Below are 57,671 nucleotides of genomic sequence, written 5' to 3'. Positions count from 1 at the left end.
GTTTCCTGACATAGCTGTTGCAAAAAACGAGCGGAATAACAGGGCCATTCCATCTATTATTAGTACATGTGGTTTATCTTGATTCATTTCAAACATCCTTTAAAGTTAATATTATCTAGTATAACATGAATAGGCTTAAATCTTATTAGGAGGGGGTATATTAATAGAAATATATAATCGGGGGAATCACGCATGAACATACATAATGGCTCACTTTATTGGCCTACTACAACCGCTCCTTTTACTCCAAATACTCTATACGAAAAGCTTGATCTATATGATGCAGTAATTGTCGGCTCTGGCATGTCCGGTTCCTTAACTGCTCTGGCATTAGCAGAGGCTGGTTTATCCGTAGCAATATTAGATAAACGGGCACTTGGCACTGGTAGCACTAGTGCCAATACTGGTTTGCTGCAGTATTCAAATGATATTATGCTGCATGAATTGATCGAACAAATTGGAGAACGAGAGGCAGTCCGCTTTTATCAGCTTTGTTATGAAGCAGTAGATGACATTGAAAAAACAGTAAATCGACTACATATAGATGCCGATTTTATTCGGAGACCTAGTATTTGTTATGCGAGCGATGAAAAAGACGTGGAAAAAATAAGAACCGAATACGCTACTTTGCAAAAGTACGGACTTCCATGTGACTATTACGAGCAAAAGGATATAGAAGAAAAGTTTCCATTTTCTAGGTTAGGTGCTTTAGTTACGTTTAATGATGCAGAAGTAAATCCATTAAAATTCGTACAAGCGCTTCTAAAGAAAGTCGAATTGATGGGAGTTCATCTCTTTCCATATGTGGAGGTGCAAGATGTATTTAATGAAAACGAGCATCTGGAGCTACGTACTTCCGGACAATCATTTCATGCGAAACGAATCATTTATACAACAGGTTATGAAACTACACCTGTAGGGAATAGAATTGGTGCAGATATTAACCGATCCTATGTATTTGTAAGTAATCCAATAGAAAATTTATCTGACTGGTATAAACGAGCACTTATTTGGGAAACAAAACGACCATATCTTTATATCCGTTCAACCTCAGACGGCAGAATAATAGCAGGTGGGTTAGATGAAGACAAACCTAATGCTCCTCTTTCAGACGAATTAATCATGATACACGCTAAAAAATTATTAAAACAAACAGAAAACCTATTTCCGAATTATCGTATGAAAATTGACTATGCATACGCTGCAAGCTTCGGAGAATCCATTGATAATTTACCATTTATCGGCGAACATCCTACTAAAAGAAATCATTATTATTTGTTAGGTTATGGTGGCAATGGAACGGTATATAGTATGTTAGGATCTCATATTTTAAGAGATTTAATCATTGGCGAAAGAAATGAGGATGCTGAAATCGTCCAACTAAGTCGTAAATACGGCATAACTTAAAATAACGAAGGAAATACTGCCTCCTTCGTTGTTTTTAAAATTATCAAGTTTTCCTATTTACACTTCTCGCATTAACTGCTTCTTTACTCCATAAAAAGTTACGATATGTTTTTGCTCTTATCGTATTCGTAGAAAATATAGTTTTTCTTGTGTAATCATTCGATTCGGTTACAGCACGTGTATATTGTTCCTTCATATTTCTTGCCTGCAAATAGTTGGTTATCTTAGCAGGAGTACCACTACTCTCTACTAACCCATGCAAATGAAAAACAGCACTCTTTTTTTGATCTATAATCGCATCGAATACAAACATAATGACTCGATTCAAATCTCTTTTTAAAGCAATCAGGTCCATATAATATGCATCCTTATAAGCTAAAAATTGTACAATATAACCAAACAAGGCTTTTTTCAATTGAAATGGAAAAAATGCAATCATTCGATTATGTTCTTTTACTGCGTATATTTCTACTCCTTCATTTTCCCCAATTAGCTTCCACCAATTATAAACAAAGTCGTATTCAATAAATGGATTTCTATTTTTATTTTCCTCTAAAATAGCACACCAATCTTGTTCATATATACTTAAATGCTTATATGATTTTATCAGAACGAGCTCCAAACAATCCTCCCATCCGAGTTAATTCTGTTTCTCTGACAGTTTCTTCTAAACCTGAAGCTAAGCTATAGACCGGATTCCAATTAAAAGTCGACATTGCCTTTTCATTGGAAAGAACACTTCTATTAATCTCTTCTTCACGTAATGTTTCGTAGACAGGATTAGTTTGGATACCAGTAATCCTTGTTAACTCTTCAAATACTTGCTGAATCGATATTTCTGTGGAAGTACTAATATTAAAAACTCCAGTACTTTCTGATATCAATGCTTGTATGCAAGCTGCTGCTGCATCTTTTACATAGATGAAATCTCTCGTTTGGTGGCCATCATTAAATATGACCGGGCTCTCCCCGTCCAATAAACAATTGAGAAAGCTTATAATTACTCCGTTTGTTTGCGTAGGACCAAAGACATTTGAAAACCGCAAAATACAGCTGTTTAATCCAAAAAGTTTTTTATATAACTGAACATAATTCTCGGCAGAAAGTTTACATAAAGTTAGAAATGAACGAGGGGCAAGCTTCGAATCTTCTTTACTTGGTAAAATAGAAGAATTTCCGTAGACTGCTGCAGAAGATGCGAATATACATTTTTTCACTTTATACTCATTAGATAAGCGAAGAATATTAAGTGTACCAAGTAAGCTTGCATGTTCATCTTTCATTGGTTTTAACTTCGAGTCACACACGGCAATTTGATGGGCTAGATGAATGACGTAATCTGGTTGTTCATTGGTAAAGATATTTCCCACATCATTATTCGTTACATCCATTTCATAAAATTTTACACCTGTAGGTATCCTATCTCTCTTACCTGTCGATAGATTATCCACTGCAACGACAGTGAATTGCTGTTCTAGTAATACTTGTACGACATGTGAACCGATAAAACCAGCCGCTCCGGTTACTAATACTTTCAAAGTATATCCTCCAATACTGCTAAGTAATTTTATTTCGTTCGCTTTCTAAGCATGAATTGTTCTATTCTAATATTTCATTATGTATTAGTTCAATTTTCTCTACCCTACTGATCTAGTATATTCACACAAGTCACCAAAAATGAGCTGGAACCAGTCAAATGAAAAAATAAGCCGCTCTAACGTTTTTGCGTTAGAACGGCTTCAAAATATGATAAAGTGAAACTTCAATCAGTGGGGTTTTTAGACGCACAGGACGTCGCGCATTTAGCCCCCGTCATCCCCCACTGATTGTTAGTTGTGACCCACACGATGTGGGTCACACAGACGTTGCAAACGCTCTATTATTTTGCGACGAGCTTTGCGCAGGAGCAACACGATGTTGCGTACTTAGTCTGGGATCATTTCATCGGGCTTTTACGGGCAGTTGACTCCCACTCATTTTTTCGCTTTTCTTCAATCTTGAAGTCGGAGTCTTACTGCCCGTTAATGCGGGATAAAATTCCATCCAAATGAAAGTAATTTCAATGCAATTCAATTACTCGATGACAAAGTCTTTCCACCAATTTAGCTTCGTGACTTACGACAATAATGCCCATTTCTCTCTTCCTTGCAATTTCTATAACCGCATGCCAAATTTGAGCTTGTGTGATTGCATCCAGCATCGTAGTCATCTCGTCTGCTATAAGAAACCGAGTCCCAGCTCCCAGTGCTCTAGCTACGCAAAATCGCTGTAGCTCTCCACCTGATAACTCTCCTGGCCATCTAGTTAACCATTCCTGCTCAATACCTAATAAATCTAGCAGTTCTAGGTCAGGCCTTCCTCCTTCGTTAAGCACCTTCCCCATTTTCCAACGTGGGTTTACTGCTTTTTCTGGATGCTGGAAAACTAATTGAACTGGGTGCATTCCTTTCGAGATGATTGGCAAACCACCAATCGTCACTTTTCCTTCTGGCGGCTTTTCATATCCCGATAAAATACGGCAAAAAGTTGTTTTACCACGTCCGCTAGGTCCTGTGAGTCCAACAATTTCTCCTGGTTCTACAGTTAGGTTTGTATGTTGAAATAGCCATGGTCCATTACCATATCGAAATCCGATATTTTTTGCTTCAAGTCGCATGCATACACCTCACCATTCCATTGCGGATATTCCGCATATCCGGTTGTTCTTCACTACATGCAGAGGTTGCCATTGTACAACGTGGTGCAAATAAACAACCAGTTGGCAAATCACTTGGATGAGGCTGCGAACCAGGAATTGGAGTAAAATCATTTTGAGGCAATGCTCTCCATAATGCTTTACTATATGGATGCCTTAATGCTTCCCCGTTCCCCGTAAAATCTTCTACAGGAGCTAACTCAACTGTCGTTCCTGCATAAAACACAGCGATTTTATCGGCAATCATCAACGCAGATTCAATATCATGTGTAATGAGCATAACCGCACATCCATTATCAGCAAATTCTCTGAAGTTGTTTAAAGCTTCTTTCATCACAACTGGATCTAGTCCTGGAGTAGGTTCATCTGCAATAATTACCTTCGCATCGCTCACGATTGCGGTGGATAGCAGCGCTCTTCTTGCCATTCCCCCAGAAAGCTGAAAGGGATACATCTTTTCCACAGTTTGTTGTAAGTGAAGCCTTTTAAAAACCGCTCGTTGGGCTAAAGTAGCGTCTCCAGTTTGGACAGAGGTACGAACTTGATTTCCTACACGCATAAGTGGGTCTAAATAGTTTGTCGATTGTGGAATAAGTGCAATCTCTTTCCCACGTAGCGATGCTTGTGTGGAAGGGGTGAGTAACTCCCCATTATATTTAATGGTTCCACTTACGAGCGCATTATCTGGAAGTATTCCAAGAATAGCATGAGCGAGCAAACTTTTCCCCGAACCACTCGCTCCAACAACTGCTAATATTTCACCTGCTTCAAGTGTGACATGCAGGCTTGAAATTACTTGTATGTTTTTTCGTTTCAAACCAGCTGTATATTGATTAAAAGATATCGATAAATTTTCCACTTCAAGGATAGGCAATTTTTCTCCCTCCTTTTATTAATCATTGCTTTTCGAAGGATCCAAAAGTAATCTAAGATTTTCTCCAATTCGATCGAATGTCTGAACAATCATAAGCAAGCAAAGGCCTGGGTAAAAAGCAAGCCACCACATACCTGCAGACAAATACTTCATGGATTCTGACAAAATAATACCAATAGCCGGCTCGTGTGGAGACAGCCCTAAACCTATAAATGTTACGGCAGATTCATGCAAAATCACGTGAGGAAACATCAACATAAAACCGATTAAGATTTGCGGGGTTAAATGTGGAAGTATATGATGAACTGCAATCCACCCCTTAGATTTGCCTAGTTGCTTGGAAATCTGTACATACTCTGCTGAACGAATTTGCATAACTTCCGCTCTAATAACTCGGGCCAAACTTGGCCAGTGAGTTAAAACAAGCCCTATGACAATCCCCTTAAACCCTCCTCCTAGCGTAAACGCGATGAGTATTAAGGTCACAAGATGAGGAACACTGAGGAATAGATCAATCAGCCATGAGATGAGACGATCTGCTACTCTCCCCATTGTTGCTGCTGCCATACCTAGAATAAGCGCAATAGATGTACTGCCAATTGCTCCGATCAATCCAACTTTCACGCTTAATGAAAGGCCCATAATTGTTCGGGCAAACATATCTCTCCCTAGCCAATCTGTACCAAAAAGATGATCGAATGACGGAGCTAAATTACGAGCAATAAGATTGGTTGCAATTCTCTCCTCATCGAGTAGAGCACCAACTACTACAACACCTAGCAAAACTATCGCCGCAACAATACTTGTTACGAGCTTCCTTTGTCTTCGATTTAACGAAAATCGATTTTCTTCTTTTTTTCGAACATGGAGGTTTTGAATCATATCATTCTACTCTCCCTCGTTCTTGGATCTACAACATAGTAGATCAAATCAGCAATTAAATTCCCTGCAAAAACAAAGAATGTACTAAAAATGACTAATCCTAATAGTAGCGGAACATCTCCGCGAAGACCTGCTTCTACCGTCGCTTGTCCTAGACCTGGATAAGAGAAAATCTGCTCTGCAAGCACAGCCCCCCCAAACAATTCGCCAAACGCCGCAAATTGTAAGGTTATTGCCGGCAAAGCCACATTACGTAATCCATGCCTCCAAAACAAGATAAAACCACGTTCACCTCGAGCCCTCGCAAACAACACATAATCGCTCGCAAGTACATCGATTAGTTTCTGACGAGTATGCAACGCAACATTGGCAACACCAATAATACTAAGTGTAATGGCCGGTAGAATAAGATGCTCTATTCGATCTGCAATTGTAACATCTGCTGCAAGTACCCCTGCTGGAACACCCAATCCGATTGGAAACCAGCCGAGCCAAACAGCAAACACGATGAGCATTAAAAGTCCCAGCCAAAAAGTAGGAGTGGATGCAAGCGTGTAACAATACCACTTAATCAATCGATCTATCCAACTGTCCTTCTTCATAGCAGACACAACGCCCATCACAAACCCAATTACTCCGGACAGAACCCATGCTGTTACCATTAAGATAAGAGAGTTTACAAATCGTTCTCCTATTATTTCCGCTACCGGTCGACGAAAAATCATGGATGTGCCCAAGTCACCAGCAAGTAGAGCAGATCCCCAATTCAAAAACTGCACCATAACTGGTTGATCAAGTCCCCAATACTCGGCTATCTTTTCTCGTTGCTCCGGCCCCACTTTTAACATATCCGCACCAATATATGCTTGAATAGGATCTATTGGAGAGTTTTTTACTAACAAAAACGAAATGAAACAAATAGCTATTAATAATGTAAGCATTCTTAAACCTTTCAGTAATAGAAAGATTCCTAGCTTTCCTAAAAGCATTTTACGCACGTTTAATTACTCCATTTCCAGTCAACGATATTGTCTGTTGCCGGCCAACCATGTCCATGAACGTGGATTCTTTGTTCTCCTATATCAAGACCTTCTTTCACTAGGTACAAGTGATCAATGTTGACTAACCATGCCCAAGGAGCATCTCCTTTTGCACTTAAACCAGTCGTTCCATCCCATTGAGCCTTTTGCCAAAACTCAATTGCTTCTGCTTCACTTTTTGCTTGAAGGGCCTTTTTAAAATAACCATCCACTGTATCATTTTGATAATATCCTGTATTATAGTAATCTACTCCGGCATTGTCACCGCCATAAATATTGTACATTTCATGCGGGTCATGACTTCCCCATCCCATTAGTACAGCTTCGGAATACATTTTTTGTCCGATAATATCCCAACTGCCGCCTTCAACTTTTATGTTAATACCAAGTGGTTTCATCATATCCGCAACGGAAATAGCAAGAGATTGTCTTATTACATCATCCGCAACGTAATAGAGAGTAAATTCTGCTTTCATCTTCCCTTTTTCAAGAATTCCATCACCATCTGTATCTTTCCAGCCCGCTTCCTCTAATAGTTGACGTGCTCCGTCTACATCTGCATCTTTCATCATCGTGTCTGGATTCCACCAAGGTAGCCCATCCACTGATGTGTAGGCTGGTGAACCATAGCCTTCTAGCACTCCGTCGATTAATGCTTTTCGGTCTACTGCAATATTAATCGCGTGACGAATAGCCGGATCTGCAGTTACGTCATTACCAATTGGTAGACCGTCCTTTGTAAAGTCACCTGACTTCACATAAGGGAATACAATCCCACGATTATCTACTGTTTTTATTGCTTTAAGTTTCATCCCAGGAACGTCCTGTTTGCTATATGCAGCTGGGATATAGGCAAGGTCAACTGTTCCTGCTTGTGCAGCCGCAAAGGCAGAGTCTTCATTTAAAAATACAAATGTAACTTTTTTAAAGTAAGGCTTTTTGCCATAGTATTCAGGATTCTCTTTAACAATTAGCTGTTGGCCCTTGTCCCATTGTTCAAGCTGATATGGCCCGGAGCCTATAGGGTTTTCTCCATAGTTTTCACTATACGCATGCTCAGGTACAATACCAGTTGCAACTAAATTATTTATAAACGTAGATCGTGCTTCCTTCAGTAAGAATTTAACAGTCGTATTATCCACTGCTTCTACTTTTTGCAAACCATTCAAATCCACAACAGATCCACTGTTCATCGCTGTTTCAAAGGTAAATTTTACGTCTTCTGCTGTTAAGGGCTCGCCATCTGAAAATTTCACGTCTTCACGTAACTTCACAGTCCAAACTTTTCCGTCTTCATTTACCTCATAACTTGTTGCTAAATCATTAACAATATTAAGCTTGTCATCTCTTTTTAATAGAGTACTTTGAAATAGAGGTGTACCATAACGTCCCCATCCTGTTGTTGGATCAAATCCTGTTTCTGGTTCAGATCCAAACGCTAAAACAAGTTCATCTTTTGGAGCTTCCTTACTTTTATGATTATTTTGTTGAGAATTAGATGTTGAACATCCTGCTAATATAATCGATACAGCTAGAGTAGCTATAACGATGAAACCGAAAAACTTATTGGTCATTTACTGCACTCCTTCTATTAATAAATTGAAATCGATCCGGTTTAAAATAAAGAATGAAAGAAATATATTTTGTGGCCTGACGAAGGTCATATTTTGGTAATGCGGAAGATTACCAGAGAGTGGGTGGAAAAAAACAGAATTAAATGGATAGAATTTGCTAGTGATTCCATTACGTATTATACGACTGTTTCCATAAGGTATCAACAACTAAATAGGATAGCACTTAGTGAAAAGGCTTCCCTCGACCATCTCTAGGAAAGCCTTTTACATTTTCTTTCTAAAAAATACTCAAATCCCATGTTTTCGCTATTTTCTCCAATAAAAAAACACCTGCTACACTGCTTCCATACTCGTCGATAGCTGGTCCATAAATACCTATCCCACATCCATCAAGTAGAGGCGATGCCTCCTGTCTAACACGGGGAGGTACTGCTGCCATGACACCGCCGGAAACTCCTGTTTTTGACGGGATTCCAATGAAAGCAGCAAATCGTCCAGAGTTATTGTAAACACCACAAGTCAGCATTAGACTCTTAGCTAATCGAGCAACTTCTTTCGGAAGGATTTGTTCTTTCCGTATTGGATGATATCCATCCTGTGCTAGAACCAATCCCATCAAAGCGATATCTTCTGTCGTCACTTCAATCGAACATTGTTTCAAGTACACTTCTAAGGCTTCCTCCACTTCTATTTCTAAATAGCCTGTTTCTTTTAAATAATAAGCGAGCGCTCTATTTCGATTTGCCGTTTTCCATTCAGAGAGGAACACTTCTTCATTGTAGGTAAAAGATTTTCCGACCATTTTTTCCATTAATAGTAATACAGAATCTAACTTCGCTTTTGAATCGGCCCCTGGTAGGATGGAAGATACTGTTATGGCCCCTGCATTAATCATGGGATTTAGTGGTTTGCCGAGCTTATGCATTTCTAAACGAATGATGGAGTCAAATGGATCACCGGTTGGTTCTAAATCGACTCGTTCCAAAACATAAGGAATCCCATGATGCATACATGCTACGATAAAACTAATTACTTTAGAAATGCTCTGTAGCGTGAATACCACTTTCCAATCACCGGACTTTATAATGCTTCCATCTGGCTCGATGATGGATATGCCTAAATGAGAAGAATTTACCTTTTCTAAAGCTGGTATGTAGGAGGCATTTTTTCCTTGTATGGTAAAAGGTCGATATTGCTGAATCCAGTCGTCGATCAACTGTTGGTTACTTCTTGGTTTCACTGCTTTTATCCCCTATTCTATAACTTACTTCTGGATGGTAAATATCCATAAAAAAACTACAATCACCGATATTACGATAATTGTAGTCTTTGCTTCGTTTAACTTATTTAAACTATTCGGTTACTCCCCATCACTATCATCATCTTTTTCTCTGGAAGGTAAAATCCCTATTTTCACCACAAGCTTTGGCAAGTTCATCGCAATAAACATTAAGACTGCCGTAATAATAGCCAGATCATATGCTCCATAGCCTATTGTTAAACCGACACAAGCAGTAATCCAAAGATTTGCAGCAGTAGTAAGTCCACGCTTTACATTGCCCTTATCTATCCAAATTACACCTGCTCCAAGAAAACCAATACCACTTATTACTTGAGCTGCCAAGCGCATCGGGTCCATGTAAGGTCCCTGATTTAAAGTAGACAAGGACATCGCTAATGTCGATCCTAAACATACTAATATATGAGTTCTAATACCAGCCGGCTTATTCTTTATCGCCCTTTCTAAACCTATAAAAAATCCGACTCCTGTTGCTACAACCAGTCTTATATATAAATCAAAATGTGAATCAAATAATGAGGTGATAAAATTCATCATGCATTACTCCTTTAAAGTTTACTAATATCAAGACATATTACTAAAAACATCTTTGCATGTTTCATTATAGCCATAACCGAGACCAGGTTATTCCTAATTAGCCGCCAGTCAGTTACCTGCCCCCTTCTAAGCCTTAGGTCGTAGAAAAAATTAATTCTAAGGATCAATGTGGAACATTTTCCTATTTTCTAAAATGAAATAGGAACTTCACCGATAGAAAGGAGCTTTTAGAAATTAAATTTTTGTAAAATTTATAAAGTTATCTACAAATCTGTTTTTTTACTTTTCGTTTATGCTAGCATTTTATTGGTGCAAAATTGTAATTTTTAGGAGGAATTATTTTTATGTCGACGTTTACGAAATGGGCTTTTGGTAACAGGGCCGCTGTCGCTGTGTTAACAATTTTAATATTAGTGATAGGTATTGTCAGTTATTTTAGGCTACCAATGGAGTTTTTACCGACTGCGGATAATCCGCAAGTAACGATCATCTCTGTGGGTCATGGCACTGACTCCAAAACCATGGAGTCTGAAGTGACGATTCCAATTGAAAGAGCAGTTACAGGATTGAATGGAAAAACATCTGTTTATTCTACCACGGGGGATGGATTTTCCAAAGTAGACCTATTTTTTGAAGCAGGGTCTGATATGAAACAAGCGAAACAAGATGTACAGGATGCAATTAGCAATGTGGCATTGCCTTCCTATATAGCTAAACCTACTATTTCACAGCTTAATACGTCCATGATTCCAATCGTCAACATTGCCGTTACTTTTGATGAAGGTTTATCTACGGAAAATATGGATTTTGCGCGAGAAGAGCTTAGATCTATCTATCAAGAGATCAAAGGTGTTTCTAATGTAGATGTATATGGCGTTACGGATTCTATTATTTCCGTCAAGATGGATGAAGAAAAATTGGCAGAACATCAAATTCCTCTTCAAGCGGTCATGGGAGTACTTCAAGGTCAAAATACTGCTGTTTCTGTCGGAGAAAAAACGATAGACAGTAAAACTAGCAATGTCAAAGTAATTGGGGATGTCACAAGCATTGAAAAACTTAAGGATTTAACAGTAGCTCCACATGTAAAGCTTGGTGATATTGCCTCTATTGAAGAAACAAAGGATACAAACTTTATCAGCCGTTTTAACGGAAAAGACAGCTTAGATATAAGCATCACAAAAGATAGCCAATCGAATGCTGTAACGATTAGTAAAGAAGTTGAAAAAGTAACAAAAGAAATCAATGAAAAATATAATCAGCAGGAATCTGTCATTTACGTATCCTCCGCTGATTTAGTCGAAAACTCCGTTCATACGATGATAAAAGAAGTGCTGCTTGGTGCACTATTTGCAACAATAGTTATTATGCTCTTTCTACGAAATATCCGTTCTACCTTTATCACTATCGTATCGATTCCTTTATCACTTTGTTTTACGTTATTCCTCTTGTCAATGTCTGGCGTAACACTGAATATTTTAACGCTTGGTGGCGTAGCTGTTGCAGTTGGACGTTTAGTAGACGACAGTATAGTTGTCATCGAGAATATTTTCCGCAAAATGCAAACAGAGAAATTTTCCGTTCAAATGATTATTGACGCAACAAAGCAAGTAGGTGTTGCGATTACTGCTTCTACACTGACAACAGTAGCAGTATTCTTACCGATGAGCTTATTAAACGGTGGACTACAACAATTCTTATTACCATTTGCTTTAACGGTTACCTATTCCTTACTTGCATCGTTACTCGTAGCGTTAACTGTTGTACCAGTAATGAGTGCGGGATTATTAAAAAATACAAAGATGCCTGAACATAAGCCCGCTGTTCGTTTTCCTAAACTAGTTACTTGGTCTTTAAACCATAAATGGATTGTCTTCACCATTTCCATACTTCTATTTTTCGGATCCATTGGTACTTATTTTGTCATCCCTAAAGGAGCAGTAGACAATTCTTCTGCTGACTATGTAATGGCAACACTTAGCTACCCTAATGATACACCAATAACGGAAGTAAAGGAAAAGACATTGGAGCTTGAATCCTCCATTCTAGCAATAGATGAAGTGCAGCATGTATTTTCTCAAGTAGGTTCACCAGCAGAAGCAGCTCAATATGGATGGGTCGGATCACCAACTGAAGCATCCTTTAGTATTTTACTTCATGATAAAAAAGATACAGAACTTATTATAAAAGAAATGGAAAAGAAAAAAGAAGACTATCCCGATGCCACTTTAGAATTATCTGCAGCATCTTTTATGATGGGTGGAGCAAGCACGAATATTACAATTGATGTCGTTGGTGAAAATGTAACCGATTTGGAAGAAGTAGCAACAGCTATAAAAGAAAAAGTACAAAGTATTGAAGGTGTAGAGGAAGTAACGACCAATCAAGATGAAAAGAAAACAGTGCACTCTCTTGTAGTTGACCCGACAAAAGGAAATACAGAACAAGTTGCACAACAGTTAGGTGTCATGTTAAATAAAACACCAATCGGAACAATTAGTGTGAATGACAAACAAAAAACGGTATTCTTGGAACCACTGCTCGATACAAAAACAGCAGAAGACCTAGAAAAGATCCAGGTTATGACCGATGCAGGTCTTGTTCCAGTATCATCGATTGCTACACTACAAAGTGAGGAAAGATCTACGAACCAGTTCCATAAAGACGGAGATACCTATCTTCGAGTGACAGCTTCCGTAGATCCTGCAAAGCTATCAGAAATCTCAAATGCAGTAAATCTCGAAATTTTTGGCGATAAAGAGGATAAAGCTGGCTTAGATATTCCGGAAAATGTAGATGTTCTAATCGGTGGTTCAAGCAGCCAACAAGCAGAAGACTTTACAGATTTATTCCTTATAATGCTTGTATCTATCGGAATTGTATTTTTGATCATGGTCATCACATTTAAATCTATTAAAGCACCAATCGCGATTCTATGCTCGTTACCACTTGCAGCAATTGGAGCTATTCTAGGAATTCTTATTAGCGGAATATCAGTGGATATTACAGCTCTTCTTGGAGCATTAATGCTAATTGGGATTGTCGTAACAAATGCGATTGTGTTATTAGATCGAGTGAAACAAAATGAACAAAAAATGATTATTCGCGATGCACTTGTCGAAGCAACCGCAACAAGAATGCGACCAATCTTTATGACTGCAATTGCAACAATCTGTGCAATGCTTCCACTACTCATGAAGCAAGCTGAATCAGGAAGTTTAGTATCACAAAGTCTTGCGATTGTGGTTATAGGTGGATTAGCAATGGCAACGTTACTAACACTGATTGTAATTCCTTGTATATATGAATTACTTTATTTTAGAAAATCTAAGAAACAGCGGATGAATCAGTCAGTTGAGCAAGAAATAACTTCATAATATGTTCCTATTAAAACCAGACTTTAGTTCAAAGCTATAGTCTGGTTTTAGTTATTTCGTTTTGGGGTAAATATTTTTATTGGAAATTAGTTGTTATACGTTTCGTATTTTCCTTCCTTTTTGCTTCATACTAAAAATAATAGGAGTGAAGAGAATGAAAAAAGATGAGCTTGTCAAAATGGAAGCAGCTGAAGTAAACATGGATATGAACGAAAAAATGAATGAGGATAGTAAACTTACCTATCAAAAAGAAGGTACTAACTCTGCTACGGAAGCGAATATTGCCATCCAAGAAGAATTCTATGGTGAAAATAATGAAGATGAAGTACCACCAAGCTTCATCTACAATAATATCCCAGCAATTAAATTCAATAGTAACGATAAATAATCCTATTGGTCCCGCTATCAATAAATTGTCCATATGTATGAAAGAGTATGAGATAAAGTGAAACTTCAATCAGTGGCGGTTTTCCAACGCACAGGACGTGCTAGTGCGGACGTTGCGACATGGAGGTCGCGCTTTTAGTCTCCGTCATCCCCCACTGATTGTTAGTTGTGTCCCACACGATGTGGGTCACACAGACGTTGCAAACGCTCTTTTATTTTGCGACGAGCTTTGCGTACTTAGTCTGGGATCATTTAATCGAGCTTTTACAGGCAGTTGACCTCCCGCTTATCTTTTCGCTTTTCTTCAATCTTGAAGTGGGAGTCTTACTGCCCGTTAATGCGGGATAAAGACTTTCTTATAGTTTCGGAGGTGAAATGAGATGACCGTTCTAACGATGAAAGAATTAGCATTTATGGAGGATGAAATCCGTGCAGAGGTAATCACCGCAAAAACGATGAACTGGTGTGCAACGCAATGCAAAGACCCAGAGCTAAGAAAAACACTCGAGCAAATGGCAGAAAAACACCAGCTAAAAATTATCGAGCTCTCCCAATACTTCAACCAAACAAATAACATTCAATAACAACAAAAGGTGGATTCATATGCCAAATAATATCGCAGAACGCGGACTTACAGATCGGGAAATACTCCAACTTTGTTTAGAGCTGGAAAAAGGACGTTGCCGAAACATCAGCAATACTATATTAGAGACCACACATCAACAGCTACGAGAAATTTATAAGCAATGTTTTGAAAATGCAAGTTCAAACCATTATCAGCTTTTTGAAATAATGAGCAATAAAGGCTGGTATAAGACCGAGCTAGCATCTCAGGAGCAAATTGACAAAGTACAAGAACTTATGCAAAATAACCTGCATCCTGATGATTGAGGGAAGAAATTATCGCAAAGAATAATTTAGAAAAAGCATTATCCCTGTGGAGATAGTGCTTTTTTGTATGTTATAAAAGTGCTACTAACAAATTGAAAAACGCTCGCTTTTTCATAGATTTCCCTCTCTGAGTGACATGGCGCTTCGTCATTAGTTCTTAAATAAAAAAACACGTTTACCCTCCACTAATGGAAAATGATGAGTGTAGTCTATCCACTCTACTTTCTGACTTCGGGCTTCTATTTTTTGGTGGAGCTCTGCATCAATTGCTTCTAGTCTTTGTACAACCCTATCATAAGACAAGTTAAAGCGAGAAGCAGCCACGTCAACTGGTGAGTATTTGAGTAAAAGCTGGCAAAACTCCTCTGCATTCTCTGCTCTTTCCGCCAAAGTATCTTCTATGTTTATTATAAATTGATAAAATTCTCTTTTATCATCCCGAAGCTTTGCTACTTCACTTCGGAACAAAAACTCTACAAGTCGTTCATTCAAATTACTCACCCCACGTAAAAAAAGAAAGAGGCACATGCCCTTCTCTTCAAGTGTTATACACAATAACTAGTCTTTAATCTAATCCTTACTTATATTACCAACTCGATTTTTTTACACCGGGTAATTGTCCTTTATGTGCCAATTCTCGAAATGCAATTCTGGACATATTGAATTTGCGCATATATCCTCTTGGTCTTCCAGTCACTTCACAACGATTTTTCAATCGTGTTGATGACGAATTTTTCGGAAGCTTGCTGAGCGCTATATAATCTCCTTTTTCTTTTAATTCCTTCCGAAGTTCTGCATAGCGACTAACCAGTTCTCGTTGCTTTTTGTCCTTCACCACTTTAGATTTTTTGGCCATTGTAATACCTCCGTCTTTTTTATTTTGTTTCTCTATGAAGCGTTACTTTACGTAGACGCGGGCAATATTTTTTTAGTTCAATACGTTCTGGATTAGTCCGTTTGTTCTTCGTTGTAATATAATTGCGATCTCCTGTCTCCGTACAAGCTAATGTAATGTTTACTCTCATAATTGCTGTTCCTCCTAGAAATAATGTACAAACTATCATCTTACACACCGCAAACAGTAATGGTTACGATTTAGTTGATATAATGAATTAAAACATAACATTTATAAAAAGTAAAGAAAATTTTATCCCGCATTAACGGGCAGTAAGACTCCCACTTCAAGATTTAAGAAAAGCGAAAAGATAAGTGGGAGATCAACTGCCCTATAAGCCCGATTGGTTCAACTAACAATCAGTGGGGGAAAGCGGACTAAATGCGCGACGTCAATGTCGCAACGTTCACACTAGCACGACCTGTGCGTCGGAAAATCCCCACTGATTGAAGTTTCACTTTATTCGCTTGTACATCTTAGCCCACTACCATTCTTTTACTTCTACATAATGTAAGCATGAGTATTAAAAATGGTAGGAGGAATAAAAAATGAATTATGGCGATGGCAATCTTCCACAAAAGAAAAATGAGCATTTCATGGGAGCATCGGAATTTGGTTTTAAATCATTAAGAAATATGATGCAGCAAATGGATTCGCTTTTCAGCCAGTTTTTTAACCAACTGGACAATCATCTTCCCTTTAATTCATTTCAAATTGACACACATGAAACCGACAGAGACGTGATTGTCGAAGCAAAATTACCTGGTTGCAAACGCAATCAAATTAAATTAGAAATAATAGGAAACTCCTTAAGAATCGGTGTGGAGGACTCTCTTCATGAAGAAATTAAATATCCAACGCACACAGGTAGAAAACAATTTTATTCAAGAAGAGAACAAATGGTTACTCTTCCTTATGCAATCCCAGAAAAAGACACGTTAGTCACTTTTCAAAATGAAATATTAAGAATCTCTTTTCCAAAGAATGCTGTGCAGCAAAAATTCCTTACAATTGATGAACAATGATTTTTAGTAATTTTTGTTCCATCCCCCAAAAATAGAACAAGAGCGCAAACACCTTAGTCTGCCCTAATATGGCAATTAGAAATGAGGATACTGCACGGTAGCTATCGGCGTCCCACTCCAAGTAGACTTGCTATTGTAAGATTTGGTTGCTTTCATTAGTAATTTGGTTGCTCTTATGCTGATTTGGCTGCTTTCGGAATAGAATTGGTTGCTTTCCATAACTGTTTGATTACCCTTAACCATTAACTGGATAAAAGTGCATCCACTTGATTGGCTTTGTCGCGTTCATGGCCTGTTATGTCTCGTTAGACCATTTATTGGAATATAATTTGTGATATATTTAATGATAATAGAAATTATCGAAATCTGTTGGAACTAAGTAAGTAGCAAGCTCCATTGATTTTCGCTGTAGGCGTCGACTCCTGCCGAGGCCTACAGGATGTTGGTTTCAAAGGCGTTACCACACGATGTGGCGTTCTTAGCCTTTGTTCCTCCGCATGAGCAAAATGAGACATCCAAAGGTACGCCATAGCGGCGGGCTGGCTCATCGCTCACCTGGCGGAAAGCATACGACTGCAGTGAAAATCGTAGCGGACACTAATAGAGCAATTTACCGCACAGTTTCCCTATACTAATCGACAAGCCAGAGAGCTAATAATTTCCTAAGCCAGAAACAAAAGAAACCAAACATAGTTTAAATACTATGATTTGGTTTCTTCTTGTTTCTATTAATAATCGAGCACATACTTTGAAAGCTTTAACGAGAAGGTCTCGCTTCTTGACAGTTGGAACATTTTTTCTGATTGCTTCCTTTAAATTTTGTAAACGTTTTTTCAAATTCATTCCCGCATGAACATTTAAACTGTAGTTTTTGCGAGAAACCTGTGTATTCTTTTGAAAGTAATTCACTATCTGAATTCTTCGTAACATATTCACGTATTTGTTCAATCGTCCATTTTTTATTCATTTTAACACCTCCACTAGTTTTCCATTCAATTAGACTCAATAAACTACCTAACCTACTGAACTCTTATTGTACCATCACTTAAACAATCCTGTTTAAGACTGAAATATAACTCTATTATGAAATAACTTGACTATACATGCCTTTCTCAAACTCCCCGAAACACAAAAAAAAATCATCTCTAGCTAAAAGTCGAGATGATTTTTTTATATTAGAAAGTAATAACTCCCAACACAATTGCTGCTAGTATCATGACAAAACATGAACCTAATGCCCACTTAATGATAAACTTTTGATGGTCTCCGAATTCTACACCAGCCATCCCTACAAGTAGGTAAGCAGAAGCCATTAATGGGCTCATCGCATGGACCGGCTGACCTAATATAGAAGCACGCGCTATCTCTACTGGATCTACCCCATAAGCTGCCGCAGTTTCAGCTAAGATTGGCAATACGCCGAAATAGTAAGGATCATTTGCCATAAAATAAGTAAATGGAATACTTGTTACTGCAGTAATAACAGCAAAACCCGAACCAAAAGATTCTGGAATAACTGCAACTAGGCTATTGGCCATTGCATCAACCATTTCCGTTCCAGATAAAATTCCAGTGAAAATACCGGAAGCAAAAACTAATCCAACAACTGCAAGAACATTTCCTGCATGGTGAGATATTCTCGTTTTCTGATCTTCTAGATTTGGATAGTTAATCATAAGCGCTATAACAAAAGCAATCATGAACAAAGTAGATAATGGTAATACAGAAGTAACCAAACAGGCAATTAGTGCAACCGTTAAAGTAAGGTTGACCCATAACATTTTTGGTCGTTTATAGTCTTCTACTGTAGAAGTTGCAGCTAACTCACTTACAGCAAGCATCTCTTCCTTAGAATATTGGATCTTGGCAACTCCCAATCTTTTACGCTCTTTTTTCCCAAGAATGAACGCTGTAAATAAGATCCACAGTATTCCAGCTGCCATAACAGGGATAAGCGGTGTAAATACATCTGCCACATCAAGCTGCAATGCTGCTACCGCTCTAGCTGTCGGCCCACCCCATGGTGTCATGTTCATAACACCAAATGAAAGCATCGCAACACATGTTAAGATAAGTGGGTTCATTCCAATTCGCTTATATAACGGCAGCATTGCCGATACTGTAATCATATATGTTGTCGTTCCATCACCATCAAGTGCAACAATCATCGCAAGAATAGCTGTACCTATAACAATCTTTAATGGATCACCTTTAACAATCGTTAAAATTTTTGCCACAAGCGGATCAAATAAGCCTGCATCAATCATTATACCAAAGTACAGTATAGCAAACATTAACATGACACCTGTCGGTGCTACTTGCTTTATACCTTCTAGCATCATTTCACCGATGCCCTGTCCAAATCCTCCTAGTAATGCAAACAAAATTGGTATCGCAACTAACGCAACCATAGCGGACATACGTTTTGATATTATTAAATACATAAATACTGCGATCATAGAAAAACCTAAAAGTGCTAACATACTTTTCCCCCTCACTATTTCTTTCCCCAAATGTCATTTATCAAATATGGAAAATAATTAAACAATTTAGATATTATTTAATTAATATAAAGGAGGAAAACATCTATGTAAACGTTTACAAAATATAGTTATTTAAATACTTTTTAGCTATTTAGTACATTAAATTTATTATTTGAAAATTGGCAATTGATATAGAAAAACACTTGGGGGGCAGTTCAGTGCAGTTCAGAAATCCAAGCGTTTTTTGATTTATATATATGGAAGTGAAAGTTAGAATTTAGGTCGTAAGTCTTTTAATAGAGTAAGTCATGCTTTTACCGAACCCTCTAAAACCTCTTGACCACCAAATATATACTTTAGAAAAATCGGAACGATAAACAATATGAAAAAAACACGAAACAACTGATATGCGGCAACCATGGATACATCCGCTTGGACAGTGTGTGCCGTAACACCCATTTCTGGTAAGCCGCCTGGAGCTATACATAAAAAGGCAGTAGTCATTGTAATCGGATAGACGATATGTAAGCCATAAGCTAAAACAAGCGCAAAACCAACAATCAAAAAGCCAGAAACAATCGAAAAGGGCAGTAGCTTTTTCCAATTTTTCAGCATATCCATTTTTATTCCGAGACCCAAATAAACGCCTAGGCAAAGCTGGGCTAGTACGATAAGTATGTGAGGTAACGGAAATGTTCCAAAGCCAGCCACAGTTAATATTGCAGATGATAATAGGGGTCCGATAATCCATGGGGTTGGAAATTTGAAACGAACCGCGCATGCAGTGATGAGTAAAACAATCACAAGAACCATAATGATTTGAAAGAAACTAACATACTCCGTTTGCGTTACTAGATCAGCTGTAGCGTTACCTGCTCCTGCTGTACCACTTGAAAATGCATGAATCGATAAAATAGGTACAATGAAAATAACCGTTAACATTCTAATTGTTTGCATGAAGGTAACTACGGTGGAATCTGCTCCTTTGATCTCTTCGCTCAATAAAACCATTTGGGATAACCCACCCGGTGTCGTCCCCATTACAGCACTTACTATATTAATTCCAGTTAATTTTGCAACAAAAAAAGCAATTGCCAGTCCGACAACTACCATTAGAATAGTAATAATAGCCATGGATGGTAACTGGTCTACAATCTGTTTCGCACTAGCAATCGTAAACGACAGGCCCATACTATAACCTAGTAACATTTGGCCTCCATTTTTAAAACTTGCCGGCCAATATAAATCACGTTTGGAAAATAGCTTCCAAATCAAAATAGCTGTTAAAGGTCCTAACATCCATGCCAATGGTAAATTTAGTATTGTGAATAATAAACCACCTAATATACCACATAGTAAAGTTTCTACAAATGGAAGCAGGCTTTGTTTTCTGTTATCTATCAACTTAATAATCGATGCTAAAGTCATGATGCCCTCCCGTTCCTACTACTCACTTACAGACGAAAAAACAAGGCTGCCCAAGATTATGTTAAACCTCGACCATTCTGCATAAAATGGTTGAGATGTTAACACTTCGATCCTTGAGTCACCCTTGAATTGTATATTCCTCATTAAATAACAGCTTCTACAATACGATCATTGAAATAGATGACATTGGAGAGAATTTTATTATCTTTTATCTTTTTAGTTGATTCTCTCGCTTCTTTTTCATCCTCAAATTCAAACATTTTAATACTACCATCATTCGTATAAACAGTTAAGATCCACATTTATCCGTTCCTCCAATAGTTATATTAAAAAGTAACGCTGTAAAGACAGTAGCTAGATTCGAAACAAAGCTCTTGTCTTGTACTTTTGCCAATCGTACAGCTATTATTGTAAAAAGTAAACAATACGAAATATTATGTCATTAAATTTATTTAAACTATTTTGTTTATTTTGTTCACAGACGTATTAATCTTTCCTATTTACATTCATTAAAGCCTCATACATCTTATCCTGCTCTTCTAAGAATTTTGCAGTTTCACTACTATTCTTATAAAAATCTTTCCACATATACTTCTCTAGCGTTTGCTGCCACTTTTCTGTTTGCACCATTTTTTCCATTGTCGTATCCCAAAATTGAATTTCACTCTTCGTCATATTCGGCGGCCCCATTACACCACGCCAGTGTTCAAATACTAAGTCTATTCCTTCCTCTGACCACGTAGGAACATCCGGAAGCTCTTCTAATCTTTTATCAGATGAGATAACGAGCATTTTTACTTGATTCAAATCATAATACTTTTTAGCCTCTGCTAAAGTCATTGTTGCAACATCTATTTGCTTTTTTAATAAGGCATCCACTACTTGAGCACTATTTTCATATATAAAAAAATCGAGCTCGTCGGAATTCAATCCTACTTGTTTACCCACCAATACAAACGATAGCTGATCATCATTCCCTAATCTGGGAGAAACACCAATCTTAAACCTATGAGGGGCTTCTTTCATATTGTCCATTAAGCTCCTTGCACTGCTTATATTGGAATCCTTAGAAACGATCACAACCTCCCATTCCGTAGCCAAAATGGCGATCGGTGTAAAATCTTTATAGGTTATCTTACTTTGACCCAATAAATGATTGGTGATGAGCAAGCTAGAATTAATAGCTAATACATGATCTTTTTGCTGATTTGTATATTTCCAGCCTAACTCTCCACCAGCTCCTATTTTATTCATTACCTGAATATCTCCATCTATTAACTTTTCACTCATTAAAACGTCTTGCATCGCTCGTGCTGTTAAATCCCAGCCTCCACCGATAGAGCTTGGAGCAATAATCGTTACTTCATCTCCAATGACTTCTTGATTCTTTTCCGATGAACATCCGGTTAAAAGCGTCACAAAAGTCATGACAAGAACTAGTATTTTTTTCCTCATTGTTTATCCCTCGTTAATTGATTCTAATAGAATGTTACTTTTTATTCTATTAAGTAATATTTCCGCTGAGGTCTTCCTACAATTCCATACTCATGTTTTGCAATGCAGACATTTTCCGAAACAAGAAACTCTAGATATCTTCTTGCAGTTGTTCTAGATACCCCCATCGTTTCACTCATTTCATCGATGGATACGCCTTTAAGCTCTTCCACCACATCTTTTATTTTCTTTAACGTATGGCGATCAACACCTGTCGGAAGATCCTTTTGCAGAATTGTCGATTGGTTGGTAATCCCAAAGAACCTATCGATCATTGTCTGATCTATCTCATTAGTCTTGCTAAGTAATTCTTTCCTTCTTTTATAATCTTCAATGGTTTCTACAAATTTCTTCATCGTTACCGGCTTTAATAGATAGTTAAATACACCATATCTAGCAGTCTTCTCAAGCATTGCTCTTTCTGTTGCAGCAGTCACCATAATAATATCTACGTCCGGATAACTCTCTCTAATTTTAGCCAATAAGTCAGTACCAAGCTTATCAGGCAAATAAATGTCGAGTAAAAGTAAATCTACTTCATTTGCTTCTAAAAGCTCCATCGCTTCCTTCGCATTTAGCGCCTTTCCAACCAGCTTTACACCTGTTATTTTTTGCAAAAATTGCTCTTGTACTTGGGCAATTCGAAAATCGTCCTCTACTATTACAACTTTAATCACTTTATCCCACTCCTTGCTCTATCCCGAAACCTTTTTTGGAAGGTAGACCGTAAAAATAGATCCACCATTAGGTTCATTACTTACTTCAATTGTTCCACCAAGCGATCCTACAATGCTTTTTACATTAAACAAACCGTATCCTCTATTTTCTCCCTTAGAAGAGGAACCTGGCGTAAACAAAGAAGCTAACAAATCGTCCGAAATTCCTTTACCGTTGTCCGTTACCTCTATAATAATATCGTTTCCAAGTCCCATAATAGAAAAAGCCACCCTTTTTTCTTTCTGATGTGCAACTGCATCAAATGCATTATCGATAAGATTTCCTATAATTGTCACGATATCCGTTACCTCTATATGACTTGGTAGAGGGTCTACATAGCTGTCGGCATCAATTTCAAGCATCATTTTCTTTTCGGATGCTTTTCCAAGCTTCCCTAACAAAATAGCTTGGACATTTGCATCATGAATTTGATTAAATAATATTTCGTTTTGCTGCTGATGAGTGATCGACTCTTTTTGAATAAATTCCAATGCATCTTGATATCGCTCTAATTGTAATAATCCTGATAACAAATACAATTTATTGGCATATTCATGTGTTTGCGCACGAAGTCCATCTGAATAATCCCTAACTTCCGTTATCGTATTCATCAGTTTTTTTAACTCCGTTTTGTCTCGGAAACTAGAAACGACGCCTACAACATTACCGCCTTCGATGATTGGAATTATATTAAAGATGAACATTTTATCATTGATCAAGACCTCCACATTATGAGCGGTCTTTCCTGTCTGTAACACATCCTCTATGTTTATATCCTGAAGGACATGCTGAATATGCTGGCCTATAAAATCTTTTTCGTTAAGATTCAACATAGACTTTGCAGAATGATTGATCAAAGTTAAAAATCCATTTTCATCTATAGCTATAATACCTTCTTTAACTGATAAAAGAATGGCACTTCTTTCCCTATACAATGCCGCAATTTCATGAGGTTCCAGACCCAACGTATCTTTCCTTATACTTTTTGTCAGGAATATCCCGCCAGTAATTCCTAACAGTAATACTATGAGAGATGCGATAATAATGATTTTCACCCGCTTATAAATACTCTCGTAAATGTCTCTTTCCAGAAACTCAACGGATACGGTTCCAATCACTTGTGTATATTCTCCATTGTCCGCCATTATCGGGACCTTCCCCATTAAAACGGAACCTTCCTCCCGCACTACTTCAAAATTATTGGCACCACCAAACACTAACATTTGATAACTTGTTTCGTCTAAACTCTTTTGACCGACCAGGCTTGGATTTGTATGTGAATAAATAATGCCCTCCCGATTTTCGATGATAATATCGGCCGCATGCACCTGGTCTTTTACTTGCTCTGCAATCGGTCGGAATTGAGTTTCGATATCTTTTTGTTCAATGGCATCCCTAAGCTCGGGCATGAGAGAAATCGACTTTGCTGATTGCAATGCCAGTTGTTTCACATGATCTCTCGTATCAACCGATTGCAGGTAAGCAAATATACAGGCAAGAAGAATAATGATTAAAAGAATTAACGTACTAATTAGACCTAATATTTTTGTTTGTAATGGAATATTTTTAAGTTTATGCATGGTCAAAACTCTTTTCTCAAAATAACTATCTTTTCAATTTTAGCATTTCTCCAACAAATTTACATGACAAGACGGTAATATGAAAAAGAAGATCCACTACGAATAGCGGATCTTCTTTATTAAGATTATAGGATAAAGCTAACAATAACTGCTGATAGTACACTAACTAACGTTGCTCCGTACAAAAGCTTCAATCCCATTCGCGCTACAACGTTTCCTTGTTTTTCATGTAGCCCTTTTACCGCACCGGAAATGATTCCAATGGAAGAGAAGTTTGCAAAAGAAACAAGAAAAACAGAAAGGATTCCGATTGATCGCTCACTTAAGCCTGACGCTAATTCATTTAATGAGAGCATTGCTACAAATTCGTTTGTCACTAATTTGGTAGCCATAATACCACCTGCTGTGACGGATTCTGAAACGGGAATACCCATTAAAATAGCAAATGGAGCAAAAACAAATCCCATTATTTCTTGGAATGAGATTCCAAATATCACATCAAATAAGGTATTTACCCCTGCCATTAATGCAACGAATCCAATTAACATTGCCGCAACTATAATGACAACCTTAAATCCATCTAAAATATACTCGCCCAACATTTCAAAGAAGCTTTGTTTTTCGGATTGGATAACAAGGAGATCCTCTTCTTCGGTTACAGTGTATGGATTGATGATGGAAGCAATGATAAATCCTCCAAATAAATTAATCACGATTGCCGTTACGACATATCTCGGCTCAATCATCGTCATGTATGCTCCTACAATAGACATCGATACAGTAGACATCGCTGACGCTGAAAGTGTATATAGCCGCTCTTGAGATAGATGACCAAGCTGTTTTTTCACCGTAATAAAAACTTCGGATTGTCCAACAATAGCAGATGCTACTCCGTTGTAAGATTCTAATTTACCCATACCATTAACTTTACTGATGATCCAGCCCAACCATTTCATAATGAAAGGAAGCACTTTAATATGCTGTAGAATTCCTATTAGAACGGAGATAAATACAATAGGAAGTAGAGCTGTTAAGAAGAAAGGAGCTTGTCCTTCGTTCGCAAGTCCTCCAAATACAAAATTGATTCCTTCATTTGCAAATTCAAGTAATTTTTCAAAACCAGCGGCTATTCCTTTAATAAGTATCAATCCAAATTTCGTATTCAGTAATAAGTAAGTTAATATTACTTGAATAACAAGCATTTGGATAATTGGTCTAATTTTTATACCTTTACGATTATTACTTGCAACCCAGGCAAGAGCTAACACAACAATTAAGCCTAAGATTGAGATTAAATAGTTCATTTAATGCCTCCAGGAAATAGTATTATTAGAAGGTCAAACGTCTGACCATTAAACTTCCTTACTAAGTATACATATATTACTCATTATGTCCAAATACTATTTATAAAATGTTACCGATTTCAAAAGAAATACTGGAAGATTGTGGTCACATAATATATAAGAAACAAAGTGAAATAAGCATATATCCGATTCCATTTTCATCATTTATGTCTTTGTTACTATCTTTTCTTTTTCACCACTATTTAGAGGACTAGTCTTTATTTACCTCAACTTTCTCCAATTAAAACCAATAAAAAGCCACGATCACCGAATCATCTTCGGTAATCGTGGCTTTTAAAACTTATTTTAGGAATTAGCTGGAGATACTTTACTAACTTTACTTTCTTTTCGTTCTCTAGCTTCTTCAGCAGCCGCTGTGAACAGTACGTCTGAAGAAGAATTCAGTGCAGTTTCACAAGAATCTTGAACAACACCAATGATAAAACCTACCCCAACAACTTGCATGGCAATATCAGCTGGAACGCCAAATAGACTACATGCTAGTGGGATAAGTAATAGTGATCCACCAGCAACACCTGATGCACCTGCTGCAGAAATAGCTGCTACAACTGAAAGCAGAAGGGCCGTTACAAAATCGACTTCAATACCTAGCGTGTGTACTGTAGCAAGTGTTAGCACTGCAATAGTAACAGCTGCTCCAGCCATATTAATAGTAGCACCTAGAGGAATGGATACTGCATACGTATCTTCATCTAAGCCAAGTTTTTCACATAACTTCATATTTACTGGAATATTAGCAGCGGAACTACGTGTAAAGAATGCCGTAATACCACTTTCTCTTAAAACCATGAAAACAAGCGGATAAGGATTTTTTCGCGTATAGATGAACACAAGCAATGGGTGTACGACTAGTGCGATAAACAACATACATCCTACTAAAATTAAAATTAGTCTACCATATTCAACTAAAGCAGAAAATCCACTTGTTACAATTGCATCAAACACAAGCCCCATAATACCAAGTGGCGCTAAATTGATCACCCATTGTACTACTTTCGTAATTGCATCGGAAAAACTGCCTAACATATCTTTCGTGTTTTGACTTGCGCTCTTTAATGCAAGTCCAAGTACGACTGCCCACATTAATATACCTAGATAGTTTGCATTAATAATAGCATCAACTGGATTAGAAACTAAGTTAAATAATAATGTTTGAATAACTTCCACAATACCTTCTGGTGGTGCTATATCTTTTGCGCCAGTTGTTAATGTTAATGTAACTGGGAACATAAAGCTTGCAACCACCGCGACAGCCCCGGCTAAGAATGTACCTAGTAAGTAAAGAAAAAGAATTGATTTCATATTCGTTTTCTTACCACTTTTATGTCCGGCAATGGCATGCATTACTAAGAATAATACTAGTACTGGTGCAACTGCCTTTAATGCTCCAACAAATAAAGAACCAAGAATAGTAACCCCACTTACGGCATTAGGAAGGGTCAAAGCCAAGATAACACCTACTATAATACCGACTACAATCCTTTTTACCAGGCTGATTTGGTTCCATTTAATTAATAAATTCTTCATCCTACTATCCCCTAACATTTTCTTCACACATCTAATATAAAAGAAGTACAATCACTTCTCCCCAGTTGAAATAATGTGTACTTATTTTATCTTTAAATAGACTGATATTTTATTTTAACACAAATTTTTCGAATGTTATATTGTTATTTTTTGCTTATTCTAATTGATGCTTTCTATAGAATAAGAAAACCTCCAAATAATTATTTGAAGGTTAGAAAATAGATGGTAATGTACTAGTTTATCATACTGTTTCTTTTGTTTCTTTGTTCCTTACAAAAAAATAAGCAGTAATCCATGTGGTTATTGGGATAACTAGTGTTACTCCTATTCCAGCACATAGGATCGTGATTATTTCGGCACTAAAAATCTTCGAATTGACGATATCCCCAACGGAATACGATAAATCTTTAAACCATATGAGTAATGCTAAATAGCCCCCAAAGAATGCAAAAAACAGGGTATTTGCACTTGTTCCTAATATATCTCTCGCAATAGACAATCCGGAAAGGAATAATTCTTTTCGACTAATGTCCGGATGGTGATAATGGATTTCCCGCATAGGAGAGGAAACTGCTATAGCCGTATCCGTAATCGCCCCGATTGTACTCATAATAATTACAGACACTGCAATTTTCACGAAATCCACTTCGACTAATAAGGAAAACGCTCCAAGCTCTCCTATTTCTTCTTCGCCAAACCCTTGTATCATTGACTTATTCGTTACGAAGATTATAAATAAAAGTAAAATAACAATACAAATAATTGTGGACAGAAAAGCTGTTTTTGTTTTGCTATTCACTCCATTGATATAGAAAAGATTGATGCAGCTAATCACTACACAAGCAAATAAAGTTACAATAACTGGATTAATCTCCGGGGAGCACAGCAAAATGACTGTTATGATAATGACTGCAAAGTTGAAAAATAAAGCGAAAAAAGATCTTACTCCTTTTCTTCCGCCAATAATAGTCATTAGTAGAAATAATATACCTCCCAATAACACTAATACATTCATAATCTTGCCCTCTTTCTATTCACGAAAAATAAGGTCGTATAGAGACCAATCGGAATGGTCAACACAATTCCTATTCCACCCGCTAAAGCACGGGCCAATTCCAGTGATAGAGTTAAGGAAAGCGTATAACCAAATGGAGAAGCATTTTTAAAATAGAGAATAAGCGTTGGTATCGAACCACTTACATAAGCAAAAAACAAAATATTCGTCATCGTTCCCATAATATCTTTTCCGATTTCCATTCCTGATTTAATGAGTGCCTTTACGGATATGTAGTTATTTTTCTCATATAATCCAAAAATCGAAGAAGACATCGTAATAGCGACATCCATCACTGCCCCTAGAGAGCCAAGGAATAGTCCCGCCATAAATACCATACGATACGGTCGAGTAATAAACTGCATTTCCTCATACCGTAGTCCTTTTTCCCCAGTTACCAACAGAACAAGGTACGTAATTAATAGCGATATAAAAGTTCCAAGCAAGGTCGCGATAATAGCTGCATATGTTTTCTCATTTAAACCGTTTGCAAGCAACAAAGAGGTAACCGTAAACAAAATAACGCTTATTCCACAAATCCATAACAGACTTTGACTGGAATTATGAATATAAATATCCAGTGCATACGATAAAAGGATGGCATTAAATACTAAACTAATGAAAGAGAACAGCCCCTGTTTTTTTCCAACAATCAGTAAAACAAAAATAAATACCCATCCAATCAGCAACAAGTACTTATCCCGTTTGACCTCTTGAATTGTCCCCGTTAAATCTTCATCCTCTTTTTCACTCTGATCGATTTTAACAAACAACTCATTTCCAATTTGAAACTCATGATCATAGGCTTTGGATTTGGAGTATTCATTTGTTAAATGAATCTCCTTTTCCTTTTCTTCTCCATTTAATAATTTAGCAATTATATGTTGCGTATATAAAGTATCCTCATTACCATTTATATCACTTACTTTCACCACATCTTCTACTTTTGTATGGACTACCTTAGCTATAGGTTTTTCATAAAAGGAATAATTATTAAAAACAAAAATAACGGAACCTATAAAACAACATAGGAGTATGGCAATAATTACTTTATCTTTGGAGTTCATCTTTTTATATATACTTCCGACCAAATTCATTCAAGGACCTCCGATAAAAATGTTTCTAGATTATAATTTCAGTATAGCTCTATAGCATATCATTTGGAAATTATATGAAAATTACTATTAGAAAATTGCTTCTGATATCTGTTTACCTTATACGTATTCATAATAGCAAATTCCTATTGTAGTATATTACCAAATTATTGTCAGCAAAATAATATTTCTTATAGTTCTGTTTTTAGACTATAGTAAAAAACACCTTTACGTTGATAATTAAGGTATTATTTACCCATTTTCAACGAAAGGTGTTCTTGTTTGGTCGTATTTTTTAGATCAGTGAGTATTGAATTATTATAGCTTGTTCTTTAAATGAAGGATTTTAGCAACTGCCTGTTCAGCTGACTGAAGTGCACCTTCCAAATGGCCGCCAAATTGTGTATTGGTCTCAGTCCCAGCAAAATAAACTTTCTTTTCCCAAATCCCTGCATTTGGTGGTTGACCATAAATCGGAAAATCTTTAAGTGGATCTAAATCTTCCTCTACAGCCGTCTCAGAATCCTTAGCCCAGTCCTTGTAGAGAATAGCACTTACATTTTGAGCAGAGGAGCCAAATAGTCTCACCAATTGGTCTATTACTAATTTTAAAATTTCATCCTTCCCCATTGCTCGGCGCATTTTTGCTGGTATTCCGAAAAAACCAAACAGTGCACCAGAACCTGTATGAGGAGAAGCATCATGGATTTCTTGCAAAGGCCCTACCCAGCTTGTTGCGAAACCTGAGAGCCCTGATTCCCTCCAGAAGGGACGATCATAAATTGCCACTACCTTAGCCTGTCCTGCCATCCAAGTAGGTTTGCTTAGAAGATCGGCATTCAGGTTTGGCGGAAGAATAGGCGCAAATTCAATCTGATTCGCTACAATCCTAGGGGGCAACGCTAGGATAACAGCACTTGCAGAAACTCTTTTTTTCCTCCTATCAGCAGTATTTGCTTCTATTATAAGAGAATCGTTATCTAGTCGGATTGCCGTAACTTGTGTTTCTAACTCGATTGCTTCTGGAGGTATAGTCTTTGCTACAGCATCAATTAGAGATTGAACTCCTCCTACCAATCGAATCGACCTTGTGTCAGCATTTTCCGGCAGTACATAGCGCTCTGGTGCTTCGTTTGAGGATCGTTCTGTAAGCATTGCCCCTTTTGCATGCTGATCGAAAGTTTTTAAATTTAGGTCATTAACAAGTCTAGTAATCGTGCCCTCATATTGTGGCCAGAACCATGTTGGACCCAGGTCAAATTTGCCAAATTCAGGTCTGTTCGGAACTGCAGTGCTTAAGACCCTACCGCCAATTCTATCTCTAGCCTCTAACACCTTACATTCGATGCCCTGTGCAGTAAGTAGAGAGGCAGCCCGGAGCCCACTTAAACCAGCTCCAACAATAACAACAGGATTTTTCATTTTATTTCCTCTTTCCAATATTATGTAAGTTGTATAAAAAACTCTTTTATTCATTAAAAAAGAAAAGAGGAAGAACTAATGCTATCCTCTTTTCTCTTAGATATATTAAACAGCTAAAGATGTTAATAATTTTCTTTTACTTAACTAATTCCATTACTTTTTCCGGATCAAACCCTAAAATCCATTGACCATTTATTTCGGTTTGTGGAACTCCCATTTCACCTGTCATTTTTACTAAACGATCTGCGACATTCGAATCTTCCTGTACGTTAACTTCTTCAAAAGGAAGCTCCTTCTCGTTTAAGAAATTTTTCATCATTGTACAATATGGACAAGTATTCGTTGTATAGACTTTAATTTGATTCATCAAAAAATCCTCCTTTTTTATATTTGTTTTGTACTTTAACCTAAAAGCCAAGCAGTGTTACTAATTACATCAAAATCAGCTTTCTATCTGTTTACCACCCTGCCAAAAGCTCAAACTCACTACTTTGGCTTCATTCCTTTATTTTAAAGGGGAATCCTTTAAATATTGTTGCTGTTTATTTTTACTGCCAATGGACCATACGACGATGGGAATAAGTATTAAGGATAGAATCCCACCAGCAAGTGATAACATTTCATAACTGGAACCAGCAACAACCATACCCGACATGGCACCGCCTGCGGATCCTGCTAATGCGATAAAAACATCTACTGTACCTTGCGTTTTGGCGCGTGTTGCAGGTTCAGTCGAATCAATTATTAAAGCTGTACCGCTTATTAAGCCAAAATTCCACCCTATGCCTAGTAAAGAAAGGGCAAGAATCATGAAAAACAAAGAACCTCCAGGTGCCATCGATGCTACAATTCCTGCAAGGAGCAATGTTACTCCGGAAGCAATCGCCATGATAGGTCGACCGATTTTATCAACAAGCATTCCGGTTACAAGTGAAGGTAAGTACATAGCACCGACATGGAAACCAATAACTAGCCCGATCGCCCCTAAAGCGTGACCGTGATGCCCCATATGAATTGGCGTCATCGTCATAATAGAAATCATCACAATTTGACTAAGCACCATAATGATAGCCCCAACCGCAATTCCTTTTTTATTTATTTGAGTCTGTTCCGGAATCTCACTAGTTTCCGTATTTTCTTTATGTGCATTTATTTGTAATGCGATTATAAATGGATCAGGACGTAAAAAGATAAATAAAAATATCCCTGCTAATATAAATGCAGCTGCGGACAAAATGAATGGACCTGCAAGTTCTGGAACACCGATAGAGTGAGCCACATTTCCCATCACTTCTACTAAATTGGGACCTGCAACTGCTCCAAGTGTCGTGGAAACCATTGCTATACTTACAGCAGTTCCCCGCTGCTTTTTCGTTGCTAAATCTGTACCAGCATAACGGGCTTGTAAATTTGTTGCAGTTCCCGCCCCATACACGAGTAAGGAAGCGAATAATAAAATCACACTATTTAAGACAGCAGCAAACACAACTCCTATTGCTCCAAGTCCACCTACTATAAAGCCTGTGGAGAGACCTCTGCGTCTTCCATAACGATTAGAAAGTCTTCCTACTACTAATGCAGCACCTGCTGAACCTAGCGTAAATAAAGCAGCAGGAATACCTGCAAATGCTCCCGTACCAAGCATTTGTTCTGCAAGCAATGCTCCAACTGTTATTCCTGCAGCCAATCCTGCTCCGCCGAACATTTGAGAAATAACGATAATGAGTAATGTCCGTTTATATAACTGTTTTTGTTTTTCTGGATCATTTATGTACGCTTGTTCCGCGTCTTTTATTTTACTAACCATAGTATGCACCTTCTTTCTTCCATTTAATTTATATGGTCTTGAAATTCATTCCAATCTTGCACGCTTTTTTCTAAACGATAGGCATTGATACCTTCATTCCTTAAAAGCTTTACAGCCTCGACTGACCACAAACAATATATTCCTCTGCAATAGGCAACAACATCTCGGTTAGATGGCAAAGAAGTGAGTTTTTCTTTTAATTCCTCCATTGGTATAGAAACAGCACCTGGAATATGAGCATTTTCATATTCCTCTTTCGGTCGAACATCTAACAATAAAATCTCTCCTTTTTCCATCCGCTCGTTAAGTTCTTCCAGCGTAACCTCTTCCGTGTCCAAATTGGCATTTAAGAATTCCTGTTTTATTTGTTGAACCTGTGAAAACTGTTTTTCTGACAATTTATGAAGAGAAGTGATAAAGTCTGAAATGACATCATCTGCTAATTCATAAATAACATAGTTGCCTTCCTTTCGAAACTTTACCATTCTTGCATTATTTAAAGTTTGTAAGTGCTGTGATACATTTGCAACAGACATAGTCGTTGCTTTTGATAATGCTTCCACCGATTTAGGACCTTGGGATAAAAGATCTAAAATTTCTAATCGCTTCGGGCTAGAAAGGCTTTTACCTATACGAGAAAATTCTTGATACAATAAATCCTTTAAATTTCTTTCATTTAACATTTTTCAATCCTCCTCTATTCAAGTGTTTCATTGAATAGTTGAATTGTAAGCCTAACTCACCCTTTGTTCAAATAATCCGGCTTATACTATTATATCGATACTTTAAAACTCTCATGTCATACAAAACAGTTTTGTATATAAAATCCTTGAGAATTTCACTTGATGACAATGGCCATATTTAGGTTCCTTTTCCTCGACGCACTTACTTTTGGATCAATTCGAAAGATAAGGTAATGTCAACAAATAGGAAACAATTAAAAATACTTGAAATGGCACAAACTTTTATAGTGCCACTTCGTATTTAGCCTTAACGTTATTATTAGGTCAGACAGTCAGCTTGGAATCAAGAAGGGATGTTTCTTTTTCTAATTCATGATGCAATACTTCTCCCATACGTTTAATTCCTTCCCTAATTTTCTCTTTAGACATATTGGAGTAATTTAAACGTAATGTATTTTTTTCTGTACCGTTTGGGAAAAAAGGAGTCCCAGGGACACAAGCAACATTATTTCTTAAGCACTCTGAAAATATATGTGCTGCATCCAGACCCGGAGGTAGCTCGACCCAAATAAATAATCCGCCTTCTGGCTTACTATAAGAAATATTTTCTGGAAAAAATTCTTCGATACAAGAGAGCATAATTGCACATCTTTCTTTATAAACAACTTTGATGTTATGAATATGTTCTTCGATATGGAAGAGTTCCAAATACCTAGCTGCAATTCTTTGAGCAAAGCTGTCTGTATGTAAATCAGCTATTTGTTTTAGAGCAACATACTTTTCAATAAAAGATTCATCCGCACAGATCCACCCGAGTCGAAGTCCGGGAGCAAAGGTTTTAGAAAAAGTGCTTAAATAGATCACTCTACTTTCCGTGTCAAAGTGTTTCACAGGTGGAAGTTCCTCTCCAGCAAATCTTATAGCCCCGTATGGATTGTCTTCTATAATCAGTACATCATATTGATTAGCAAGCTCAATCATTCTTTTTCGTCTTTCCAGTTTTAATGTGCGACCTGTAGGGTTTTGGAAATCTGGAATGGTATAAATAAATTTTGTGGTAGGATGCTCTTGCAGTTTTTTCTCTAATTCTTCCATCACCATTCCCTCATCATCCATATCCACTTCTACGAATTTGGCATTGTATGACTTAAATACGTTAATCGCTGCAAGATAGGTCGGGCTTTCACAAATAATAGTATCTCCCTCGTCGATGAATAATCTTCCTGTAAGGTCTATTGCTTGCTGGGATCCTGATGTGATAAGTACATTATCAATCGTGGAATTGATGCCAATATCTTTCATCATCCCACCAATAGCTTTTCTTAAAGGAATATATCCCTCAGTAGTACTATATTGAAGAGAGGCCGCTCCTTCTTCATTCAATACTGCATTGCATACGTCCTTAATTGCTTCTACAGGAAACAACTCTGGGGCTGGCAAACCTCCCGCAAAAGAGATTACTTCGGGTCTTTCTGTTACTTTCAATATTTCGCGAGTCTCAGATGATTTTATTAACTGAGTTCGCTTAGCAAATTTATTTTCCATTCTTAAACATTCCTTTTTGTTATATAGTTGCTTTTGTTATCCTGTAGAATTTATGTCTACTTGCAATCAATCTTATATGGCGTCAAATGCTTTAAATTTATCTTTATGCAACACGAAATGATAAACTTTTCGGAAAATTTATTTTATTGAGACACCAACTCGATTTGAATTATGATAACATGCACAAAAAAGCCATACAACATCATAATTGTATGGCGAACAATATTATCATAAAATTCCGATTATACTTCTCCTTATCAAAGCAACAGTTTATAAATTTTGTTTTAAATGTATTTGAAAATGCCTTTCTATTAAAAAGCAACACAACATTAGATAAGATCATTTAGTAAACATTTTAGTATAGACAATCCTTGCTCAAGCTCATCGAGTGATTCTGGTGCACAAACCGCAACCCTTACTGCTCTTTCCGGACAACTATTTCCCACTACAAAACGTTCAGCCGCATATACTTGTACCCCGCGCTCGGCGGCTAACTTTTCAAATTCACCCCCAGTAATGTTGCCTGGTAATAACAACCATCGAAAGATGCCTGCTTCATGACCTAAACATGTATAGTCTTTCAAATATCGATTGACAACTTGGTTTCTGCGAATCGTTTCTTCCCGATGTCTCTCAATTAAGACTTCAAACTGATTCGATACGATAATACGTGCTGCTAATTCTGCTAATAAAGGGGAAACAGAAATATTTAAATTATAAAGTGCCTTTGAAATTAACTCCTTAAATTGACTCGGCACCGCTACATAGGCTAATCGTAGCCCTGGCGCAATTGATTTGGATAAGCTCGCAATATGTATGACTCGTTCCGGTGCAAAAGATGCGATTGCCGGAAGTGGTTTTTTGTTATGGAGATGGTACGTCGCATCTTCAATGATGAACTGATTATACTTTTTGGCAATTACTGCAATCTCTTTTCGATTTTCTACAGACATACAGCTCGCTGTCGGATTATGATAATCTGGTATTAGGTAAACCCCTTTAATATGCTCATTTTTACATGCATATTCAAAGGCAACTGGACTCATTTCATTGTTCTCTGATTTTATCGGTACTATTTTCACACTAAGCATCGCGGCAGCTGTTTTCAATCCCGGGTAAGTATGTTGATCAACACCAATACGATCTCCTGGCTGACAAAGACTAGCCAATGTGGCAGCCATTGCATTTTGTCCCCCATTCGCAAATAAAATGTTATCAACTGTAGTTTCAAATCCTCCCCTTCGAATTAGCTTTATAGCCGCATCCTTTTGCCAAAGGCTTTCGCCTGCCCGGCCATAACTAAACCATTTTTGGTAATCGGTCTCTTGTAGCATACTTTTCAGTTGAAGAAAAAGTGGCTCAAAAGATGCATTATCTGGTAGTGTTGCCCCCATTTCAATTAGATGCTCCGGCTTCGCATCTTCAAGTAAATAAGCATTCGATAACGCATCATACGATACAAAGGTGCCACTTCCAACAGATGTACTTAACAAGCCCTTTAACACACACTCTTTAAATGCTTTTGAAATGGTACTCAAATTTAAATCCAAATAATCGGCCAGTTCTCGCTGCGGTGGAAGTTTTGTTCCAGGTAGTAAATCTCCGTTTAAAATATCCTGCTCCAATTGGTCAGCAAGTGCTTGATAAATCGGCTTTTTAGTTTTATCGATCGATGGCTTCCAGCTCATCGGGTAGTCTTCAAAAGAATTAACCGGCATCATACTCATCCTTTTTGTACAAATCTATAAAAATATCATTTAACTACACTCGGTGATTTTTTTGCAGCATCAAGTAACATTAGTATGTAATTTTACTTCATATCACTTGGTTGAATAATAGGAACCAAGGTAACTTTTCTTATCTAGTAGTTGCACCTTTCACCGAAATAATCTTCAGTTGCTCTCCATACTCCAGGCGCACTACTTTCCGTGCTTGAACAGAGGTCCTTGCTGTCACTGGTATCGTTTGCAACTTGTCATTAATCTCTGCTTGAACTGTGAAACACTTCGCTCCACATTTCATGAGCATCACCTCTTATTGTTGATTTACATATTTGTATCATTAGAGACGCAATATAATAGCCACCTAATGGTGACTATTTCTTGTTAAGTAAAGCGAGTTTTGCTTTGGACGGTGTTTCGTATTTTACATGTACACCATTTAAAGTACTATTTTGTATAATGTAATACTCACCACCTACCGCATACATGGGTACATACCCATCTGGTGTTTTAGTTGAGTAGACTCGATACACTTCCCCTGGTTTCAATGCACGAACTGCCCCTCCATCAACCGAAGGATCTTTACCTATATGCATTAAAAAAGTTTCTTTTAAGATTGTAACTCGCCCAATTTGACCTCTTTTCAGTTCCATATTACCCCACATAACGTTTGAAATTGAAGTAGCACTTGCTGATCCACCGGAAGCATAAATCAATGAGATTAGCATCATTGTGGCAGCAATGATTTTTAGTATGTTTTTCATAATATCATTTTCTCCTTTTATTAATATTTTGTTATGTTAAAAAGCAAGCATAGCATGAAAATTACTTTAGCACCCCTGTCTACTAGACTATTCTGAGTTTTTTCTTCAACCATATTTTTCACATGGTGGCTACCTTTTAGTGCTCTAACATAGATAGCTGTTTTTAAACTTCTCATGATATATTTAGTCAAAATGGATTGACTCTGTTGTGCACCCCACAGTTTATAATAAAAACGGGAGGCACAGAATGTATAAAATTAGTGAATTTGCGGAGCTAACAGGGCTAAGCAAGGAAACCTTACGATACTATGGAGAAGTAAAATTACTGGAACCAGCTTACATTGATCCAGTTAACAAATACCGCTACTACGATGATGGTAGCTATTTTCTCGCTGTCCTTTTAGTGAAACTGAAAGGCTTTGGATTTACGATACAAGAAATGATTTCAGTAATGGAAGATGAATCGTTTGCTAATCTAGAGAAGCTACTGCAACAAAAAAGAAATGCCATAACACTTCAAATAAATGATCTAACAACTAAATTAAAAGAGCTAGATGAATTTCTAGAGTCAGGAAAGGAGAACGAAGAATGATCAAATGGAAAGAAGAGACAATTATAGAAGCTAATATTGAAAAAGTATGGAGCTTATTTAAGGATAAAAACATACATAAAATTATGGACAAAGTAGAAGAGCACGTGCTCATCGAAAAGCAAGAAAATGAGGTAGGAGCAAAGCATAGGCAAAGCTATCGGGAAGGGAAACGAGTAGAGACTTATATTGTGAAAACATTAGCTTATGAAGACTTACCTGAGAAAAAGCACAAAAAAGTTAGCTTTGTATTAGGAAAAGCTTTTGAAATTACTTTTAGTTTTACATTAAACAAAATGGACGATCATCATACAAAATTCATCTACGAGGGGCAAAATAAAGGAGTGAATTTTGTAGGACGAGCGATGCTTAAATTGGGAAGCGAAAAAAGTAATAATAAAGTGGTCCAAGAATTTATGGAAAAAGTGGAGCGAGAAGCATTGAAGCTGTAAAACATTAACAACTGCAGGAGAGGAATAAAAAATACCAAAAGCTATAAATTCATAAAAGAAAACCAGACTTAGCTTATCGCTTGTAGTCTGGTTTTTGCTTTATTTGAAAGATAATAATTCTGCTTTAAGTGTACCGTTTTTATCGACAAGCTTGATAATACCGATACCTGGTGCTAGGTAATACGTATCCCCATTCTTACTACAAACAACTACCACGTTTTGGAATGTTCCGGCTTTTACTTTAACTGTGCTCGTTGTACTTTCTACATTTATATTATAGAAACTTTCACTGTCAGCACCTGTTGTATAATATTCTTTCGTTTGTTTACCTTCAATCAATGGATAAGCAATGTCGAATAATATCCAATCTGTATGACTTACACCAAACGCTAGACGATCTTTTAATTCAATATAAGTAAAACCATCTATGGGATTACCTTTATAAATTAAAGAAGCTTTAGTTATATCATTGACAGAATCATATGAAGTATTGGTAGTAAATTCTTTTTGTGTATTCTCAGTAAAGCTAGGGGAATAAACAAGCTTCATCCCAGCCTTCGGAGTAAGCCCACCAATTACTTCTTTATTAAGCAATGCAAGCTTGCTTTTAGATGGAGTTTCATATTTCACTTGAGATCCTTTTTGTACGTAGCTACTTGCTCCTAAACCATATAAACCCCCATTTGTTCCCTTATACGTATAAACTCTATATTCTTCGCCCTTTTTCAAAGTACGTACTTTATTGAGTGATCCATTTGAACCTATTTTCACTAAATTCGTATCTGCTAGAATGGTTACCTTACCAATTTGTCCTTGTTTTAATTCTGTTTTACCCCACATAACTTTGTTGGTGGATGCATCTACTTGTATGTTACTAAAGCTTATAATACCCAACGCAAAAACAGTTATCAGAACTACCTTACTTATTTTTTTGAACAACCCTAACCACTCCTTTCGTTAAACAGTATATTATATCAGAAAGACATATAGAATACAGTTCTTTTGCATGCGGAATAATGCAAATTATCAGATCGGATTAAAATTCCTTCTAACTGACGGTAGGTCGTGTCTTTACTCTTTCTATATTTCTATTCCATCATTTTTTATTATAATTTCTAATATTACCACATTAGAAACTTCTGCTATATGGTAGAAGAAAAATTAAGAGTTAGGAAAAGTTTATTAGATGTAACTTATTCTTTAAATTTTTTTCTTTTTGACTTTATATACTTCTCCGCCAAGTGACCAGCAAAACCAAAGAAAATCCCCCAACATAATCCGTTAAATATCGAACTAGATAAAAATGAAAAAAAGTGATTTCCATTTAAAAAGCAGTCATGGTAGTAAACTCCTAAATTCATTCCCATAACAAATTATTGACCATTATAAATTTGGCCGAAACCAATCATCGTGACTGACCAAAATAAAGCAGCGATAGGAGATTTATAGTTGGTGATCGCCATGAAATGAATGTACAGTAGACGTATTTAAACTAGAAAGTCCGTTCGTAGAAATTTCAAACAAAACAAGGAATGCTCCAAAAATATATTCATTTGTTTTTTTCATTTTTTAAGCCCTTCTATTTATTTGTGCTACTGTTTATAGGTGGTAGTATTGAATCTACTAAGAATATTTCTTTCTACTCTCATGAGTAGCTAAATCCGCGTAGCGTGTTGTAATTGGTAGTCGACTATTATTTTCTACAAAATGCAGGGTTATTATTATAGAAGTCTCTAAATCTATCCAGTTACCACATGATATGAAAATTGGCTTTACATCTTTTCTTGTGCGTAATGCTGCTCCATATATTTCTCCATCGACTTTAATATATGTAAAACTTCCTACTTCATTATTAGGCATGTCAAAATCTGTATCTTTTATTTTCAAATAACTTTTTGCAACGCCAATCGTAGGTTTATTTAAATAAAACGAAGCGTGTGTGGCAATCCCCATCTTTCTGAAATGCAGATATCCATTTCCATCAAACATATAAAGATCCGGTTTGCTTTGCAATTTTTTTACTGCTTCTTTAACTAACGGAAGTTCTCGAAAAGCTAAATATCCTGGAATATACGGCACATCTATTTGTCCATAGTATTCTACTTCTTCTATGATTTGTTTGGAAATATAATCGATTACTACAATACAACAAACCCCAAAATCTGCTTCCCCTTCCGACCAATATGCAATATCAACTCCAGCTACCAAACCGATATCTGCTAATTGAAAATTGTTTTTTAATGAAATCTCCGGTATCCATTCTTCTTGTTCTACTTTAAACAGCTCTTCGCTTTTCATACATTATTCACCTCTACATAATTCCAATCTTCTCCTATATCGCAATTTCCATATGGATTAATTCCATTATAAGGACCCACATACCTAACTTCTCCATTTCGTATGATCCATTCCATCCCATGTTCCTCTTCCCATGTGCAATTTAATTCTAAATCAATGACAGCTTCAGCTTTATTTTTAGGATTCGGAATACATATTGTGTTTAGTGTAATATGAGCTAAAACATCTTTCGGCTTAGAAAACTTAATCATCTCTTCGCCAATATCATCTAGAAATTCATTACAGTATCTGATTGATGCTTCACACAGTGAAACTATTAGTTCTTCATTTAAATTGTTTAAGTCAGTTATACATAGTTCTGCATATTCGATATCAGAATCTTGATCTATATATACTTTAATAGTTTGATTAAATAATTCTAAATAGGCTTCTCCTTCTAGTTCAGAGTATTCATTGGTTTTAAGATTTTTAATAACCACTCCTCTTACTCCCCCTTCAAATTAACGTTTATCTTATTCTAACATTGTGTAATTTCTTTTTTTATATTACCTTATCCCTTTCTTTTTTAAAAAGAGAATCCGCTTGCTAAATTTTTCACAAAGTTGCGAAATATAAAAACGTCATGATAGAATAAAAAGCAATTAATTCCAGAATTAAGTACGAGAAAATACCCTTTTAAAGTAAAAAGGCCGTTTGCACGTATAATCATTACCCAAAATGTAGTTGTTTTAAAAATTTAATAGGCGAAGAGGAGCATTAAAGATGAAAACGGAGAACAGAGAGCAAACTATATTTGATCACGTTGGGAATAAAATAATGACAGATAGAGAGATTGATATAATCACTAGATTAGAAGAACCATTGATCGTGATGTTAGGTAATGTGTTAAGTGATGAAGAGTGCGAGGAACTAATCAAATTGTCTAAGGACAAAATGAAACGGTCAAAAATTGGAGCAACACGCGAAGTAAATGAACTAAGAACAAGCAGCAGCATGTTTATTGAAGAAAGTGAAAACGAAATAGTTGCGAGAGTTGAAAAAAGAATCTCCTCTATTATGAATATACCGATTGAACACGGGGAAGGCCTTCAAATCCTTCAGTACACGCCTGGCCAAGAGTATAAAGCTCATTACGATTTCTTTTCATCTACTAGTAAAATAGCAAGCAACAATAGAATTAGTACACTTGTTATGTACTTAAATGATGTAGAAGAAGGCGGAGAAACTCTTTTCCCTAAACTAAATTTTTCCGTATCTCCTAAAAAAGGCATGGCAGTTTATTTCGAGTATTTCTATAATGATCAAACTTTAAATGAATTGACTTTGCATGCTGGTACACCAGTTGTCAAAGGTGAGAAATGGGTTGCAACGCAGTGGATGAGGAAGCAGAGAATACGAGGTTAGGAGATGTTCTAGGTTAATTCAAGGAACACCCTTCACGAAATTGAAAGGGCTCTATTATTTTATAGATCCCTTCCTTTTCGCCTCGATCTTTTATCATTTCCATCCCCACCATGAATTTCTTTATAGCTCCTCATTCTTTCATAATCCACTTAAGTATAACCATATATCAAACTCCCTAGAATCTGCCTCATAATAATCATTCCCCGATCGATACAAGGCTCTTGTCCTCCTATGCTTACATGAAAGACTCTCTTTAAATCTGAAATATATATTTATGCAATTCAAATCATCACCTGTCCATCTTCACTTATTCCTCCACTTCCTTCTCTTCTACTATGTCTACCCACCGTTTCTACTTTATTAAAAGAAGAATTTATTTAATAAAGAATAAATTTCCAAGAAATAGACAATTAATATTGTATATTGGAGGGATAAATCATAATGATTATAAAAAAAATTGATGATAAAATAATTTATTGTTACTGCTGTCAGAAAAGGACCTTATTTATACGCAGAGATATGAAAAATAATAGTGGTGTCGAGAGTCATTGTAGTGAATGCTCATTAATTTGGTTTGAATGGCAAAATAGAGCTGTAGAGCGGGAAAAAGAAAAGTGGATCGAATTTAATGGAGGAATAGTAAATACAACTAGAGATTACATTCAAATTTATAAACAGTAATAATCTTTATTTCATTATTCCTTGCAAGAATTTGTTTATTTTATAAAGATAAGATTCTATATTATTTTAATGGTAACTTACTATTGATACGATTCACCATAAACCAACATGAAGGCCAAGTGGCAAAGTCTTATTATATAATAGGTAAGTACTTAAAAGATGAGATAAATAGGACTTGCTTCTTCAAGAGTCTTCTTTTTTACGATGAGTTAATACAACGTGTTCACAGAAAGATATACTTGGGGATGAAAGAAAATTTATAAATAGAAAAGAAATGAGGATTCCGACATGTGGGATTTACTAGCACAAATGCTATCCAGAATGACACTAATCATCACGATTGCTTTCCTCATTACACGTCTGCACATCTTTAGGCAGATGATTTACCGAGATTTAAATATGAAAGACAGCGTTGTCATGATTCTGCTCTTTGGTTTATTTGGTGTAATCGGAAATTATACAGCCATAGTCGTTAATCCGGAAGCACATATGATTTCGAACTTGTGGAATCCTAATCTTCAAATGGACAATGCTATTGCCGATACACGCAATATCGGCATTATCATAGGTGGATTGGTCGGCGGTCCAGTAGTTGGACTTGGATCGGCTTTGATTGCAGGGGGACATCGTTTGATTATGGGCGGGTTTATTGGCGATGCTACTTTCATTGCTTCCCTTATTGGTGGCGGATTGGCAGGGCTGTTTGGAAGGAAATTGCGAGTGTTTGGCTTAATCCGCCCTTTGCCAATGTTTTTAAGTGGACTTTTGATCCTGATCATTCAAATTCTGCTTATTCCATTGATTGCTTCCCAGCACAGTACCGCTTTTCATTTGATCAGTTATACTGGCATACCTATTATCGTCATTAATAGTATCGGAATTTGGATTTGTGCGATTGTTTTTAATAGCGTTATTCAGGATGAGGAACATACACGTGCCAGCCAAACGGCAACTGCACTCTCGATTGCAAATCAGACGCTGTCCCTTTTTCGCCAAGGATTAAACGCATCTTCTGCGAAAAAGGCTACCAAGATAATCCAACAGTTAACAAACGTTAACGATGTGGCAATCACACGTGGCATTAGGGAACTTGCACATACGGGAGGACCTAGCAGCAAATCGGAAATAAAATATAGAAAGCTCGTGTTTAAAACTGGGAAGATGGAAAGCGCTCACTCCTCAGACTATGAGTTTATTGTTTTTCCGCTAGTTGTGAAAGATAAAACGATTGGGACTATCACATTTTATTTTAATCATCCTTTTCAAGTCACATCGGTAGATCGGGAAATGGCAGAAGGGCTCAGTAATTTATTTTCCAGTCAATTGGAGTTAGGTGAGGTGGAACGTTATAATCACTTGCTGCAGGATGCGGAAGTAAAAGCGCTTCACGCCCAGATTCACCCGCACTTTTTGTTCAACGCTTTAAATACAATTGTTGCACTATGCCGCATGGATCCGTTGCTTGCTCGTCAATTGCTGCTACATTTATCGACCTTTTTAAGGAACAACTTAAGGGGACTTACAGATCGTCTTGTTCGTGTAGAAAAAGAGTTGGAAAATGTCCATGCGTATTTCGCTCTAGAAAACGCTCGGTTTCCGGGTAAATTTGAGCTTACAATTGAAATGGATTCACATCTAAACAACGCGCTCATACCACCTTTCCTACTCCAACCGCTTGTGGAAAATGCTATTACCCATGGAGAATTAAAAGACTTAGGTGGAATTGGAAAAATCCGCATTGATATTAAACAAAAAGAAGCGACACTGTATTTAACCGTTACCGATAACGGAATTGGCGTGCCGCCGGAAAAGCTCGCTGATTTAGGTCAACGAGTTGTCAATTCCACGAAAAACGGCAGCGGATCTGCGCTATTCAATATTAAAGAGCGCTTAACTGCACTATTTAGCCAAGACGCCACTTTTCAAATGGAAAGTAAACAGGGACAAGGAACAACAATTTTTATCACATTACCGATACATTTTTAATAGGAGATAGATGGATATGCTACAAGCTTTTATCGTAGAAGACGAACAATTTGCACGAGAAGAATTAAAGTATTTATTAACCGAAACAGGCGATATACAAATCATCGGTGATTCTGAAACGATGCATGAGGCGCTGTGGGATATTAATGATCTTCAACCGGATGTTGTGTTTTTAGACATCGAGCTTGCCAAAGGAAATGGACTGGAACTGGCGAAACAATTTATACATATGAAAAAGCAGCCAATGATTGTATTCGCAACAGCTTACGATGAATATGCGCTTGAAGCGTTCAATCTCGATGCCGTTGATTATATTGTCAAACCAATCGATGAAAAAAGACTGCGTAAAACCGTAGACAAATTACTAACACATGCTCAGCTCCATAGTGATCGACAAAAGCAACAACATACACAGCCGCAAGGAACAAAAACAATTCCGGCAAAAGACGGAGACAGAATGATTATTGTCCAGGCAGATGAAATTTACTATATCGGAACCGAAAACCGCCAAACTTTTATTAAAACCGCTCATCACCAATATGAATCGGATTTGTTACTGTATCAATTGATAGAAAAACTTGGGGAAGACTTTTTACAAGTGCATCGTGGGTACATCGTCAATGTAAAGCATGTTTCTGCTATGGAACCTTGGTTTAACCGTGCCTATAATTTATTTTTGAAAGACGGTTCAAAAGTACCCGTCAGCCGCTCCTTTGCCAAAAACGTTATGCAAAAATTAGGATTTAAATGAGCAACTATTGCTTTACCTTTCCAAAAACGAGAAGTAGGCTAATCATTAGTTAATTAGCCTACTTCTCACACCACCGAACACCCTATAAAAATAGCACCCATATACATGGATGCTATTTTTTATCATTATTATGACCAGCCAATTAATTGGGCGATGACAAGTACTACAATAGAAATCCCCGCCCATATTAGGAATAATGGATAGAAGAAACGAATCCACGTTTGCCACTTCACACCTGCAATTACTAATGCTGCCATGAAGTACCCGCTTGTTGGGTAGAAAATATGTGTAAACCCATCTCCAAGCTGATAAGCAAGAACAGCAGTTTGTCTTGTCACTCCAACCATGTCTGCAAGCGGTGCCATAATTGGCATTGTTACGAGCGCTTGTCCACTACCGGACGAAATAACAAAGTTAATAAGAACTTGTACAACATACATACCAACTGCTGCTAATGCTGGCGGCAAATCACCAACGACTGCACCAAGTGCATGGACAATCGTATCCATAATGTTACCATCCTCTAGTACAACAGCGACCGCTCGGGCTAGCCCAACGATGAACGCCCCCATTAACACGTCTTTAAAACCTTGGTTAAATGCTTCACAAATGTCGCCGACTTTAAGACCAGAAATGATCCCTACGACAATTCCCATAATGATAAAGAGTCCCGCCATTTCAACCATGAACCAGCCTTTTGAAATGACACCGTATACAAGAACGGCAAAGAATAGTAGTGCTACAATCGCTGCCCACTTTTGTCTTCCTGTTGCAGGAATAGCTTCGGCTTTTCCTACATTGTTATACAGTGAACGTTTTTCCATATCATCTTCATACACAAAACTGTGCTTTGGATTTTGTTTGATCTTCTTTGCATAACGCATTATGAATAAAACTGCTGCCGTAACCGCTATGATAAATACGATTAAACGTAATCCAAGTCCAGAGAAAACCGGAAGTCCCGATAATTTCTGGCCAAGCCCTGTGTTAATCGGATTTAATACTCCTGCTGTAAACCCGACAACTGTCCCGCAAAGTGCAATGGCTGCTGCTGTTATGGAATCGTAGCCAAGCGCAATAATGAGCGGCATGATTACCGGAATATAAACGAGCGATAATTCAGCTGTTCCGATCAATGTGGCAATCAATGCAAATACTGTTGTTAAAACAGGGATGAGCATAATACTTTTATGCGCAAATTTCCTTGCAAGTTTATCAACAGCAATTTCAATAATTCCGGTACGTCTAAGTACCATAAACATTCCACCAATGATAAACGTGAAGAATACAACTTCTCCCGCATCAATCAATCCTCGAGGAATAACCGTTATAAAGTCCTGAATACCAACTGGCGTCTGATCAACATATTGAAAGGAATTTGGATCGATGGTCGTTCTGCCATCTGGTCCTGGTACACGTTCAAACTCCCCCGCTGGAATAAAATATGTGGTTAATGCCGCTAACGCACTAAAAACAAATAAAATAACATAAATATGCGGCATCTCAAATTTCTTCTTTTTCTTTTCTGGCTGCTGTTCTTCTCTATTCAGCTGCTGTGTATTTCGCACGACGACCCCTCCGGAAATGTGAATAATTATATAACCAAACAAATGCAAACAATTTGGGATACAAAACACATTATAATCGGGGAAATATTGCCTCGGTTGTTTTTATAACCAAGTGCCCTTATTTAAAACAAAAGGTACATTGTCTGAAACGAAAAGTACAATTTTTGTAGTTAAATTCACATAAACTACACAATTTTTCATCTTATCAATTGAAGAAGTTTTAGATTTTTTTGCCACTATAATTGCTCGTATCTCTATTATGATACAATTATGCAATCAAGCTAAGGAGGTGCAGCATGGGAATTTGCAAAAGGCTCTTGTATAAATAATATTATATTATTACAGGAGGAATTTTAATTGAAAAAGATATTACTTGATACTGATATTGGTGGCGACATTGATGATGCAGTGTGCTTGGCATACTTGTTGAAAGAACCACAATGTAACTTATTAGGGATAACAACCGTAAGTGGGGAACCCGAAAAAAGGGCAGCAGTTGCAAATGCCATATGTAGAACCGTTGATAAAGACATTCCAATTGTTGCTGGTTTAGATTCCACACTACAACCTGTACCAGTGTACCCGACTCCAGACGGTGCTTCAGCATTGAACAATTGGAAGCATGACACGTATCAACCATCTGACGCACCAGCATTTATGCATCAAATGATTAAAAATCACCCTCATGAAATTGAACTGATTGGTATTGGCAATATGACGAATATTGCTACTCTATTTCGTGACTATCCTGACACTCCTGGTTTGTTAAAAAGCCTTTATGTGATGAATGGATATTTTGCAGATGAACCATTGCCAGAGCCTTGGTATAACTGGAACGCTTGGGCAGATCCCCTTGCTTCAAAATTAGTCTTTGATTCCAAAGTGAACGTTCACAAAGTTATTCCCCTTGAGGTGACAGAGATGCTTACCATTCAAGCAGAGAGAGCAACTGAATTGTTTCACACAAACTCAGACTTAAACAAAGCTGTCCTGGACTTTGGGAATGCTTGGTTAGAAAGCTCCAATCAATTAACGTTACACGATCCTTTAGTAGCAGTTTCAATTTTTCACCCAGAGATATGCCAATTCGAAAGAGGATTTGTAACTGTTGAAACGAATGATGAACAATCGATGGGTGCCACGACCTTTACACTCAATAGAAATGGACATGTAGAGATTGCAAGAACCGTAGATAAAGAAGCTTTCTACAGTATCTTGTGTAATACATTAAATAAAACGATGTAACCGCTGGCTGGTGAAGTGAGGATTAAATTTGAATAACGCTATTTTAGAACTCGAAAACCAGTAAAGTTGGACAATCATTATTTGATGGTTCAACTGCTTTTATAATAATTACTGAACTGTATCCTAATTGTTAGACACTGTCTACCAATTGGAGATGCAGTTTTTTTATATAGTTCAGAGTTAAATTTCGGGTAATATCACCCCATCTTATATTTAAATCAATAGCAGATATTTGTCTTTCGATAACCCCTGCCCTTATTTAGGTTAATCACTATTTATTGAGGGTATACTACCACCATCTAGGACCGATTAACTTCAATTTAGCAGGGTGGTCAAATTATGAAAAATAGTTGGAAGATTTTCAAGACGGACATTCAAAATATAAGTAGAAATTGGGTAGCTGCAATTCTTATAGGGGGATTAGTTTTCCTGCCATCTTTATATGCATGGCTTAACATTTATGCTTCTTGGGATCCATATTCTCAAACGGATCAGCTTCCTGTTGCCATTGTAAATGAGGATGCAGGAGCAACAGTTCGCGGAGAACAGCTAAACGTTGGAAATGAATTGATTGATACATTAAAAAATAATCAGGATATGAAATGGTCTTTTACTTCTCGAAAAATTGCGATGGAAAAAGTGGAATATGGGGATTATTTTGCCGTCATCATTATCCCCAAAAACTTTTCCGAAAAGCTAGCTTCCGTCGTTTCGGATAATCCTCAAAAGGCGGATATCGAATACTATGTAAATGAAAAAATAAACTCCATTGCGCCGAAAATAACGGAAAAAGGTGCCACCTTTATTGTTCAAAAAGTTAGCAGTCAATTCATTTCAAGTGTGAATGGCGTCATTTTTGATCTCTTTAATGATTTAGGGATTGAAATAGAAAAAGATTTGCCAGATATTCAAAACTTCGAAGACTATGTATTCAAAATGGAACAAGACTTGCCCGAAATTCACCATTTGCTAACCGGTGCTCAAAAAGATGCCTCTTCCGCACAGAAAATTATCACTCAAGCTACTTCCATGTTACCACGCGCCGAACAAATAACGACTGAAGGTTTGAGTTCCATCGAAAGAACAATAGATTTCTTGACGAAAGCACAAAATCGCTTAAATGAAGTGGCTCCTCAAGTGAAGAATGATTTGGAAAAAGTATCAAAGATATCAAAGAGTACAAATGAATTTCTTCAAAGCGTTCAAAATGTCCCATTAGATTTTACAGAATTGGACCGAGTAAAGGCGGATCTCGATAGCAAGATGACTTCCAATATCCAAACAGTCGACGCGATTAGTAAGGATCTTAATTGGTTAAAGGAAGTATCCAACAGCTCAAACGAATCGAGTGAGGAAACAAACAACGAAGAACAACAAACAAGACTAGACAATGCAATTGATAAAACGAACGAACTGAAATCTTTTTTACAAGAAGCACAAACAAACACCAGAACAATCGATACACTTGTAAAAGATAAAGAGCAACAATTCCAAACAACATTAAATGATTTACAACAAATCGCTCAGAATACATCCGTCCAACTGGATGCCTTTATGAACGAATACAAAAACAATATTGAACCAACTGTTCTTTCCGAAGTAGCCAAAGCCAAAAAGACGCTAGGAAATGCGAAAGAAATGCTGACCAGTATACAGTCAACTTTACCAGAAGTCGCAAGCACACTGAATAGCGCAGATGCCCATATTAAAGAGGGAAAAACAACACTAGATCAAGCATTGGCACAATATCCATATATTAATGATAAAGTAAATCAGTTAGCAGATAGGATACGAAAAGTTCAAGGGGAAACGAATATCAATGAAATAATCCAGTTGCTCCGCAATGATCCACAAGCGGAACGTAGCTTCTTTGAAGAACCAATCGTCTTGAATGAAAACAAGCTTTTCCCTATCGCAAACTATGGAACAGGTATGACACCTTTTTATACAGTTCTTGCTATCTGGGTCGGTTGTTTGCTTCTTATCTCACTGCTTGCTACAGATGCTAACCATGAAAGGAATGTAAGCGAACGTAGTGTATATTTCGGTAGATTGTTTACATTCTCGGCCATTGGTCTGCTCCAAGCATTGATCGTAACAATAGGCGACATTGTTCTATTAGGTGTGGATGTCAAAGATTCTTTATGGTTTATATTATTTGGATTTCTTATTAGTTTTGTTTTTATGTCCATCGTTTACACGCTTGTTTCCGTATTTGGCGATGTAGGAAAAGCGTTGGCCATTATTATGCTTGTCTTGCAGATTGCAGGGGCAGGCGGAACCTATCCAGTCGTTCTATTACCAGAATTTTTTCAAACGATTAACCCTGCACTCCCTTTTACGTATGCAGTAGATCTGATGCGAGAAGCTGTAGGCGGAATAGTCTGGCCAAGAGTAATACGAGATGTTTCTTTCCTGCTGCTCTTCAGCTTAGCATTTTTACTATTCGGCACCTTCTTAAAAGAAAAGATAAACCGAAAAACAAAACTAATGCTTAAAAAGTCACGAGAATCTGGTTTGTTTCATTAAGTTTTTTAGTTTCAGTATTTTGCCCTGTGTTAGAAACAAACATGAAAATCATAAAATTTTTGTTTCAATTAACGTCAATGTTTCTAACACAGCAATTTTAAGATGGTACAGCCATCATTGGTCTGTACTTTTTAATTGCCTATTTTAAATTGCCACATCTTGATATCCTACTTCATCTAAATCATTTTCATTTTCCCATGAACGATCACATGAAATCCCTATATCACGTCCATCACGAAGGAAATCATACGGAACAGAAATACCTACTAATATTAAAGTTATAATCTTTTGCAACATTTCCTTTAGCCCCTATTCCACCTAGCATGATTTTCAGCTGTGCTTTTGCTACAGATGAAAAATCAGGAACTCCATTTATATACCTAATTCCATTAATACAAGCATCATTTAAGATTTTTTGTAAAGTAGGATCTGGTGGTGGTTTTAGAGTGCATAAAGACTCCATATGTCCAAAAAAGACATAAAGTTCAACTAAAAAGGACCTTAATCCTTGAATAGATTAACGCCCCAGTTTGTAAAATATGAATTTTTAATTATGTACTTAACTAATCTTTACATAAATAGCATATGCTTTGGGATCATTAAAACCCAATTTACTACCCAAACTAATTGAAGCAAAATTATCAACATCACAATCCCAACGAGGTTGAATATTGTGGGAGAGACAATAATCTATAAATTGTTCAGCTACAATACATGCTAACCCTTTTCCTCTGTAATTTAAGTCGGTTATTATATCTATTTCCGCATAATTATTAGATTTAAAAATTGAAACTCCTTCGCTAATAATCCTTTCTTTATCTTTCACACAAAACCCAATCCCATTTTGAAGAAAATCCTCCGTGGAATCCCAATATTCGTCATAGTATTGTTTACCGAATTCTAAACAATTTTCAATAAGTTCTTGGTTAATTTTTGTTACATTAAATTTACTACTATCGTATCTTTTTCTATTTTTATATGACGCAACATTAAAAGAAAAACAATAACGCTGTATTTTTTTTACTTTAAGGCTTTTTTCAATTTCCTGGTTCCAAGTTACGTCATTAGAAAATAATGTAAATCTATTCCCTTGATTGACTGATTCCTCATATATACTAACTATGTTCTCAAGAAATGACTCATCAGATGACAGTCCTGTAACGTAATACAATCCTGAATCAGTTTTAATAAGTAATGATTCGTAATTGGTGGAACCTGCAAGTACAGTTCCTTTAATAATGTTATCTAATACACTAAAAACAAAAGTTGGTGCTTCTTTGATTTTCTCCTTTATGATATAAAAATGTTCGTTAGGTACTGTAATCATTTCATTATTCCTCCATCAAGCTCTATTGAATTCTTAATTATGTCACAAAAGTATATAACCAAAAAAGACATTAATCCTTTAATGAATCAACAATCAATATTCCTATCCCTATCCCTTTCCAGCTCATACCTCTTGTTAAATCATTCCATTAGTTCGGTGGGAAATCAACATTTAACCAGTTCTATAGATTTAATAAAAATACTACTAAAAAGTTTTCAGTACTATTAATCCTCCTTAAACCTCTGCTCATCAATTTCTTCCCGATACCTCTGAGTGTCAAAATGAGATTCTATAAGATTATTTAAAAGCTCAATGCTAACTTCTCTATTATCTTCAAATAGGTGAACTTTAGCACCAGCATCTAATAATATACCTACAATTTTTTTCATCTCTAACAATTCATCAATTTCTAATAGATTATACGATAAAAGGAAATCTTTATTATTAATTAATTCTCTTATTTCAGATATACTCTTTTTAGTATTTTTTCTTAGAATAGATATGTACTTAATCTCATTACTATCTTTTTCTATTTGTATTTGCATTTTAGCCATTTAAATATCTCCCTCCCTGAATTAAAAATCAATTGAAAAAAGAACTTCGAATAAGAAAAACATAGGGAGCTTTTAGTCTTCCTATGTTTTCATTCCTATTATTTATCTGTTTGTTCTTGCTTTTTTTTCAAATACTCCGCGCGTATTTTTTCAAGTTGCTGCTTTTTATCAAATTTGGCAGGCTTGTTTTTTTCATGATACTTTGCCACAGCCATCTTTCCTTTGGTATCCATTTGATATTTCCCCACTTTGTTCACCTACTTTTCTTGTCTTTAAAGAAAATCTATTCAACCAATATAATATACCTTATTTTATTGAAGTAAACCTTTTTACTTTATTAGTGTACTCCCTAACCAGTTTTTCCCTGTGTTCATGTTTGTTTGAATTAATGTGAATGTTTCTATTCACAGGGACAGAATTTAACTAAAATGAAACTATTTCCATCATCTCAACGTAAATTGAAAGAATAAATGTATTTAAATACAGTAAGAGGTGATAGGATGAGGCACATATCCGGGTACAGTATGTTTTTTGGCATTTTAATCGTCGCTTTCAGTGGCAATTGGATTATTGACAACTACGATTCGGTATCCATTTATCCGAAAGCTTCCTACATTTTATTCGGAATTGGATTGGCAATTGTCGTGGTGACTTCTATAATAAATCGATTTTCCATGTACCATGAGGATACTTATGTTTATCGAAAGGACAATCGGGATGCTTTAAATAAGTGGCTTCAGAATAATCGACCATTCAGCAAATGGCTTATCGGCATTATCATAATCCCTCTGCTTTTCGCGCCATTTTATAGCTGGTCATTGTTTTTTCAGCTCTTTTCGCTGTATTTACTTTGTGGATTTGTTCTGGCAGGGTTTGTGTATATTTTAAGAGGCGATCGAGTAGAAGTAGAAGAGAATTGGGATTATAAAGGAAAAACGAAAATAATGCTTGAGCTGATTGATTATCGTAAACATCCGTTCAATATTTCGTTTTTCCTCTATATTCTAGTCATTGTAAGCTTTATATTAAGCAAGCAATGGGACATTCCGTTCTATATGGAGACTAGTGGCAACCCGCGCTATGTTACTTCCTTGCCAACCAGTTCGGTTTTAATGTCCTGCCTTATGGTGGTCAGTGCGTTTATTTATATAATCACTCAAGGGGATTTCTTTGGTTTTCGAAAAGCCGAGCTTAGCTATGATAAAGTTATGTTCATCCATTTTGTTGAAATCTACTGTTGTGGTCCCGTGTTACTGATATGGTTATTCACCGTGATAAATGCTCTATATGTGCACTTTTGGTGAATTTCTCAATAAGAAAAATGAGAAAACAAATTATTGCATAGTTTCTCCTAGCCATTTAAATAGATTTTTGATTTTTTCCATGTGTCCGAAACAAATTTGAATGTTAGTATACAACATAATATATTAATAAAATTAAAAAGACCGAATGATGTTTGAGCATCAATCGGTCAAATATAATAGATTACTTTTCTAATGAAGACAAGAAAATACGCTGTGCCGCACTTACTCCAGCGCCAGGCTCAAATGGATAAGAAAAATCTTGCAAGCCTGCTTCGATAAAAGAAACTGCTTGAAGTATGTCGCTTGGGAAGCAATATCCCATATGTCCGAATCTGAATACTTTGCCTTGAAGAGGACCAAGACCCCCTGCAAAATCAATGTGATACTTATTCTTTAAATGGCTTAAAAAGTTTGCAAGATCCAATCCTTCTGGCGTCCGGATCGTCGTAATTGTTGGTGATGCATACTCATCACTTGTTAACAATTCAATGGATAGGGCCTTCATAGATTCCCGAACCATATTTTTCATCAACTCATGTCGTTCAACTGTTTTCGAAAATCCGCCTTCCTCTTCTATTAAATCGCACACAGCAGAAAGTCCCATAATGAGCGAAATCGCTGGAGTATTAGGGGTCATTCCTTTTTCTGCCCATTCACGATAGCTTAATAAATTTAAATAATAGGCATTCGTGTGATGAACTTCTATCACCTTCCATGCCCGTTCACTTACCGCTACAAAGGAAAGTCCCGGAGGAAGCATCATTGCTTTTTGAGAACCGGTTACCAAAATATCAATACCCCACTTATCCATTTCGGCAGGAGCACCACCAATACAGCTCACCCCATCCACTATAAAAAGGGCATCCGAATGATCGCGTACTGCTTCTGCCAATTGCTCAATAGGATTTAAAATTCCAGTAGACGTTTCATTATAAGTGGCAAACACTGCCTTCACATTAGATAACGGCTTCAAAAAGTCAATGAGATCCTCCTTAGTGCAAGCTTCCCCCCACTCTTTTTCGAGTTTATGCACCTTTAAGCCATGTTTTTCACATATCGAAACGAAATAATCTCCAAATGCCCCTACTGTAATGATAACTACTTCTTCTCCAGGCGAAACAGTGTTTACCACAGCAGCTTCTAATGCTGCTGTCCCGCCTGAAGGAATAAGCAAAATATCCTGCTTCGTCCCAAAGATAGGTTTCACACGTGCAGTAGTTTCTCGATATAGTTTGACGAATTCTTCCGTACGATGACTAATCATATCCTGTGCCATTGCCAATTCCACTTTTTTAGGGATTGGAGTAGGTCCAGGATGTCTAAGAATATTTCGATACATAGTTTTAATCTCCTTTATACTATTTTGGGATGTATGTTCCCTTTGTTCACATACAGCTTCAAAATTTAAGAATCGTTTTGAAGTTATGTCTAACACAGGGAACTTTTCCCCTTTTAATTCTGCTCTTTAATTATACCCATTCCATCCATGAATTTCTTAATAAAAACCTCATTCTTTAATAATTCGCTTAAATACAATAATTTTCAAACTAACATTGAATGACGCTTGATAGGGCTTACGTTGCTAGGGGAGTTGTTTTATTAAACATAGGATACATTGATTCTTTAATGAATCCTAATGGAATATACATGTTAACGAACTTATTTTTATCAAGGAGGCATGACTTGTGACAGAATTCATTTGGCCTACGATTAATTTAACAGGAATTTCCCCAACATTAAATTCCATGTTTGATCGTTTACAAACCGCTGAAGCAACCCCACTTTTTAACTATACATCTAACTATGGTATCTCGGCTTTAAGAGATGTCATTTCTACCGCAGGGAGTGGAACAGTTACCAACACACAAGGATTCTATCAACTATCAACAACGGCTACTTCAAATGCTTCGGCAATTTTAGATACGGCAGAACGTGGAAAGCTGTTTCCTGGAAATTCTTTTGAGGCCGGTGTTTCTATCCGTGTACCTGTGGCTCCAACTGGTACTCAAAAAGCAACTTGGGGATACTTTGATGGAAGTAATGGAGCCTACTTCGGTCAGGATTCTGCAGGCGTTTTTATCGGGGTCCTCAACAATGGGGTCGAAATATTCAAGGTTTACCAATCTTCATGGAATGAGGATAAACTGAATGGTTTAGGGCCGAGTAAACTTACACTTGATACAACGGCGGGGAAAATGTTCCAAATACGGTTTGGCTACGAGTACGGAATCATTGAGTTCCGAATTGTATTTGTGAACTCGTTAAATTTCCAACAAATCGTCGTATGCCATCGACAAACCCAAGGCACTAACTTAACATTACTTTCTGATCCAAACCAAGTCATTCGCGTACGTGCCGAAAACGGAACATCGGGCGGTTCATTTTCTATCATCGTACGAGGAAGGTATTACGCTGTTCTCGGTCCAACTGTACCAACGAATAGAATCACCTCAGAAAGCCGGTTAAATATGACAGTAGGAGCCGGCGCCTTTGTTCCAACAATCAGCTTTCGACGAAAAGCCATTTTCCCTGATGTCTCTAATCGAAATAACTCGGTCAATGTACAAATCAGCAGCTTCGATATTCTTGCAAGTAACGATTTAAGATGGCAATTAAGATATGGTTCTACACTTACCGGTGCTTCCTTTGGAAATATAAGCGATACCCCTTCATCCGAAACTTGTAGTCAATCGGATGTGTCTGCCACAGCCATAAATACCTCGACTGGAATTAAACTGATGAGCGGATTTGCCAAAGGAGGACAACATGCAGAACAGCAAAGCTTTCCAGTAGACACTGTGTTGAATGGTACAACTCCCGTTACATTAGCTATTACGAGTCTTTCGGGAAATGCGACTTGTAATATAATTTTTAGAGTGCACGAAGATTGGTAATGCTAGTGGTTTGTTTGCTTGTTTTTTGGATACAAGAGGCGAGAGTAAATTAGTTTTCAAACGCCAAAAAATACAGTTACATTTTGAAGAAAATGTAACTGTATTTTTTAAACCTGTTCTTTTCCAAGTACTATTTTCAAACGTCTCCAAAAAGTCCATCTTCACTAATTCCGCCAATTCTTTGTCTGCTTCTATGGCTGCCCTCTGTTTCGTGTACATCCTGTAAATGGCTAAGAGCAACCAGATTACTCGTGAAAGCAACCAGTTCTTCAACTACCAATTTTTTAGCCACCACTTTTTTAATGCTCAAATTGACGATTATGCACCAGCTTCTTTCAAAATACGTTCAATTTCTTTAAATCCACGTCTTTCCGCATGTTCTAATGGGGTAACCCCATCTCTATCACTAATATTGACATCAGCGCCATGATCAACTAATAATTGTACGATTTCTTGATAATTTTCCCTTCCATCCCCCAAAATGACTGCTTCCAATAATGCAGTCCAATGTAAGTTATTAAG

General features: G+C 36.9%; 60 protein-coding genes and 1 pseudogene (2 of these 61 cut by a window edge). 16 read left to right on the top strand and 45 right to left on the bottom strand.

What is annotated here, in order from left to right:
* A protein-coding gene (locus FG382_RS17095) for a 5'-3' exonuclease (RefSeq protein WP_142540097.1) crosses the window boundary here: on the bottom strand, positions 1 to 87 show its 5' end (the start). 789 nt of this gene lie to the left of the window's left edge; only the first 87 of its 876 coding nucleotides appear in the window; its start codon is at positions 85 to 87; its stop codon lies off the left edge, out of view.
* A 105-nt stretch (positions 88 to 192) separates the two neighbouring features.
* Here FG382_RS17095 and FG382_RS17090 point away from each other — a divergent pair, with 105 nt between their 5' ends.
* A complete protein-coding gene (locus FG382_RS17090) occupies positions 193 to 1,407 on the top strand; it encodes an NAD(P)/FAD-dependent oxidoreductase (protein ID WP_142540096.1) in 1,215 nt (404 codons plus the stop codon).
* A 43-nt stretch (positions 1,408 to 1,450) separates the two neighbouring features.
* Here the strand turns inward: FG382_RS17090 and FG382_RS17085 are convergent, their stop codons facing one another.
* The 9 genes from FG382_RS17085 to FG382_RS17045 form a co-directional block, all read right to left on the bottom strand.
* On the bottom strand, positions 1,451 to 2,029 hold the full coding sequence (locus FG382_RS17085; protein WP_142540095.1) for a GNAT family N-acetyltransferase: 579 nt from the start codon (positions 2,027 to 2,029) through the stop codon (positions 1,451 to 1,453).
* Positions 2,001 to 2,945 (bottom strand): NAD-dependent epimerase/dehydratase family protein, encoded by a 945-nt coding sequence (locus FG382_RS17080; RefSeq protein ID WP_170206567.1) that lies wholly within the window; start codon positions 2,943 to 2,945, stop codon positions 2,001 to 2,003. Before FG382_RS17080 ends, FG382_RS17085 begins: the two co-directional genes overlap by 29 nt.
* 521 nt (positions 2,946 to 3,466) lie before the next feature.
* Positions 3,467 to 4,063: an ABC transporter ATP-binding protein gene (locus FG382_RS17075; protein ID WP_142540093.1), complete on the bottom strand. Its 597-nt coding sequence runs from the start codon at positions 4,061 to 4,063 to the stop codon at positions 3,467 to 3,469.
* Entirely contained in the window at positions 4,053 to 4,976 is a 924-nt protein-coding gene (locus FG382_RS17070) for an ABC transporter ATP-binding protein (RefSeq protein ID WP_142540092.1), read from the bottom strand. The genes FG382_RS17075 and FG382_RS17070 overlap by 11 nt, the downstream gene beginning before the upstream one ends.
* Before the next feature lie 18 nt (positions 4,977 to 4,994).
* Positions 4,995 to 5,858: an ABC transporter permease gene (locus FG382_RS17065; protein WP_142540091.1), complete on the bottom strand. Its 864-nt coding sequence runs from the start codon at positions 5,856 to 5,858 to the stop codon at positions 4,995 to 4,997.
* Entirely contained in the window at positions 5,855 to 6,847 is a 993-nt protein-coding gene (locus FG382_RS17060) for an ABC transporter permease (protein ID WP_229677440.1), read from the bottom strand. Before FG382_RS17060 ends, FG382_RS17065 begins: the two co-directional genes overlap by 4 nt.
* A gap of 11 nt (positions 6,848 to 6,858) precedes the next feature.
* Positions 6,859 to 8,472 (bottom strand): ABC transporter substrate-binding protein, encoded by a 1,614-nt coding sequence (locus FG382_RS17055; RefSeq protein ID WP_142540090.1) that lies wholly within the window; start codon positions 8,470 to 8,472, stop codon positions 6,859 to 6,861.
* A 277-nt stretch (positions 8,473 to 8,749) separates the two neighbouring features.
* Entirely contained in the window at positions 8,750 to 9,688 is a 939-nt protein-coding gene (locus FG382_RS17050) for a glutaminase (protein WP_373287645.1), read from the bottom strand.
* Positions 9,689 to 9,832: 144 nt separating this feature from the next.
* A complete protein-coding gene (locus FG382_RS17045; RefSeq protein WP_142540088.1) occupies positions 9,833 to 10,306 on the bottom strand; it encodes an MgtC/SapB family protein in 474 nt (157 codons plus the stop codon).
* Between the two features lie 347 nt (positions 10,307 to 10,653).
* Here FG382_RS17045 and FG382_RS17040 point away from each other — a divergent pair, with 347 nt between their 5' ends.
* The 4 genes from FG382_RS17040 to FG382_RS17020 all read left to right on the top strand — a co-directional run bounded on the left by FG382_RS17040 (position 10,654) and on the right by FG382_RS17020 (position 14,964).
* On the top strand, positions 10,654 to 13,686 hold the full coding sequence (locus tag FG382_RS17040) for an efflux RND transporter permease subunit (protein ID WP_142540087.1): 3,033 nt from the start codon (positions 10,654 to 10,656) through the stop codon (positions 13,684 to 13,686).
* A gap of 154 nt (positions 13,687 to 13,840) precedes the next feature.
* Entirely contained in the window at positions 13,841 to 14,074 is a 234-nt protein-coding gene (locus FG382_RS17035; protein WP_142540086.1) for a hypothetical protein, read from the top strand.
* A 379-nt stretch (positions 14,075 to 14,453) separates the two neighbouring features.
* Positions 14,454 to 14,657 (top strand): hypothetical protein, encoded by a 204-nt coding sequence (locus tag FG382_RS17025; RefSeq protein WP_142540085.1) that lies wholly within the window; start codon positions 14,454 to 14,456, stop codon positions 14,655 to 14,657.
* A 19-nt stretch (positions 14,658 to 14,676) separates the two neighbouring features.
* On the top strand, positions 14,677 to 14,964 hold the full coding sequence (locus FG382_RS17020) for a spore coat protein (protein WP_142540084.1): 288 nt from the start codon (positions 14,677 to 14,679) through the stop codon (positions 14,962 to 14,964).
* Between the two features lie 150 nt (positions 14,965 to 15,114).
* Here FG382_RS17020 and FG382_RS17015 read toward each other — a convergent pair whose 3' ends face one another.
* The 3 genes from FG382_RS17015 to rpmG all read right to left on the bottom strand — a co-directional run bounded on the left by FG382_RS17015 (position 15,115) and on the right by rpmG (position 15,989).
* On the bottom strand, positions 15,115 to 15,456 hold the full coding sequence (locus FG382_RS17015; RefSeq protein ID WP_142540083.1) for a hypothetical protein: 342 nt from the start codon (positions 15,454 to 15,456) through the stop codon (positions 15,115 to 15,117).
* Positions 15,457 to 15,550: 94 nt separating this feature from the next.
* Positions 15,551 to 15,820: a 30S ribosomal protein S14 gene (rpsN, locus tag FG382_RS17010; RefSeq protein ID WP_142540082.1), complete on the bottom strand. Its 270-nt coding sequence runs from the start codon at positions 15,818 to 15,820 to the stop codon at positions 15,551 to 15,553.
* 19 nt (positions 15,821 to 15,839) lie between these two features.
* The gene (rpmG, locus tag FG382_RS17005; RefSeq protein ID WP_142540081.1) at positions 15,840 to 15,989 is read right to left on the bottom strand and encodes a 50S ribosomal protein L33; all 150 of its coding nucleotides are present in this window, start codon (positions 15,987 to 15,989) and stop codon (positions 15,840 to 15,842) included.
* Between the two features lie 418 nt (positions 15,990 to 16,407).
* Here rpmG and FG382_RS17000 point away from each other — a divergent pair, with 418 nt between their 5' ends.
* On the top strand, positions 16,408 to 16,884 hold the full coding sequence (locus FG382_RS17000) for an Hsp20/alpha crystallin family protein (RefSeq protein WP_142540080.1): 477 nt from the start codon (positions 16,408 to 16,410) through the stop codon (positions 16,882 to 16,884).
* A 757-nt stretch (positions 16,885 to 17,641) separates the two neighbouring features.
* Here the strand turns inward: FG382_RS17000 and FG382_RS16995 are convergent.
* From FG382_RS16995 to FG382_RS16915, 19 genes are all read right to left on the bottom strand, one after another.
* Positions 17,642 to 17,851 carry a hypothetical protein gene (locus tag FG382_RS16995; RefSeq protein WP_142540079.1) on the bottom strand — a complete coding sequence of 70 codons (210 nt, stop codon included), beginning with the start codon at positions 17,849 to 17,851 and terminating at the stop codon, positions 17,642 to 17,644.
* Positions 17,852 to 18,059: 208 nt separating this feature from the next.
* Positions 18,060 to 19,367 (bottom strand): CitMHS family transporter, encoded by a 1,308-nt coding sequence (locus FG382_RS16990; RefSeq protein ID WP_142540078.1) that lies wholly within the window; start codon positions 19,365 to 19,367, stop codon positions 18,060 to 18,062.
* Positions 19,368 to 19,673: 306 nt separating this feature from the next.
* Positions 19,674 to 20,795, bottom strand: coding sequence for an AbrB family transcriptional regulator (locus FG382_RS16985; RefSeq protein WP_142540077.1), 1,122 nt, complete (start codon positions 20,793 to 20,795; stop codon positions 19,674 to 19,676).
* A 143-nt stretch (positions 20,796 to 20,938) separates the two neighbouring features.
* Complete coding sequence (locus FG382_RS22755; protein WP_170206566.1) at positions 20,939 to 21,097, bottom strand: hypothetical protein; 159 nt, start codon at positions 21,095 to 21,097, stop codon at positions 20,939 to 20,941.
* Between the two features lie 184 nt (positions 21,098 to 21,281).
* A complete protein-coding gene (locus FG382_RS16980; protein ID WP_142540076.1) occupies positions 21,282 to 22,250 on the bottom strand; it encodes a tripartite tricarboxylate transporter substrate binding protein in 969 nt (322 codons plus the stop codon).
* 41 nt (positions 22,251 to 22,291) lie between these two features.
* Positions 22,292 to 22,966, bottom strand: coding sequence for a response regulator (locus FG382_RS16975; RefSeq protein ID WP_142540075.1), 675 nt, complete (start codon positions 22,964 to 22,966; stop codon positions 22,292 to 22,294).
* Between the two features lie 18 nt (positions 22,967 to 22,984).
* A complete protein-coding gene (locus FG382_RS16970; protein ID WP_142540074.1) occupies positions 22,985 to 24,586 on the bottom strand; it encodes an ATP-binding protein in 1,602 nt (533 codons plus the stop codon).
* A gap of 125 nt (positions 24,587 to 24,711) precedes the next feature.
* Positions 24,712 to 25,890 (bottom strand): NupC/NupG family nucleoside CNT transporter, encoded by a 1,179-nt coding sequence (locus FG382_RS16965; protein WP_142540073.1) that lies wholly within the window; start codon positions 25,888 to 25,890, stop codon positions 24,712 to 24,714.
* Between the two features lie 345 nt (positions 25,891 to 26,235).
* On the bottom strand, positions 26,236 to 27,477 hold the full coding sequence (gene sstT, locus FG382_RS16960) for a serine/threonine transporter SstT (protein ID WP_142540072.1): 1,242 nt from the start codon (positions 27,475 to 27,477) through the stop codon (positions 26,236 to 26,238).
* Positions 27,478 to 27,718: 241 nt separating this feature from the next.
* Entirely contained in the window at positions 27,719 to 28,492 is a 774-nt protein-coding gene (locus FG382_RS16955) for a YibE/F family protein (RefSeq protein WP_142540071.1), read from the bottom strand.
* The gene (locus tag FG382_RS16950; RefSeq protein WP_142540070.1) at positions 28,489 to 29,628 is read right to left on the bottom strand and encodes a YibE/F family protein; all 1,140 of its coding nucleotides are present in this window, start codon (positions 29,626 to 29,628) and stop codon (positions 28,489 to 28,491) included. The genes FG382_RS16955 and FG382_RS16950 overlap by 4 nt, the downstream gene beginning before the upstream one ends.
* A gap of 315 nt (positions 29,629 to 29,943) precedes the next feature.
* Entirely contained in the window at positions 29,944 to 31,047 is a 1,104-nt protein-coding gene (locus tag FG382_RS16945; RefSeq protein ID WP_142540069.1) for a flavin monoamine oxidase family protein, read from the bottom strand.
* Between the two features lie 136 nt (positions 31,048 to 31,183).
* Entirely contained in the window at positions 31,184 to 31,414 is a 231-nt protein-coding gene (locus tag FG382_RS16940) for a glutaredoxin family protein (RefSeq protein ID WP_142540068.1), read from the bottom strand.
* A 138-nt stretch (positions 31,415 to 31,552) separates the two neighbouring features.
* Positions 31,553 to 32,854 (bottom strand): MFS transporter, encoded by a 1,302-nt coding sequence (locus FG382_RS16935; protein WP_142540067.1) that lies wholly within the window; start codon positions 32,852 to 32,854, stop codon positions 31,553 to 31,555.
* 23 nt (positions 32,855 to 32,877) lie between these two features.
* Positions 32,878 to 33,537: an ArsR/SmtB family transcription factor gene (locus tag FG382_RS16930; RefSeq protein ID WP_142540066.1), complete on the bottom strand. Its 660-nt coding sequence runs from the start codon at positions 33,535 to 33,537 to the stop codon at positions 32,878 to 32,880.
* Between the two features lie 324 nt (positions 33,538 to 33,861).
* A complete protein-coding gene (locus tag FG382_RS16925; RefSeq protein ID WP_142540065.1) occupies positions 33,862 to 35,082 on the bottom strand; it encodes an aminotransferase-like domain-containing protein in 1,221 nt (406 codons plus the stop codon).
* A gap of 329 nt (positions 35,083 to 35,411) precedes the next feature.
* A complete protein-coding gene (locus FG382_RS16920; protein ID WP_142540064.1) occupies positions 35,412 to 36,800 on the bottom strand; it encodes an aminotransferase-like domain-containing protein in 1,389 nt (462 codons plus the stop codon).
* Positions 36,801 to 36,939: 139 nt separating this feature from the next.
* Complete coding sequence (locus FG382_RS22750) at positions 36,940 to 37,104, bottom strand: hypothetical protein (protein WP_170206565.1); 165 nt, start codon at positions 37,102 to 37,104, stop codon at positions 36,940 to 36,942.
* A 73-nt stretch (positions 37,105 to 37,177) separates the two neighbouring features.
* The gene (locus FG382_RS16915; protein WP_142540063.1) at positions 37,178 to 37,567 is read right to left on the bottom strand and encodes a hypothetical protein; all 390 of its coding nucleotides are present in this window, start codon (positions 37,565 to 37,567) and stop codon (positions 37,178 to 37,180) included.
* Between the two features lie 247 nt (positions 37,568 to 37,814).
* On the opposite strand from FG382_RS16915, the gene FG382_RS16910 reads away from it, so the two are divergent.
* The gene (locus tag FG382_RS16910; protein WP_142540062.1) at positions 37,815 to 38,159 is read left to right on the top strand and encodes a MerR family transcriptional regulator; all 345 of its coding nucleotides are present in this window, start codon (positions 37,815 to 37,817) and stop codon (positions 38,157 to 38,159) included.
* A complete protein-coding gene (locus FG382_RS16905; protein WP_142540061.1) occupies positions 38,156 to 38,608 on the top strand; it encodes an SRPBCC family protein in 453 nt (150 codons plus the stop codon). The genes FG382_RS16910 and FG382_RS16905 overlap by 4 nt, the downstream gene beginning before the upstream one ends.
* Positions 38,609 to 38,707: 99 nt before the next feature.
* On the opposite strand, the gene FG382_RS16900 is transcribed toward FG382_RS16905, so the two are convergent.
* The 4 genes from FG382_RS16900 to FG382_RS16890 all read right to left on the bottom strand — a co-directional run bounded on the left by FG382_RS16900 (position 38,708) and on the right by FG382_RS16890 (position 41,385).
* Positions 38,708 to 39,547: a hypothetical protein gene (locus FG382_RS16900; RefSeq protein WP_142540060.1), complete on the bottom strand. Its 840-nt coding sequence runs from the start codon at positions 39,545 to 39,547 to the stop codon at positions 38,708 to 38,710.
* 504 nt (positions 39,548 to 40,051) lie between these two features.
* Complete coding sequence (locus tag FG382_RS23385; RefSeq protein ID WP_268238278.1) at positions 40,052 to 40,174, bottom strand: hypothetical protein; 123 nt, start codon at positions 40,172 to 40,174, stop codon at positions 40,052 to 40,054.
* A gap of 57 nt (positions 40,175 to 40,231) precedes the next feature.
* The gene (locus FG382_RS16895) at positions 40,232 to 40,906 is read right to left on the bottom strand and encodes an endonuclease V (RefSeq protein ID WP_142540059.1); all 675 of its coding nucleotides are present in this window, start codon (positions 40,904 to 40,906) and stop codon (positions 40,232 to 40,234) included.
* Complete coding sequence (locus FG382_RS16890) at positions 40,903 to 41,385, bottom strand: DUF6985 domain-containing protein (protein ID WP_142540058.1); 483 nt, start codon at positions 41,383 to 41,385, stop codon at positions 40,903 to 40,905. The genes FG382_RS16895 and FG382_RS16890 overlap by 4 nt, the downstream gene beginning before the upstream one ends.
* Positions 41,386 to 41,668: 283 nt before the next feature.
* Here FG382_RS16890 and FG382_RS16885 point away from each other — a divergent pair, with 283 nt between their 5' ends.
* From FG382_RS16885 to FG382_RS16870, 4 genes are all read left to right on the top strand, one after another.
* On the top strand, positions 41,669 to 42,310 hold the full coding sequence (locus FG382_RS16885) for a 2OG-Fe(II) oxygenase (protein WP_142540057.1): 642 nt from the start codon (positions 41,669 to 41,671) through the stop codon (positions 42,308 to 42,310).
* Between the two features lie 519 nt (positions 42,311 to 42,829).
* Entirely contained in the window at positions 42,830 to 42,991 is a 162-nt protein-coding gene (locus tag FG382_RS16880; protein ID WP_244950546.1) for a hypothetical protein, read from the top strand.
* A 288-nt stretch (positions 42,992 to 43,279) separates the two neighbouring features.
* The gene (locus FG382_RS16875) at positions 43,280 to 44,977 is read left to right on the top strand and encodes a LytS/YhcK type 5TM receptor domain-containing protein (protein ID WP_142540056.1); all 1,698 of its coding nucleotides are present in this window, start codon (positions 43,280 to 43,282) and stop codon (positions 44,975 to 44,977) included.
* Between the two features lie 16 nt (positions 44,978 to 44,993).
* Entirely contained in the window at positions 44,994 to 45,728 is a 735-nt protein-coding gene (locus FG382_RS16870; RefSeq protein WP_170206564.1) for a LytR/AlgR family response regulator transcription factor, read from the top strand.
* Between the two features lie 128 nt (positions 45,729 to 45,856).
* Here FG382_RS16870 and FG382_RS16865 read toward each other — a convergent pair whose 3' ends face one another.
* Entirely contained in the window at positions 45,857 to 47,230 is a 1,374-nt protein-coding gene (locus FG382_RS16865) for a YfcC family protein (protein ID WP_142540169.1), read from the bottom strand.
* A gap of 423 nt (positions 47,231 to 47,653) precedes the next feature.
* Between FG382_RS16865 and FG382_RS16860 the strand changes: the two genes are divergently transcribed.
* Together FG382_RS16860 and FG382_RS16855 are read left to right on the top strand one after the other, a co-directional pair.
* Positions 47,654 to 48,541 (top strand): nucleoside hydrolase, encoded by an 888-nt coding sequence (locus FG382_RS16860; protein ID WP_142540054.1) that lies wholly within the window; start codon positions 47,654 to 47,656, stop codon positions 48,539 to 48,541.
* A gap of 339 nt (positions 48,542 to 48,880) precedes the next feature.
* On the top strand, positions 48,881 to 51,070 hold the full coding sequence (locus tag FG382_RS16855) for a YhgE/Pip domain-containing protein (protein ID WP_142540053.1): 2,190 nt from the start codon (positions 48,881 to 48,883) through the stop codon (positions 51,068 to 51,070).
* A 144-nt stretch (positions 51,071 to 51,214) separates the two neighbouring features.
* Here the strand turns inward: FG382_RS16855 and FG382_RS22745 are convergent, their stop codons facing one another.
* The 5 genes and pseudogenes from FG382_RS22745 to FG382_RS22740 all read right to left on the bottom strand — a co-directional run bounded on the left by FG382_RS22745 (position 51,215) and on the right by FG382_RS22740 (position 53,199).
* Positions 51,215 to 51,367, bottom strand: coding sequence for a hypothetical protein (locus FG382_RS22745; RefSeq protein WP_170206563.1), 153 nt, complete (start codon positions 51,365 to 51,367; stop codon positions 51,215 to 51,217).
* Positions 51,345 to 51,530, bottom strand: a pseudogene (locus tag FG382_RS23280) (HNH endonuclease); the annotation flags it as partial. The pseudogene FG382_RS23280 and the gene FG382_RS22745, both read right to left, overlap by 23 nt.
* Positions 51,531 to 51,629: 99 nt before the next feature.
* Entirely contained in the window at positions 51,630 to 52,397 is a 768-nt protein-coding gene (locus FG382_RS16845) for a GNAT family N-acetyltransferase (protein WP_142540052.1), read from the bottom strand.
* A gap of 224 nt (positions 52,398 to 52,621) precedes the next feature.
* Positions 52,622 to 52,951: a hypothetical protein gene (locus FG382_RS16840; RefSeq protein WP_142540051.1), complete on the bottom strand. Its 330-nt coding sequence runs from the start codon at positions 52,949 to 52,951 to the stop codon at positions 52,622 to 52,624.
* 98 nt (positions 52,952 to 53,049) lie between these two features.
* Positions 53,050 to 53,199: a hypothetical protein gene (locus tag FG382_RS22740; protein WP_170206562.1), complete on the bottom strand. Its 150-nt coding sequence runs from the start codon at positions 53,197 to 53,199 to the stop codon at positions 53,050 to 53,052.
* A 252-nt stretch (positions 53,200 to 53,451) separates the two neighbouring features.
* Here FG382_RS22740 and FG382_RS16835 point away from each other — a divergent pair, with 252 nt between their 5' ends.
* Positions 53,452 to 54,255, top strand: a complete 804-nt coding sequence (locus FG382_RS16835; RefSeq protein ID WP_142540050.1) for a nucleotidyltransferase — start codon at positions 53,452 to 53,454, stop codon at positions 54,253 to 54,255.
* Between the two features lie 181 nt (positions 54,256 to 54,436).
* Here the strand turns inward: FG382_RS16835 and FG382_RS16830 are convergent, their stop codons facing one another.
* The gene (locus FG382_RS16830) at positions 54,437 to 55,594 is read right to left on the bottom strand and encodes a pyridoxal-phosphate-dependent aminotransferase family protein (RefSeq protein WP_142540049.1); all 1,158 of its coding nucleotides are present in this window, start codon (positions 55,592 to 55,594) and stop codon (positions 54,437 to 54,439) included.
* A 346-nt stretch (positions 55,595 to 55,940) separates the two neighbouring features.
* On the opposite strand from FG382_RS16830, the gene FG382_RS16825 reads away from it, so the two are divergent.
* Positions 55,941 to 57,149 (top strand): hypothetical protein, encoded by a 1,209-nt coding sequence (locus FG382_RS16825; protein WP_142540048.1) that lies wholly within the window; start codon positions 55,941 to 55,943, stop codon positions 57,147 to 57,149.
* Between the two features lie 136 nt (positions 57,150 to 57,285).
* On the opposite strand, the gene FG382_RS22735 is transcribed toward FG382_RS16825, so the two are convergent.
* Together FG382_RS22735 and FG382_RS16820 are read right to left on the bottom strand one after the other, a co-directional pair.
* The gene (locus FG382_RS22735; protein ID WP_211356419.1) at positions 57,286 to 57,441 is read right to left on the bottom strand and encodes a hypothetical protein; all 156 of its coding nucleotides are present in this window, start codon (positions 57,439 to 57,441) and stop codon (positions 57,286 to 57,288) included.
* Positions 57,442 to 57,467: 26 nt separating this feature from the next.
* Positions 57,468 to 57,671 carry the end of an ankyrin repeat domain-containing protein gene (locus FG382_RS16820; RefSeq protein ID WP_373287639.1) on the bottom strand. It continues 504 nt past the right edge of the window, so 204 of the gene's 708 nt are visible here — the last part of the coding sequence; the start codon falls outside the window, past its right edge; it ends in the stop codon at positions 57,468 to 57,470.

The organism is Psychrobacillus lasiicapitis, from assembly GCF_006861795.1.
GTDB lineage: Bacteria > Bacillota > Bacilli > Bacillales_A > Planococcaceae > Psychrobacillus > Psychrobacillus lasiicapitis.
Note: the sequence above shows the minus strand (reverse complement) of the source record. Positions and strands in the feature narration are given on the sequence as shown.

Bases quoted from the DNA above. Each gene is read 5' to 3' on its own strand.
- FG382_RS17000 (WP_142540080.1), top strand. From the start codon at position 16,408: ATGAATTATGGCGATGGCAATCTTCCACAAAAGAAAAATGAGCATTTC.
- FG382_RS17025 (WP_142540085.1), top strand. From the start codon at position 14,454: ATGACCGTTCTAACGATGAAAGAATTAGCATTTATGGAGGATGAAATC.
- FG382_RS16910 (WP_142540062.1), top strand. From the start codon at position 37,815: ATGTATAAAATTAGTGAATTTGCGGAGCTAACAGGGCTAAGCAAGGAA.
- FG382_RS17065 (WP_142540091.1), bottom strand. From the start codon at position 5,858: ATGATTCAAAACCTCCATGTTCGAAAAAAAGAAGAAAATCGATTTTCG.
- FG382_RS17035 (WP_142540086.1), top strand. From the start codon at position 13,841: ATGAAAAAAGATGAGCTTGTCAAAATGGAAGCAGCTGAAGTAAACATG.
- FG382_RS16840 (WP_142540051.1), bottom strand. From the start codon at position 52,951: ATGGCTAAAATGCAAATACAAATAGAAAAAGATAGTAATGAGATTAAG.
- FG382_RS16855 (WP_142540053.1), top strand. From the start codon at position 48,881: ATGAAAAATAGTTGGAAGATTTTCAAGACGGACATTCAAAATATAAGT.
- FG382_RS16980 (WP_142540076.1), bottom strand. From the start codon at position 22,250: ATGAGGAAAAAAATACTAGTTCTTGTCATGACTTTTGTGACGCTTTTA.
- sstT (WP_142540072.1), bottom strand. From the start codon at position 27,477: ATGAAGAATTTATTAATTAAATGGAACCAAATCAGCCTGGTAAAAAGG.
- FG382_RS16875 (WP_142540056.1), top strand. From the start codon at position 43,280: ATGTGGGATTTACTAGCACAAATGCTATCCAGAATGACACTAATCATC.
- FG382_RS16830 (WP_142540049.1), bottom strand. From the start codon at position 55,594: ATGTATCGAAATATTCTTAGACATCCTGGACCTACTCCAATCCCTAAA.
- FG382_RS16845 (WP_142540052.1), bottom strand. From the start codon at position 52,397: ATGATTACAGTACCTAACGAACATTTTTATATCATAAAGGAGAAAATC.
- FG382_RS16915 (WP_142540063.1), bottom strand. From the start codon at position 37,567: ATGAAAAACATACTAAAAATCATTGCTGCCACAATGATGCTAATCTCA.
- FG382_RS16870 (WP_170206564.1), top strand. From the start codon at position 44,994: ATGCTACAAGCTTTTATCGTAGAAGACGAACAATTTGCACGAGAAGAA.
- FG382_RS16995 (WP_142540079.1), bottom strand. From the start codon at position 17,851: ATGAATAAAAAATGGACGATTGAACAAATACGTGAATATGTTACGAAG.
- FG382_RS22750 (WP_170206565.1), bottom strand. From the start codon at position 37,104: ATGAAATGTGGAGCGAAGTGTTTCACAGTTCAAGCAGAGATTAATGAC.
- FG382_RS16990 (WP_142540078.1), bottom strand. From the start codon at position 19,367: ATGTTAGCACTTTTAGGTTTTTCTATGATCGCAGTATTTATGTATTTA.
- FG382_RS17055 (WP_142540090.1), bottom strand. From the start codon at position 8,472: ATGACCAATAAGTTTTTCGGTTTCATCGTTATAGCTACTCTAGCTGTA.
- FG382_RS16905 (WP_142540061.1), top strand. From the start codon at position 38,156: ATGATCAAATGGAAAGAAGAGACAATTATAGAAGCTAATATTGAAAAA.
- rpsN (WP_142540082.1), bottom strand. From the start codon at position 15,820: ATGGCCAAAAAATCTAAAGTGGTGAAGGACAAAAAGCAACGAGAACTG.
- FG382_RS16895 (WP_142540059.1), bottom strand. From the start codon at position 40,906: ATGAAAAGCGAAGAGCTGTTTAAAGTAGAACAAGAAGAATGGATACCG.
- FG382_RS16930 (WP_142540066.1), bottom strand. From the start codon at position 33,537: ATGTTAAATGAAAGAAATTTAAAGGATTTATTGTATCAAGAATTTTCT.
- FG382_RS16920 (WP_142540064.1), bottom strand. From the start codon at position 36,800: ATGCCGGTTAATTCTTTTGAAGACTACCCGATGAGCTGGAAGCCATCG.
- FG382_RS16965 (WP_142540073.1), bottom strand. From the start codon at position 25,890: ATGAACTATTTAATCTCAATCTTAGGCTTAATTGTTGTGTTAGCTCTT.
- FG382_RS17060 (WP_229677440.1), bottom strand. From the start codon at position 6,847: ATGCTTTTAGGAAAGCTAGGAATCTTTCTATTACTGAAAGGTTTAAGA.
- FG382_RS16835 (WP_142540050.1), top strand. From the start codon at position 53,452: ATGAGGCACATATCCGGGTACAGTATGTTTTTTGGCATTTTAATCGTC.
- FG382_RS16950 (WP_142540070.1), bottom strand. From the start codon at position 29,628: ATGAATTTGGTCGGAAGTATATATAAAAAGATGAACTCCAAAGATAAA.
- FG382_RS22745 (WP_170206563.1), bottom strand. From the start codon at position 51,367: ATGTTGCAAAAGATTATAACTTTAATATTAGTAGGTATTTCTGTTCCG.
- rpmG (WP_142540081.1), bottom strand. From the start codon at position 15,989: ATGAGAGTAAACATTACATTAGCTTGTACGGAGACAGGAGATCGCAAT.
- FG382_RS16985 (WP_142540077.1), bottom strand. From the start codon at position 20,795: ATGACTTTAGCATCGATTATTAAGTTGATAGATAACAGAAAACAAAGC.
- FG382_RS16955 (WP_142540071.1), bottom strand. From the start codon at position 28,492: ATGAATGTATTAGTGTTATTGGGAGGTATATTATTTCTACTAATGACT.
- FG382_RS17090 (WP_142540096.1), top strand. From the start codon at position 193: ATGAACATACATAATGGCTCACTTTATTGGCCTACTACAACCGCTCCT.
- FG382_RS16865 (WP_142540169.1), bottom strand. From the start codon at position 47,230: ATGCCGCATATTTATGTTATTTTATTTGTTTTTAGTGCGTTAGCGGCA.
- FG382_RS17040 (WP_142540087.1), top strand. From the start codon at position 10,654: ATGTCGACGTTTACGAAATGGGCTTTTGGTAACAGGGCCGCTGTCGCT.
- FG382_RS17045 (WP_142540088.1), bottom strand. From the start codon at position 10,306: ATGAATTTTATCACCTCATTATTTGATTCACATTTTGATTTATATATA.
- FG382_RS16885 (WP_142540057.1), top strand. From the start codon at position 41,669: ATGAAAACGGAGAACAGAGAGCAAACTATATTTGATCACGTTGGGAAT.
- FG382_RS16880 (WP_244950546.1), top strand. From the start codon at position 42,830: ATGAAAAATAATAGTGGTGTCGAGAGTCATTGTAGTGAATGCTCATTA.
- FG382_RS16925 (WP_142540065.1), bottom strand. From the start codon at position 35,082: ATGGAAAATAAATTTGCTAAGCGAACTCAGTTAATAAAATCATCTGAG.
- FG382_RS16935 (WP_142540067.1), bottom strand. From the start codon at position 32,854: ATGGTTAGTAAAATAAAAGACGCGGAACAAGCGTACATAAATGATCCA.
- FG382_RS16945 (WP_142540069.1), bottom strand. From the start codon at position 31,047: ATGAAAAATCCTGTTGTTATTGTTGGAGCTGGTTTAAGTGGGCTCCGG.
- FG382_RS22755 (WP_170206566.1), bottom strand. From the start codon at position 21,097: ATGTGGATCTTAACTGTTTATACGAATGATGGTAGTATTAAAATGTTT.
- FG382_RS16940 (WP_142540068.1), bottom strand. From the start codon at position 31,414: ATGAATCAAATTAAAGTCTATACAACGAATACTTGTCCATATTGTACA.
- FG382_RS17020 (WP_142540084.1), top strand. From the start codon at position 14,677: ATGCCAAATAATATCGCAGAACGCGGACTTACAGATCGGGAAATACTC.
- FG382_RS23385 (WP_268238278.1), bottom strand. From the start codon at position 40,174: ATGAAAAAAACAAATGAATATATTTTTGGAGCATTCCTTGTTTTGTTT.
- FG382_RS16970 (WP_142540074.1), bottom strand. From the start codon at position 24,586: ATGCATAAACTTAAAAATATTCCATTACAAACAAAAATATTAGGTCTA.
- FG382_RS17075 (WP_142540093.1), bottom strand. From the start codon at position 4,063: ATGCGACTTGAAGCAAAAAATATCGGATTTCGATATGGTAATGGACCA.